Raw genomic sequence first — 57,081 nt, 5'->3', positions numbered from 1 at the left:
GTTGAGCACCGGGGCGTAACCGCGGCGGTTCAGGAACAGCAGGCTTTGCTCGCCCGCTTCGAGCCGGGCGCGAATGGCGGCGAGCAGCGATTGCGACAAGCCCTCGTGCACCGTGCGCTGAAGTTTGCGCTCGATGTCCATGTCGATGAGCGAGACGCGCGGCAACACGGCATCGGGCGTGGCGCGCTCGGGCATCGCGAGGCGGACGTAGCGGCCCTGCTCGGCGCGCCGCCAGCTATCGAGCGACGGCGTGGCCGAGCCGAGGACGACGGGGATGCGCAACCGGTTCGCCCGCCAGATGGCGAGGTCGCGCGCCGAGTAACGCAACCCTTCCTGTTGCTTGTAGGACGGATCGTGCTCTTCGTCGACGACGATGAGGCGCAGGTGCGGCAGCGACGCCATCACCGCGAGTCGGGTGCCGAGCACGATGCGCGCCTCGCCGCGATGGGCGGCCAGCCAGTGCCGGGCTCGCTCGCCTTCGGCCAGTCCGCTGTGCAGTGTGACGAGCGTCTCGCCGGGGAATCGCGCACGGAAGACGCCTTCGAGTTGGGGCGTCAGATTGATTTCCGGCACGAGCACGAGGACCTGGGCGTCGCGCTCGCGAAGCGCCTCGGCCACGGCGCGCAAATAGACTTCTGTCTTGCCGCTGCCGGTCACGCCGTAGAGCAGGAAGGGGGGGCAGGCGGGGAGGTCCCCCGTGTCGCCCGCATTGCCGGCGTCGAGCTTGCCCAATGGCGCTGTGGCGTCGAGGCGTTGGGCGCCGGCGACTTCGAGCGCGTCGTGAATGGCCGCGACGGCGTCGGCTTGCCCGACAGTCAACGTTCTGGTGGCGCGCGGCGTGTCCTGCGTGCCGAGGTCGATATTGGCCAAAGCGTCGGCGAGTGCGCAATCGGTGGGAGCGTTGGCGTCAGCGGCGCTCGATTCGCCATCCTCATCGTCAGCTTCATCGGCATGGCGTACCGCTTCGTGGAACGGCACGGTGTCGACGACGACCCAGCCGGCGGCGGCCCACTGTTTGAGCACGTCGGCGGCCTTTGCGCACAGGGCGCGCGCCTCGTCCGCATCGAGCGTGCCGGCTTGCGCCAGACCCTCGGCCAAACGGCGCTGGGCGCGCAGCCGGGCGGGCACGTTCTCCAGGAGCGCGGCCAGGGCGCCGTCGGCCAGCCGGTAACGTTGCACGCCACGCTGGGCGAGTAGCCGCGGCCAGCGCATCGGCGTGCGCAGATGCGCCGGGACGCCCGGCAGGGCCACCTCACCGATACCGCGTTGGTAATAGCGCGAGGCGAACTGCATCAGCTCACGCCAATCCTCGCCGAGCGGCGGTAATTCATGCCAGACGGCGGTGACGTCACGCAGCTTGCCCGGTGCGATTTCGCTGCGGTGCGTCAATTCCCAGACGACGCCTACGACCTGTCGGCGTCCGAACGGTACCTGCACCAGTTGCCCAGGGCTCGCGGCCTGGTCGAGCCGATAATCGAACAGCGTGAGCAGGGGCGTATCGAGCGCCACGCGGGCGATAGCGGGCGCACCGAGGCGCGGCTGGGCGACCGGGGGCAGGGCATCCGCAGTCGATGCAAGAGACGGGTCGGGCAGGTCGTCGGCGCAGGTCAAACTTAAAGTGAATCCTGAGAAGTGTCGGTAAACCCCGGATTTAAGTCGGGTTTCCGGTGGACTTGAAGTGCTTGTGGATAACTATGTTGAGAACTGTGGGGATTATCTCTCGTCAGCCTCACCAGGCGGCCCTCACGCGGTGCCGTGCTTAGACTTTGCCTGAATCAAAAATGCTTTTTGATCAATGGCTTATGAGCGGCGTCGAAGCTTACCCCCCGTTACCTCTCACTTGCGGCGGCGCAGCGAGAATTTGTGCATAAGTCTTCGGGACAACTCCGTAAATTGGAGGGGTTACTCGACAGGTTTACGCTTGACATTCGGTGCTTGAAACGGCGGTTGGGTCTGCAAGGCAAATGGCCTCGCGAGCCGCACCGCCGCTGGTGCGTGTCGCCAATTACGCCGTTTGGCGCAGCTTTCGGCTGTAGCGGTGGACTTCGTCAACGAGTGCCGCAACGTGATCGGGTTGCGTGAACTGCGAAATACCATGCCCCAGGTTGAATACGTGGCCTGGTGCGTTGCCATAAGCGTCGAGCAGGCGGCGAACCTCGGCGCGAATGGCCTCGGGCGCTGCAAAGAGGGCGGTGGGATCGAAGTTGCCTTGCAGCGCACAACGATCGCCGACGCGACGGCGCGCGGCCGCGAGATCCACGGTCCAATCGAGTCCGATGGCGTCGGGTCCGGTGTCGGCGATGGCTTCGAGCCACTGACCGCCGCCCTTGGTGAAGACGATGTGGGGAATGCGTGCGCCATTCCACTCGCGATGCACGCCCGCGAGCGCCTTTTGCATGTAGGCGAGCGAGAACCGTTGGTAGAGACCGTCGGCCAACGCCCCGCCCCACGTGTCGAACACCATGACCGCCTGCGCGCCCGCTTCGATCTGGGCGTTCAGGTAGGCCGAAACGGCGCGCGCATTGGTCTCCAGAATATGCGTCATCAAGTCGGGACGCTCGTACATCATCGTCTTGACGGTGCGGAAGTCGGCCGACCCGGCCCCTTCGACCATGTAGCAAGCGAGCGTCCACGGGCTGCCGGAGAAGCCGATGAGCGGTACGCGTCCGTTCAGGGCGCGACGGATCTCGGCGACGGCGTCGAAGACGTAGCGCAGACTGTCGAGGTCCGGCGCCCGCAGGCGGCGCACATCGTCCTCGGTGCGCAGCGGGTGGGCGAAACGCGGCCCTTCACCCGCCTCGAACGACAGGCCGAGGCCCATGGCGTCGGGAATGGTGAGGATGTCCGAGAACAGGATGGCGGCATCGAGCGGGAAGCGCTCGAGCGGCTGCAGCGTGACCTCGGTGGCGTAGGCGGGGTTCTTGGCGAGCGCCAGGAAGCTACCGGCTTTGGCGCGTGTGGCGTTGTATTCGGGCAGGTACCGGCCCGCCTGGCGCATCAGCCAGATCGGCGTGTACTCGGTCGGCTGGCGCAGCAGTGCGCGCAGGAAAGTATCGTTTTGCAGAGCTTGGGACACGTCGCGGCGGTGGGTAGGAGGGTTGGGGCAAGCGGTCATTTTACTCGCGTATCCTCGGCCCGGACGCATGGCGGGCTGTTATGCCGCACATCAGCCATCGGCGACGCGTCGGCGTGGCGCGCGCGGAACAGTGGCGTCATTCCGATTGGCGTGGGCCGGGAGTGTCTTTAGTATTGAGCCCCACGCGCTGCGTCAGACAGTTCGGGAGCGCAGTGCGCCAACACGTCAAACCTCAGGAGACAAGCATGAAAGTCATGTTGACGGCCGCCAGCGCGGCCTTCGTGGCCGGGGCGGTGCTCGCCGGCGCTGCGGCCCACGCGCAATCGGCCGCTGTCGTGAGCCCTTCCGCGAACCCCGCCATCCACTCCCGGCTCGACGACATCGTCAAATCGGGCACGTTGCGCGCCTGCGCGACGGGTGACTACAAGCCTTACTCGTATCGCCGCCCGGATGGCCAGGTCGAGGGCATCGACGTGGATCTGGTCGCCTCGCTGGCGAAGTCGCTCGGCGTGAAGCCGGTGATCGTTCCGACGACCTGGAAGGGGCTGATGGACGACTTCACCGCCGGCAAATGCGATATCGCCGTCGGCGGTGTGTCGGTCACGCTGGATCGGGCGGCGCGCGCCTATTACAGCAACGTGGTCATGGTCGACGGCAAATCGCCGATCGTGCGCTGCGCCGACGTGGCGAAGTACCAGACGCTCGCCGATCTGAACAAACCGAGCACGCGCGTCATCGCCAACCCGGGCGGCACGAACGAACGTTTCGCCCGCCAGTACCTGCCGAACGCCACGCTCACGATCTATCCGGACAATGTCACGATCTTCAAGCAGATCGTCGACGGCAAAGCCGACGTGATGGTCACCGACGCCTCGGAAACGCTGTTGCAGCACAAGCTCAATCCGTCACTGTGCCCGGTCAACCCCGACAAGCCGTTGCAGTTCGGTGAGAAGGCCTACCTGCTGCCGCGCGGCGACGACATCTTCAAGCAATACGTCGACCAGTGGCTGAATCTTGCGCAGAAGACCGGGGAATATCAGAAGGTCGTCGACAAGTGGCTGAAGTGACGGCGTGAGTCCCGCGCGGGTCATCCCAGCCAGTCACGCAGACGCTGCGCCGCGTCGTGCATGACCAGCCTCGCCTGCGGCACGAACGGTTGTAACCTCGCGAAACTATGCGTCAGGCCGGGCGCCTCGATGACCTCCGCCCGGCCACCTGAACTCGCCACGAATTGGGCGTACGACACCGCTTCGTCGTGCAACGGATCGTATTCCGCCGCAATCACCAAGGCGTGCGGCAAGGCGTGACGCGGCGCTTGCGCGGTGAGATTGACCCGCACGTCGTCTGCCGACGGTGCCACGTTGCCCAGAAATTCCTTCCAGTACCAGCGCATTTCGTCGCGTGTCAGGCCCACGCCGTTCGCCAGACGCTCGTAACTCGGCGTATCGAACCGGTACTGCACCACCGGATAGATCAGCAACTGCGCCCCCACAATCCCCGGATGTCGATCGTTGAACCACGCCGCCGCCTGCGCCGCCAAGTGGCCGCCGGCGCTGTCGCCCGCCACGGCCAGACGGTCGACGCGCACGCCGAGCCGCGCGCGCTGCTCGGCCGCCCAGGCCAAGGCGTCGCGCGCGTCGTCGATCGGCGCCGGGAACGGATGCTCGGGCGCCAACCGGTAATCGACGCTCAACACCGCCACGTCGCCGTCCTGCGCCAGGAAGGCAGCCAACGTCCCATGGGTGTCGACATCTCCCACGACCCAGCCGCCGCCGTGGAAGAACACCACCAGCGGCACTTCGCGTTCGACCGGGCGATAGAGCCTTGCGCGCAGGGTGCGGCCCGGCAGCGCAATGTCGAAGGTCTCGCTGCGCAATCCCGCCGGCAACGGGCGCAAGGCCTCGTTGGCGACGGCGGCGAACCGGGCACGCACGTCTTGCGCGCTTGGCGCGCCGTTGTCGGCAGTGGCGGGGTACTTGCGCGCCATTTGGTCGTAATAGGCGAGTAGATCGGCGTCAATGGTCATGTCAGCGGGTCTTTGGCGGCGTTGGAGGTCGGCGGTTCAGCGTTTCGGAAGCGGCTGTCCCGGCGGGCGGGCGTCCGCGCCGGCGCGGGGGTGGCCCGCTTGCATCTGCCAGCGCTGGTGTTCGATCTTGACGCATCGGTCCATCACGACGTCCAGCCCTGCCGCCAGCGCGACGGCTGCGGCGTCGTCGTTTTCGATGCCCAACTGCATCCAGAGGCTGGTCGCGCCAATGGCGACGGCTTCATCCGCGATGGGCGGAATGTCGCCGCTGCGACGGAAACAGTCGACCATCTGGATCCGCAGGCCCTCGGCGCGCAAGGCGTCGGCCGCCTCGGCCAGGCTCGCATAAACGGGCTCGCCCAGAATCGTCGCGCCGGCCGCTTGCGGGTTGATGGGGACGATCCGGTATCCGTGCTGTTGCATGTAGCGCGATGTGGTGTAGCTCGGCCGGTCCGGCCGCGGCGACAGGCCCACCACCCCGATGACGCGGTCGCGCGCCAGTATCTGCCCCAAACGTTCCATGATTTGCATGCGAATGCGGCCCGACGGGGCCGGTGCGGTCGTTGACGGAATTGCTGCTCTCGGTGCGCTGCCGATCCGCGGCGTTGACGTGTCTTCGGATGTCAGATGCCCACTTTGTTGCCACGCACAAGGAATGAACTTAGCACATTGACGGCGCGCACGTGAAACGCGGCGGCGGCGCCGATGCTGCGACCGATGTGATGGGCCGGCTCGCGCGGGCATCGTCCGTGTCGATGCTTCGCCGGGCGAGTTACTCAGGATCACGAACCAAATGGCGCATCCGTCAATACGCCGGAAACCCATGCCGGAGAAGGCGAAGCGGCAGCATGAAGGGTCGCGCGAAGGTCTCAGGTGTTACAACCTGAAACACTTTGTTACCCCTCCCCCCATACGTTTCCACCAAAATGCTTTTCAACGCTGATGTGCTTATCCCCCGGTAACACCGCAGCGCGACTGTATCGGCGGAACGCGTCCCCCGGCGCGATCTGCAGGGTGGTTCGATGCAGTGCTCTGAATCTGGTCTCCTCGCGCTAACCCCGTAGCGTGTGGTTTTGGCGGGCCTACGTGTCCCGCCATTTTTTTTGCCTGCGCACACCTACATCTTTCCTACGCCTTTCGTCGTCATCCCAACGATTATTTCGCTCTCCGATTTACTTTTCGGAAATCGATTTATCCCTGCGTAAATGGGTAAGCGACATGCCGACCGGTGGTCGGCATGGTCGTCGCGGCGACTCAACAGCTTATCGGGTGGCCCTGAGCCACGGTTTGAGCCAGCCGAGTCCAGCGCGCGTCGCACCCTGCGGGCGATATTCGCACCCGACCCATCCCGCGTAGCCGAGTTCGTCAAGCAGACGGAAGAGAAACGGATAGTTGACTTCCCCGGTGTCGGGTTCGTGACGCGCAGGCACGCCTGCCACCTGCACGTGGCCGATATTGTCGATGTGCTGGCGTAGCTTGACCGCCAGGTCACCCTCGACGATCTGACAGTGATATACGTCGAACTGCACCTTGAGATGGCTCGCGCCGACCGCCTGGCGAATGGCCTGAGCCTGATCCTGTCGTGTCAGGAAATAGCGCGGAAAGTCACGCGGATTGATCGGTTCGATGAGAATCGTGACGCCATGCGCGGCAGCCTGTCCGGCCGCGTAGGCGAGATTGTCGAGATAAACGTCGCGGCAGCGCTCAAGCGACGCGGCGGGGTCGGGGCATCCGGCCATCACGTGCAGTTGGCGGCAGCCCAGCGTATCGGCGTAGTCGAGCGCGCGTTCGAGGCCGTCCCGAAACTGCGCTTCGCGCCCTGGCAGCGCTGCCAGCCCGCGCTCGCCGTTGGCCCAGTCACCGGCGGGGGTGTTGAACAGCACCTGCGTGAGCCCCGCGTCGTCCAGACGCGCCCGCACCTCTTGTGCGGGATGATCGTAAGGGAACAGGCATTCCACGCCCCGGAAGCCGTCGCTTGCGGCCTCGCGGAAACGCTCCAGAAACGGCACTTCCTGATAGAGCAGGGTCAGGTTCGCGGCAAATCGCGGCATGAGCATCTCCGTCGCCCGGCGCGGGCCGGGCAGGGTGGATCGATGCCTGTCACGATATCACTGCCCGTCGATCTGAGGCGCGGCCACGCTGCGCAACTGAAAGCGCCCGTCATCGTTGAAGAGCCAGGTTTCGACGGCGCGTACGCGGCCGCTGCTGTCGACCAGCGCACGGCTCGGCATCGGCAGCGGGCTGGCCCGTCGCAGGCTCGCCACCGCGATGCGCTCCGCTTCCTGGTCGCCATTGCTGCGATACAGCGCCACGCTCGTGATGTTCCCGCTGCGGTCTACCCAGTACTCGAGCGACACCACCGAGCGCAGCATCGGCTGGGGATTGCCCGGCGTGATCTGGCGGGCGTTGACCGCCGTCACGCGTTGCGCCGCGGCGATCTTGTACTGATCGAGCGCCGTGTATGGGACCCGGGCGGGCGTCAGGTTGAGGATGAGCGGCTGTTTGGGCTCGAAATCCGGATTGGCGCAGCCCGACACCGCCAGAACACAGGCGATGACGGTGAAGCCTCCGGCGGCATGCGGCGTCCGCCGGCATTGAGAAGGTTGCGCATACATACATCGTCTCCCGCAACATTCGCGACACGGGTCTTCTTGTTCATCTACCGGGCGGGAGCGGTCTCGCAGATCGCGAATTCGTCCGCGCGAAGCGCCTCTCGACACAACGCGAAGCCCTCATTGCCTATGTTAGATGGCCCACGCGCGCCGCGCAGCGCGGTTAACACGTAGGTGTCGATGTGGACCCGGATGTCGGCAAGTGGCGGTATCCGGCGATACCATGCATACTCGCCAGCGCCTGTTTCAGGCGCGCACGACGCCGTCGCGACTGACGCCTTTTGAACGTATTGGAGGGATCATGATTACCGTGTATCACAACCCGCGCTGCTCGAAGTCGCGCGAAGCGCTGGCTCTGGTGGAGGGGTCGCCGGCGGTGGGCGGGGGCGATCTGCAGATCATCGAGTATCTGAAGACCCCGCCGACGCTCGCCGATCTCAAGCGTTTGCACAACCTACTCGGCGTGCCGGTGCGCGAGATGATCCGAAGCAACGAAACCGAGTACACCGAGCTGGGCTTGGCCGACGCGGCGATGACCGACGACGCGTTGCTCGCCGCCGTGGCGGCGCATCCGAAGTTGTTGCAGCGACCCATCGTGGTCAACGGCGACAAGGCCGTGATTGCGCGTCCGCCCGACTTGGCGAGCCAGGTGCTGTAATCGACCGACGGCGGAAGCGGTCCCCGCGCCATGCGCGTCGAGCCCCTCGCGCATGGCACCGCGAGGTCCTGGCTCAGCCGTGCGCCGCGCTGTCCTTGCCGGGGCCGGTGTCTGGCGATTCGGCGTGCGCCACCGCCTCGGCCGCCGCTTGTGCTGCGGGCGACCTGAACACCGGCGCGTCGGCATTCGCCGTGAGTCCGGCGCCGCGCCAACCGGGGAGTTCGGTCAACGTCTTCTGCTGCTCGCGCAGCTCGGCGAGCATGTTGCAAAAGAGCGCACCTTGTTCGAGCGCGTCGTCGAGTGCCACGTGCGTGTGCGGCAGCGGGTCGAGCCAGACGGACGGCAGCCGCGGCTTGATGCACTTTCGGTAGGGCATGCCGGTCATGGCGAACGCGAGCGTCTTGATGTCGAGCGCCGACCATGAAAACGGACAACGACCGACGAAGCGCATCATGTACCAGAACATGAACGTGAAATCGAACCCTGCCGGATAGGCGACGAACACCGGCTTGCCCGGTAGCTTCTCCACCCACTTCACATACGCCTTGAGCGCCTTGGTCGGGTCTTCCTGATCGACGCGGCAGGCCGCCCATGCGTCTGGCTCGGTCTTCCACCATTTCATCGTCAGCGGATGCCCCTTCGCGTCGGGCAGGCACTCGAGATTGGCGCTGAACGTACCGATCAGCTCCTTGTCGGCCGTGTAGGCCGCCGACGCGAAACTGAGCATCGAATGCGGGCCGGGGATCGGGCCGTCGGCCTCGACGTCGGTGCTGACGAAAATCTCCTCGTCTGCGGGGATGATGCGCGAGGGGGTACGCGACACGGCCTCGCTCATGCGGCGCTCCCGGCGAGCACGGTATCGGCCACGTACGGATTGGTCTGACGTTCCTGACCGAAGGTGGAGACAGGGCCGTGTCCGGGAATGAAGGTCACGTCGTTGCCGAGCGGCCAGAGTTTGTTGCGGATCGACGCGATCAGGTCGGCGTGGTTGCCGCGCGGAAAATCGGTGCGGCCAATGGAGCCGGCGAAGAGCACGTCGCCCACGCTGGCCAGACGCTCGTCCGCCGAGAAGAACACGACATGACCCGGCGTATGCCCCGGGCAATGCAGCACGTCGAGGGTGACCTCGCCGAACGTGACCGTGTCGCCGTCGCCCAGCCAGCGGTCGGGCGTGAACGGCTGGGGTTCGGGAAAGCCGAAGCGCGCGCTTTGTGTCTGAAGCTGGTCGATCCAGAACGCGTCGTCGGGATGCGGGCCTTCGATGGGGACGTCGTATTTTTCGGCAAGTGCGCCCGCGCCGCCGCAATGGTCAAGGTGGCCGTGCGTCAGGAAGATTTTCTCGAGCGTCACGCCCTGGCGTTCAATCTCGCCGACGATCCGGTCGATGTCGCCACCGGGGTCGACCACGGCGGCGCGCTTCGTCGCATCGCAGACGAGCAGGGTGCAGTTTTGCTGGAAAGGCGTGACAGGAATCAGAGTGACGTTCATGGGATATCGGGGACGCAGTTTTCGCCTATTGTAATTCGGACGCGAGGGGACCCGCCGGGCGCGTCGCAATCGACGACACGCCTGAGCGCTGCTCGCCAAGCGGGTCGGAGCGCTTGAGCGAGCCGTGTCCGATGAGACTGACCAAGCCTGTGCGATGCTGATTCAGCGAGTCTCGGCGCGTAAGTGAACGCTCGCTGATAGGTTGCATTTTGCGTCGTGTTAAACTTGCGCGCTATGCGAACACGCGAGATCCTCACACGGTTCGCGGTCGGCTGCGCCCTCGCCCTGACGTTGACAGCCTGCACAACGCCGCTCGAACCCCTCAGCCCCACGGCTGCCGCCGCTTCGGCGACAGGCGCGCGCGCCCGTGCGCGCGAAGCCAACGCGCCCGTCGGGTCGAACTTCGATCTGCAGTGGCCCGGCAAGTCGTATCGTACCGAAGGTCTCAGTCCGGGCGATCCCGAAGCGCCGGATCGCGACGGCGAAGCGCATCTGCGCGCCGACGCCGGCACGTTTTACCAGACTGGCATGGCATCCTGGTATGGCAAGAAGTTTCATGGACGTCGCACGGCCACCGGCGAAACGTTCGACATGAACGAACCGACCGCCGCGCATCCGACCTTGCCGCTGGGCAGCTTTGCGCTCGTGCGCAATATCGCCAACAACAAGACTGTCGTCGTCAAAATCAACGATCGCGGCCCCTACGCGCACAATCGCATCATCGACCTTTCCTACGGGGCGGCCAAGCAGCTCGGCTTTATTCGCGCCGGCCACGCCAAGGTCGAAATCCGCCGCCTCTCCCGCACCGAAGTCGCTGCCCTCGGCCTGGACGACAGCAAGAACGCGCCCTGACGCCACGCGGCGTACGCGCGTCGTCGCGGCGCCTCGTTTCCCGACGGCCAATTCTGAAATCGCGTTGATGGCTTCCCAAGCCGGGGGATGCTCGCCGCACATTTGTTGTGCAAAATCCATCTATTCTGTGTAAAAAATCGCGCATTATTCCGATTTTTGCTGCATCTGATAGGGCGAATGCCACGCACGAATGTGCGCACATCGGAAATTTGACGACCAAATCGACTAATTTTTTTCCGATTGCCGCATCAATCTGCCAGCGATTCGGCGCAGCCCGATATTCCACGGGCCTTTCAGGCGGTTGCGTTGGCAACCGTTGTTCGCTCAGGGGGATGTGGGTAGACTGTGCCCCACGCGCCGGTGCACGTTTTGTGTGCATCCGAATGAGACCCGGCGAGACACGGGCTCAGCGCACCTATCAAAGAGCATTCCTGGAGGAGTTTTGATGTCGACGATGGGCAAATTCGCCAAGCGCACCCTGCTGTGCGCCGTGGCCGCAACGTTGTTGGGCACGACCGGCGCGGCCTTCGCGCAGGGGACAAAATCGGTGGCCGTGTTGGCGATCGTGGAGCACCCGGCGCTGGACGCCATCCGCGATGGCGCACGCGACGAACTCAAGGCGGAAGGGTACGAGGTCGGCAAGAACCTCAAGTGGGAATACCAGAGCGCACAGGGCAACGTCGGTACGGCCGCGCAGATCGCCCGCAAGTTCGTGGGCGACCAGCCGGACGTGATTATCGGCATTGCCACGCCCACGGCGCAGGCCGTGGCGGCCGCGACCAAGTCGGTGCCGCTGGTCTACTCGGCCGTGACCGATCCCGTCGCGGCGCAATTGGTCAAGAATTGGGCGCCGTCGGGCACCAATGTGACCGGCGTGTCCGACAAGCTGCCGCTGGACAAGCAGGTCGCCCTGATCAAGCGTGTCGTGCCGAACGCCAAGCGTGTCGGCATGGTGTACAACCCGGGTGAAGCGAACTCGGTCGTGGTCGTCAACGAGCTGAAGAAGTTGCTGCCCGCTGCCGGACTGACGCTGGTCGAAGCGGCCGCGCCCCGCACCGTCGACATCAGTTCGGCGGCCAACAGCCTGGTCGGCAAGGTCGACGTGATCTACACGAACACGGACAACAACGTCGTGTCGGCGTATGAATCGCTGGTGAAGGTGGCCAACGACCGCAAGATCCCTTTGGTCGCGTCGGATACCGATAGCGTAAAGCGCGGCGCCATTGCGGCACTGGGCGTGAACTATTACGACCTGGGCCGTCAGACCGGGAAGGTGGTCGGGCGCATCTTGAAGGGAGAGAAGCCGGGGGCGATTGCCTCGCAGACCAGCTCGAATCTGGAACTATTCGTTAACACGGCGGCGGCCGCCAAGCAAGGCGTGACGCTGTCGGACGATCTGGTGAAGGAAGCCAAGACGGTCATCAGGCAGTAAAGCGTGCGTGAGCGCGGTAAGGCGGGGTGTACCTCCCCGGCTCACCGCAGCGCGACAGGGCGGCGCCCGGACACCCTCTGTCCCCGCCGCTCTTTTCCTATCGAATGGGTGGGACGGCTCCCCCCGACAGCGGTCGCACAACGACCGGCGATGCCCCGAACTGGCCGACGTCGGCCGTGTGAGCGCTGATGCCGAGACCCGGCATGGGCCGTCTTGCGCAGTGGAATTACGACAATGTCTCTTTTTTCTATGATGGGCGCCCTGGAGATCGGTCTGATCTTCAGTCTCGTGGCGCTCGGGGTGCTGATTTCCTTCCGCATCCTCAATTTCCCTGATTTGACCGTCGACGGCAGCTTCGCCCTGGGCGGCGCGGTCGCGGCTACGCTGATCGCCGGCGGCACCAATCCCTTCGCCGCGACCGTGGCGGCGATGGCGGCGGGCGCGCTGGCGGGCTTCATCACCGGCTGGCTCAATGTGCGCCTGAAGATCATGGATCTGCTCGCCAGTATCCTGATGATGATCGCGCTCTATTCCGTGAACCTGCGGGTGATGGGGGCACCGAACGTGCCGCTGATTACCTCGCCGACTGTCTTCACGATGCTCCTGCCGGACAACGTGTCCTGGTTGCCGGACTATGTGACGCGTCCGTTGTTGCTGCTGGGCGTGGTTATCGTGGTGAAGCTTGGGCTGGATTACTTCTTCCTTTCGCAACAGGGCTTGGCGATGCGCTCGACAGGCGCGAATTCGCGCATGGCGCGGGCGCAAGGCGTGAATACCGGTCACGAGATTCTGGCGGGGATGGCGCTCTCGAATGCGCTCGTGGCGCTTGCGGGCGCGTTGTTCGCGCAATCGCAGGGCGGCGCGGACATTTCGATGGGGATCGGTACCATCGTGATTGGCTTGGCGGCGGTCATCATTGGCGAGACGATTCTGCCGGCCCGACGCCTCATTCTCACAACGTTGGCGGTGGTCGTCGGTGCGGTGCTTTACCGCTTCTTCATCGCGCTCGCGCTCAACAGCGATTTCATCGGTCTGAAGGCGCAGGATCTGAATTTGGTGACGGCATTGCTCGTGGCGGTGGCATTGGTGCTGCCGGCAACGCGTCGCAAGCTGTTCCCCCGCAAGAACGGAGGTGCCTGATCATGTTGAGCGCAAAAGACCTCAAGATCACTTTCAATCCGGGCACGCCCATCGAGAACCGTGCGCTGCGCGGCATGTCGCTGGACATCCCGACGGGCCAGTTCGTCACCGTGATCGGTTCGAACGGTGCGGGCAAGTCCACGTTCCTGAATGCCATCAGCGGCGACTTGCGGGTCGATTCGGGCACGATTTCGATCGACGGTAACGACGTCACGAAGAAGACGGCGTGGCAGCGGGCGAGTCAGGTGGCGCGCGTGTTCCAGGATCCGATGGCCGGCACCTGCGAGGCGCTGACCATCGAGGAAAACATGGCATTGGCGGTCAAGCGGGGCGAACGCCGGAGTTTCGGGTTCGCGCTGAATCGGGAGCTGCGTGAGCGGTTCCGCGAGAAGCTGAGCCTGCTCAACCTTGGGCTGGAAAACCGGCTCTCGGACCGTATCGGGCTGCTCTCCGGCGGTCAGCGTCAGGCGGTGAGCCTGTTGATGGCGTCGTTGCAGCCGTCGCGGATCTTGCTGCTCGACGAGCATACGGCCGCGCTGGACCCCAAGACGGCGGCGTTTGTGCTGGAACTGACGGCGCGCATCGTGCAAGAGAGCAAGCTGACGGCGATGATGGTCACGCACAGCATGCGTCAGGCACTGGACTACGGCGACCGCACGGTGATGCTGCACCAGGGCAAGGTCGTGCTGGACGTGTCGGGCGACGAACGCAAGGGTCTGGACGTTCCCGATTTGCTGCAGATGTTCGAGCGCACCCGCGGCGAACAACTCGACGATGACGCGCTGCTGCTGAGCTGACGTGCTGGCCTGCCAGAAAACAAACCCGCTTCGGCGGGTTTGTTTCATTATCGGCGGCGTCACTGAACGCGTTTTCGGGCCGTGCGATAAGTCGCAAGGTGCTCTCGTTTGCCGACGGCGACCACCAACACGGTGACGGCTTTGTCGTCGACTCGGTAGACGAGCCGGTATCCCACCGATGCGAGTTTGATCTTGTAGCAGTCCGGCATCGACCTCAGCCGACTGCCGGGAACTTGGGGTCTTTGCAGCCGTTGCTGCAACTTCGCTTTGAACTGGCGCTGGATCGTGGGATCGAGCGCCTGCCACTCCTTGAGGGCAGAGGGTAGGAATTGCAGGTCATAGGTCGTCAAGCTGGGTACTCACCGGCGTTTCGCCGGCGCGTGAACGGATAAGGTCGGCGAGTTCAGCGTCATCGAGCCGCTCGCAGATCGCTTCCCAATCCGCTGCGGGGACGAGATAGGCGACCGGCGTGTTCCGGTTCAGGATGGCGACGGGGCCATCGGCTCGATGGATGGCGGCACTGGGGTTCGATTTCAATTCGCTGATTCCGATCGATGCGCGGGCAAGGATGTTTTTCATGTGACATCTCATCAGGCCCGGGGGGAGGCGGCCGATTCGCTGACGCGTACCAGCCGAGACCCTGAGATCGAGCCAATCATAGAGGGAATATCGAGGGGAGAGTTTGGGGAGTCGCTGAGAATTTCTCCAGAAACGTCCGAATCTTTAGGCCTCAAAAAATGTATCCCACGCGGGGCGATCAACCATTTTTGAGCGCCAGCGCTCGCTCGTAAAGCGCGTTCTTGGGTGCGCCGGTGATCGCGGCGGCGAGCTTCGCGGCACTTTTCGTCGGCAGTTCAGCCACCAGCAACGCGAGCACGCGCTGCGCTTCGGCGTCGACACCATCTTCGCTAGCGCTCGCTGCCGCGCCCGATACCGCCAGCACGAATTCGCCGCGCTGACGGTTCGCGTCCGCCTTCAGCCAGGCCACGCCTTCGCTCAGCGCACATTCGTGAATCTCCTCGAAGCGCTTGGTCAACTCACGTCCGATCAACAGTCGGCGCGCACCGCCCAATCCATCGGCGAGTGCCGCGACCGTCTCTACGATCCGATGCGGCGCTTCGTAGAAGACCTGCGCCGAGGTCGCCCCTGCAAGCGCAGCAATCGCCTGGGCCCGTTGCTGCGCCTTCGATGGCAGGAAACCCACGAACGTGAACGTCTCCACCCAGGCGCCGGCCGCCGAGAGCAGCGTAATCACCGCGCTCGCGCCTGGTACCGGCACCACGCCGAGCCCGGTCGCACGCACCGCATCGACCAGTCGCGCGCCTGGATCCGAGATGCCCGGGGTGCCTGCGTCTGAAATGTAGGCGATGCGCTCGCCACCCCGCAGACGCTCGACCAACCGCGTCGCCACTTCGTTTTCGTTGTGCTGGTGGGCCGCAATCAACGGCTTGTCGATGCCATACCGCTGGAGCAACTGCGCGCTATTGCGCGTATCTTCACAGGCGATAGCGTCAACCATCCCGAGGATGTACAGCGCTCGCACCGTGATGTCGGCGGTATTGCCCAACGGCGTGGCGACGACGTACAGCGTGCCCACCGGGTAATGCTGGCCCTCGGCCAGGGACATCAGGCGCTCATCCATGGCGTCGCACTCCCGCAAACGGCGTCGTTGCCGTGCGGGGCACACAGGCGTTGGTAACACCGGCAGCGCCGGCAACGGTAAACATCGGAACAACCATGTCGAATCAGTTAGGAGAATCGTTCGAGGACCACGCTCAGACGTTGCTGGAGCGACGCGGCTGGCGGCTCGTCGCGCGCAATTATCGGTGTCGCGGCGGCGAAATCGACCTCATTATGCGGGATTGCGCGGGTGTACTGGTATTCGTCGAGGTGCGCGCCCGCGCGCGCAGCGACTTCGGCGGGGCCGCCGAGAGCATTACGCGCGCCAAACGCCGCCGCCTGGCCTTGGCCGCGCGTCACTATCTGCTGCGGCGTCCCGCGGGGCGTTGTCGTTTCGACGTGGTGACGTTCGACGGACGTCCGCCGGTGGTGCGCTGGCTGCCCGACGCTTTCCGAGCCGACGATCTCTGACGAAACCCGTGTCCGCCGGCCTGTTACACTTGCGAACGCGCCGTTTTCAAGATTTTCAAGACTGATACGGCCTTTGAACGCCGGCCGATGCAGGCGAGTGCCCTCGGGCACCCATGCAAGGCCGGCCGCTTTTGCGACACCCTGGCAAACGACCATGTCGATCGAACGAATTCAGCAACACTTCACGGATAGCGTCGAGACCAAGCTGGCGGCGCGCGACGCACTGCCCGAATATATCGCCGCCGCCGCGGACGTCATGTTCGAAGCGCTGTCCAACGGCAACAAGATTCTCGCTTGCGGTAACGGCGGCTCGGCCGCCGACTGCCAGCACTTCGCGGCCGAACTCGTCGGCCGCTTCGAGCGCGAGCGCCCCGAATTGCCGGCCATCGCGCTGACCACGGACTCGTCGATCCTGACGGCCATCGGCAACGACTACAACTTCGACGCCATCTTCTCGAAGCAGGTGCGCGCGCTCGGGCACGAGGGCGATGTCCTGCTCGCCATCACCACGTCGGGTAATTCCGGCAACGTGCTCGCCGCCATTGAAGCGGCGCACGAACGCGGCATGCACGTGATCGCGCTGACCGGCAAGGGCGGGGGCAAGGTCAATGCGGCGCTGGGTGAGCTGGACGTGCACATCTGCGTGCCGGCCGATCGTACCGCGCGCATTCAGGAAGTTCACCTGCTCACGATTCACTGCCTGTGCGACCTGGTCGACGCGATGCTGTTCGGCGAAGCGTGAACCTATTGCCGTCATTCGGCGTCAAGAGCATGACAGGTACTGCGCCGCGGGGGCGGGCGGTGCCGGCTGGGCGCGGCGGGGGCCGTCCCGTTCGATCATCCAACAAGGAGAATGCCCGATGAATTTCCAACGCGTGGTCAAGCCGCTCGCCGCGGCGGCGTTGATTGCTGCAACCCTGGCCGGTTGTGCCCCCATCATTCTCGGCGGTGCCGCGACCGGCGCACTCGTCGCCACCGACCGCCGTTCCGTCGGCGCGCAGACGGAAGACCGTGAAATTCAGATCAAGGCCGAAGCCAATACCGCGAATAACTTGCCAGACGCCGCCCACGTCAACGTAACGGTCTTCAACCGTCGCGTGTTGCTCACCGGCGAAGTTCCGAACGACGCCAGCAAGCAGCGCGCCGTCGAAATCGTCAAGCAGATCAGCAACGTGCGCGGCATCGTCGACGAACTTGCCATCGGACCGGCCAGCTCCTTTGGTTCGCGCTCGAACGACGCGTGGATCACCAGCAAGGTCAAGGCCAACCTGATCAACACGAAGGAAATCTCGGCCAACGTCTTCAAAGTGGTCACCGAGCGTGGCGACGTGTATCTGCTGGGCCTCGTGTCGGAAGAGGAAGGCCGCATCGCCGCCAACGTGACCAGCCGTATCGACGGGGTGCAGAAGGTCATCAAGCTGTACGAATACATCAAGCCGGAAGAGGCGCAGCGCCTCTCGACCGAGGCCTCGAAGAACCCGGCCCCGGTGACTGACGATTCGAGCGCCGCGGCGGTCACGACCACGCCGATCGACACCGAAACGGTCACGGCCAAGCCGCTGTCCTCGCCTGCGCCGATCAGCGACGCACCGATCAAGCCCGGTCCGTCGAACAAGACCGGTAACTGACGCGCGCTACCCGAGCGCCTCGGACACTGCGCGTGCGCACCCGTGCCGTTACCGGCTCAGCCGCCGACTGCCGCGATCGTCTGCCTCGTCCATCTGCGCGATGGGTGACGCCGGCCATCGCGGCGGCGCTCGTTCTGACGATCGGAACCGGGGTTGTCGCCACCGCGACGGCATGGGCGGCACCGGTATCCGGCGTGCGCGCCGCCTCCCCGGTCTACGTCGAGCCGGCGGCGCCGCAGGCGCCCCAGCCCGACTGGCAAGCCCGCGACTGGGCGATGGCGTGCATGACATGTCATAACGCGTCGGCGCCAGTGAGCACGGGCAAGGCAACGCTGCCCGCGCTGGACGGGCGCCCGGCGACGGAACTCATGTCGGCGTTGCAAGCCATGCGCGATGGGCAGCGTACCGCCACGCTGATGCCCCAACTGCTCAAAGGCTATCGCGACGACGAGTTGCGTCGCATCGCCGCGTACTTCGCCTCGCAGCCGGCGGGCAAGGGCGCGTCAGCGTCGCCGCGCACGCCTCAAACGTCTCAAACGCCTCGATAGGGCCGACACGATGCGCCGCCGCAACTTTCTTCTTGGCATGGGCTCGACGGTCGCACTGGCCGGTGTCACCCGCGCATGGGCGGCGCCGCTCTGGCCGACACCGCTCAAGACGCGTGCCCGTGTCGTTGTGATCGGCGGCGGATTCGGTGGCGCGACGGCGGCCAAGGCGTTGCGCATGCTCTCGGGCAACACGATAGACGTCACCTTGGTCGAACCGAATCCCGCCTTTGTCTCGGCCCCGTTGTCGAACCTCGTAGTGGGCGGCCACTTGCGGGTAAGCGACCTGACAGTGCCCTACGACAGGCTCGTCGAACGGCACGGCGTGGTCTGGCGACGCACACGCGCCCAGGCCATCGACGCCGCCAACCAACAGGTGCGGCTCGCCGATGGCGGTCGCCTTTCCTACGACAAGCTCATCGTCGCCCCAGGGGTGTCGCTGCGTAGGGAGGCCATTGCCGGACTCTCCGATCCCGCGGTGCGCGACGCCTTGCCGGTGGGATGGACCGACGCCCGCGAAAGCGCCGCGTTGCACGCGCGTTTGCGGGCGATGCCCGACGGTGGGGTCGTCGCCATCACGATCCCCGAGGCGCCGTTTCGCTGTCCGCCCGCGCCGTATGAGCGCGCGTGTCAGGTCGCCGCCTGGCTCAAACGTCACAAGCCGCGTGCCAAAGTGCTCGTCTTTGACACCAACGATCAGGTGCTCGCGGAAGCCGAGCAGTTTCAGGCGATTTGGGGCACCCAATATGCCGGAATCGTTGAGTATCACCCGCAGTTCAATTGCACGGAAGTCGCGGCCGATGGTGCGAAGTGGCTGGCGCGCTTCGAGCTGGGTGAGGAAATCAAGTCCGACGTGCTCAATGTCATCCCGCCGATGCGGGCGGGCGATATCGCGGTGGACAGTGGGCTGGCGACGGCCAACGGCCGTTGGTGCGACGTCGACTTTCTGACGTTTGCGTCGACCGCGCAACCCGACATCCATGTGCTGGGGGACGCCATTCAGATCGCCCCGCAGATGCCCAAGTCCGGCCATATGGCCAACCAGCACGGCAAGGTTTGCGCCGCAGCCATCGTGGCGGCCCTGTCAGGGCGCGCGGTCAACCCGGAGCCGCTTTACAGCAACACCTGTTACACGTTCGTCTCGGCGACCGAAGCGATGCACGTGGCCAGCGTTCACCGATACGACGCCGCGCAGCGCACCATGCTCCCGGTGCCGGGCACAGGTGGCGCGTCGTCGCGCGCCACACCGAACGAATTCGCCCTGGGACTCGCATGGGCACAGGGCATCTGGGCCGACATGCTGGCGTGACGCGGGTTCCGGTGGCATTCGCCGTCGTTGAGGCGCGTTTGGAGGAGACGCTCTAAGCGGCGCGATGACCGTGCCACGGTAGTGCGTGATCGCGTTGTTGTGTGGGTGCCGCATCACGGCAAATTCCTTCGTTGACGGGGCCTCACGCCTCTCGGTTACACTGGCCGCACGAAAAAATAAGCATTCAAGGGGCATAGGGATGGCGCATCGCCAGGGAGGAGCCCGTCTTGCGCCACGCGTCGCGCGTGGGGATTCGGTCAAGTCGGCGCAAAGCCGCAGGGTCGTTCGAGTCGTCGCCGTATCGTTGTACTCCATTGGCCTGCTAAGCGTGCACAACGCCTTGGCCGACGGGAGCCCCGTGCGTGGCGACCCGCTGCAAAGCATTCCAAAAATCGAGGTGCCCAAGGCGCCCGCCGCCACCTTTCGCATTCAGCCGCCGACGCAGGAAGACGCGCTCAAGTCGCTGCTCGCACGCAAGATGACCCCACAGCGTTTCGGTATCGAAGGCGTCAAGTCGTTGCCGTTCGCCGACGTGGCCGGGGTCTTCGCGCCGCTGGCAGGCAAGGAAGTGACCATTGGCGATCTGGTCGAAAAGGCCAATCAGGTCACGAAGATGTATCAGGACGCGGGCTATCTGTTGTCCTTCGCCTTCGTCCCCGCGCAAGACTTCAAAGACGGCTTCGTGCGCGTGACGATCGTCGAAGGCTATATCTCGAGCACGAAAATCACGGGCAAGCCTGGGCCGTCGGAACAGCGGTTGCGCGACATCGCCGCGCACATCGAGGCGGAACGTCCGCTCAAGCGCGCCACGTTCGAGCGCTATCTGAACCTGCTCACGCTGGTTCCCGGCATGAAGATCAAGGCCGACGTGCAACCGCCCACGCAGACCGACGGCGCGACCGAACTCTCGCTCGACGTTACGCGTCAGCCGGTAGCGCTGGGCACGTCACTCACCTACAACAACCCCGGTATTCGGGGTGTGTTCACGGTGACAAGCAACGCGCTTACCCCGCTCGGCGAACAGATTCAGCTCACGGCCATCGCCCCGAAGGGGCATAACGACGAAGAGTTCTATGCGGGGTCGTACATCCAGCCGCTCGGGTCGAATGGATTGCAGGCGCGCGTGGACGCGTCGCACTATCGCGGACAGCCAGACGATCAGGCGCTGGCCGGTCTGACGCGACACCTCGACACCAAGCGTGTCGCCGTGACCGTGTCGTACCCGATCCTGCTCAACAACCAGCGCAACCTGACGGTCAGCGGCGGCATGTACGGCGTGAATTCACGAGATCGCTACGAAGTACCGAATTCGCCGAACAACATCAATTCGCAGACGAACGTGCGGGCCGCGCAGGTTCAGCTCTCGTACAACGAGGTCACCGAGAAGCAGACCCGCAACGCCACGCTCGGCGTGTTCAAGGGCTTTACCGGGATGGGGGCGAGCCAGTCGTACACGACGCAGCCGGCGGGCGTCGCGCAAATACTCGGCCCCTACGATCTCGGCTTCTGGCGCTTCACGCTCGACGGCAAACAGGGGCTCGTGCTGCCGTGGGAATTCGGTGTCGTCGTCGCGGCGGGCGCGCAGTACAGTGCCAACACGTTGCCGACGTCCGAGCAGGCGACGTTCGGCGGTCAGCGCTTCGGCCTCGGCTATCCGGCCGGCGAAATCGCCGGGGACAGGGGGTGGGGGGCGTCGATCGAACTCAATCGGATGTTCCGCACCGACTTCCGCTTCCTCAAGACGATTCAGCCGTACCTGATGCTCGATACGGCGCGCGTCTATCTGAGCTCGGGGCCGTTGTTCCACAACCAGCTCGCCTCCGTGGGCCTGGGCGTGCGGGTCTCCGACAGCAAGTACTACTCGCTCGACCTGTCGGTCGCCAAGCCGATGGCCGACGCGCCGACCAACTCGCCGAGCCGTCCGCTGCGGTTCAATGCGAACTGGTCATATCAATTCGAGTAAGACGGGATGGCGATTCGTCGCCATTCCGCCATCGCTCACGGACGACGTCCGCAAAATGTCGTGCTCTGGCACGCTGTCTCCCGCCACTTTCTTATCGGGTTTTTCCCTGATGCGCCAATCCGTCGGGTCGTCGCGCATGCGGCTGCACCTGACGGTAGGCTCGGCGTTGCATGTCGCGCAAACGCATATGAGGTGGAGCGCTATATCCCCGGATATACACGGCAGCGCGTCTGACCGACGCCCAATGCGCGCCCTCCGCAACGAGACATCGGTCGCCAACGTGTTGCAGTGCAGCTTGCGTCCGACGCGCATTGTTTTGATTATCCGTATATGCGTCATTAGGCATATACGAAATTCCTTGTGCCAGCATACGAACTCAAAGACTGACCGTCATGGAAGAACTCGATCGCGTATTCGAAAAGGTGTCGCACTACTTCAGCCTGCTCTCCGAGCCAACGCGGTTGCGGATTCTGCATGCGCTGTGCGGTGGCGAACGCTCGGTGAGCGAGGTGGTGACGCAGGTGGGATCGTCGCAGACGAATGTATCGCGGCATCTCGGGGCAATGTATCAGGCGGGCGTGTTGGCACGGCGTCGCGACGGGAATCAGGTGTATTACACGATCGCGGATACCGGGGTGGTCGAGATCTGCCGCGCGGTGTGCGTGCAGGTCGCCGGCCGACTCGAGGAGGAGGCGCTGCCGGAGCGTGCCGTCGATGGCTTCATGCCACGCGCCAACTGAAGCACGCAGCAGACCGTGGCAATACCGTAGTACTGCAGCACGGCAATACCCGTAGGTCAGTGCGGCAACCAGACCGCACATATCGATTCGAACGCAAGCGGTAAGCCGTCCGTGTCCTCGCGACGCTGGCGGACGCCACAAAACGCGAGGAGACAGGGTGAGCAAGACCAGCGATAGCGCATCGCGAGCCGGCCGTTTGCGCCGGGCTCCGGAGAACTTCGTCGACAGCACGCTTGCCGACGACATTGCCCGCGACGGGTTGAATCCCACCCGGCGCAATTTCCTGCAGCGCAGCTTCCTGGCCGCCGGTGCCGCGCTCGCGGGCGGTGCGGCCTTTGCCGCCGACGCGCCCAAGACCGCCGGGGATCCGATGATTCTCGAACCGCGTCCGTGGGCCACGTCGCTCGGCCAGCCGGTCGCGGCACGTCCGTACGGCATGCCGTCGAAATTCGAAGCGAACTTGCAACGCCGTCAGTCGCCGGGACTGACGCAAACGGCGCAGGCGTCGGTGGCCTTCACGCCGCTGCAAGGTCTGTTCGGCATCATCACGCCCAGCGGGCTGCACTTCGAGCGCCATCATCAGGGCTGGCAGGAGATCGATCCAACGCAGCATCGCCTGATGGTGCATGGCCTCGTGCGCGAAGCGAAGGTGTACACGATGGACGACATCATGCGCCTGCCGTCCGTGTCGCGTATGCACTTCATCGAATGCGGCGCGAACACCGGCATGGAGTGGGGCAATGCCGCCGTGCCGACCGTCCAGTACACGCACGGCATGCTGTCGTGCTGCGAATTCACGGGCGTGCCGCTGTCGGTTCTGCTCGACGAGGTGGGCGCCGATACCAAGCGCGGCCAATACGTGCTCGCCGAAGGCGGCGACGGCTCCGGTATGACCCGAACGATCTCGATGGAGGCGGCGCTCTCCGACGTGCTCGTCGCCTGGGGTATGAACGGCGAAATGCTGCGTCCCGAAAACGGTTATCCGCTGCGGCTGGTCGTGCCCGGCGTGCAGGGTGTGTCGTGGGTGAAATGGCTGCGTCGCATCAAGGTCGGCGACGCGCCGTGGAACACCAAGGATGAAACGAGCCATTACGTCGACTTGATGCCGGACGGCCAGCATCGCCAGTACACGTCGATCCAGGAGTGCAAGTCGGTCATCACGTCGCCCTCCGGGGGACAGGCGTTGCTCGATCGCGGCTATTTCAACGTGACGGGTCTTGCGTGGTCGGGGCGGGGCCGCATCAAACGGGTCGACGTGTCGACCGATGGCGGCAAGACCTGGCGCGCGGCGCGGCTCGAATCGCCTGTGCTGCCGAAGTGCCTCACGCGCTTCAATTTCGACTGGCAATGGGATGGCTCGCCGGCGCTCCTGCAAAGCCGGGCCATGGACGAGACGGGCTTCGTGCAACCGCGTTATCGGCAACTGCGGGAAGTGCGCGGCACGAAGTCGATCTATCACAACAACGCAATCCAGACGTGGCAAGTGGCGACGAACGGGGAGGTGACCAATGTCCACGTCGATTGAACTTAAGTTGCAGCGCCCCATGCGTCGGCGCGCGCAGTCGGTGGTCCTGGCCGTGCTCTGGGTGGCCGCATTGACGCTCGCGGGCCTGACCGTCGCGGCCTGGTTCTCGGCCCCGGCGCAGGCGGCGCCGGTCCAGCCCGCCATCAAGGCGCCACCTGGGATCGGACGCGATGCCACGCCGGCGGAATTGAGCGCGTGGGACATCGACGTGCGCCCCGACTTCAAAGGGTTGCCCAAAGGACAGGGATCTGTCGCCGACGGCCAGAAGGTGTACGACGCGCGCTGCGCATCGTGTCACGGCACGTTTGGCGAGAGCAACGAGGTGTTCAATCCGCTGGTGGGGGGCACCACCGCCGACGACATCAAGACGGGGCACGTGGCATCGCTGCGCGCGAACAATCAGCCGGTGCGCACCACCTTCATGAAGGTCGATACGATCTCGACGATCTGGGATTACATCCGTCGCGCCATGCCGTGGAACGCGCCGCGTTCGCTCAAGCCCGACGAGGTATACGCGGTCACCGCCTATCTCCTGAATCTTGCGGAGATCGTGCCGTCGGACTTCGTGCTGTCGGACAAGACCATTGGCGACGTGCAGAAACTGATGCCCAATCGCAACGGGATGACGCGCGCGCATGGCATGTGGCGCGTGGGCGACAAACCGGATACTCATAACAAGGCGTGTATGCAGGATTGTCCTGAGGCTGGTATCGTGACGTCCGCACTCCCTGCGTACGCCCGCGACGCGCATGGGGATCTGGCCGCGCAAAACCGGATCATCGGTCCGGTGCGCGGTGTCGATACGAAGCTGCCGCCGCTGTCGGGCACTGCCGCGCAAAACGCGTCGGTGCGCAAGACGGCGGCCCTCGCCACGCTCGGCATGGCGAGTTCGGACGCGCCGGCCCATTCCGCCGCTGCGACGTCATCGGCAGCAACGCTTGCGGACAAGAACGGTTGTCTGGCGTGTCACGGCGTGACCGACAAAAAGATCGGACCCGCCTTCTCGGAGGTCGCCACCAAGTACCATGGGCAGCCGGATGCGGCTGAAAAACTGGTGGCGAAGATACGTGCCGGAGGCGCCGGCAATTGGGGCAGCATGCCAATGCCGCCGCAATCGCAGGTCGCCGAAACTGATATCCGTACGATGGTCGACTGGATTCTCCGTGGTGCACATTGAGCGGGCAGGAGGTTCGACGGACGCGCCGAGGGTTTCGGGCCGCCGCAGGACCCCCGTCCCCTACACAAATCGAAGGAGATACGATGAAAAAGATGCTGATCGCCGCGGCCATGCTGGCCGGCACCTCGCTGGCCCATGCCGGTGTCGATGTCGCAGCGGCGACCAAGCTCGCGGGTGCCAACGCCTGTATGGGTTGCCACGCCGTCGACAAGAAGCTGGTGGGCCCGGCCTATCAGGAAGTGGCTGCCAAGTACAAGGGTGACAAGGACGCGGTGGCCAAGCTGGTCAAGAAAGTGAAGGGCGGTGGTTCGGGTGTCTGGGGTCCGATCCCGATGCCGGCGCACCCGAACCTGTCGGATGCCGACGCCAAGATCCTCGTTGAGTGGGTTCTGGCCGGCGCCCCGGCGAAGTAACACCGGGGCAGGGGGCTCGCCGGCAGGCTGCCCGGCAGGATCGGGCGGCGGGTCAGGCGAGCGAACGGCGGCCGGTACGTGGCGGATCGATGGTCCACTTCGTATCGGCGGCCCTCAGAGAAGGAAACAGACAGAGATGAACCAACAGCGACGCGACATGCTGCGGTTTTCCGCGGTAATGGGACTGGCGGTAGCCGCCGGGCTGATCAAGCCCGAAGAGGCGCGCGCGGCAGAGGCGCATTGGAACAAGGCGGCGTTCTCGACCCGGAGCGTGGCCGACACGGTCAAGGCCCTGGGTGGCACGGGCACCAGCCCGAGCGATTTGGTGGTGCTGACCGCGCCCGACATCGCCGAGAACGGAGCGGTTGTGCCGGTGGCGGTGGCGAGCAAGGCGCCGAATACGCAGATGATCGCGATTCTGATCGAGAAGAATCCGAATACGCTTGCGGCGTCGTTCGAGATTCCCGACGGTACCGAGCCGGCGGTGACCACGCGTGTGAAGATGGGCCAGACCTCGAAGGTCTATGCGCTCGTCAAGGCGGACAACAAGTACCTCGTGGCCGAGAAGGAAATCAAGGTCACGCTGGGCGGCTGCGGCGGTTAAGCGACGCATCGTAGAACAGAGGAGCCACAACATGGGTAATCCGATGCGCATTCGCGCAACCGAGGCCGGCGGTGTCGTCGAGGTCAAGGTGCTGATGAGTCACATCATGGAAACCGGCCAGCGCAAGGACGCTTCCGGTAATATCGTCCCGGCACACTTCATCCAGAACGTCACGGTGACTTGCAACGGGAAGACGGTGCTGTCGGCCGAATGGGGCCCGGCGGTGTCGAAAGATCCGTTCATGGCGTTCAAGTTCAAGGGCGCCAAGAAGGGCGACAAGGTCACGGTCATGTGGGTCGACAACAAGGGCGACTCGCGGACCGACGAGACGGCCATCGCCTGACGGGCGAACGTCGGCAGACGTGCGGCGGCGCGTCATAGGCGCTGCCACGCGAATCCGGCCGGGTGGGACGGCGTGAAGCGAAATCCGCGCCGTGCAGTGTGCAAGCACGAGCGCTCTCGGGAGATTCCCCGTTGCGCGGACCAACCCCACGAAGAGGAGATCGAGATGAACGAGGCGCAACATAGCGCACGGGCGAGCCAACGAAAGAGCACGGCAGGAGACGCAGCGTGGCTGCGACGGACTGTGCTCGGCGGCGTGCTCGTCATCGCGGGCGTCAGTGCCCCCGCATTCGCTGCAGAAAGTTCGACGGCCGACGCCATCGCGCAATATCGCGAGATGCTCGCCGACGGCAATCCAGCAGAACTCGTCGAGATGCGCGGCGAGGAACTCTGGAAGACACCACGCGGCCCGAACAACGTATCGATGGCGCAGTGCGACCTGGGGCTTGGCGCGGGTGTCGTCAAGAACGCCTACGCGCAACTGCCGCGCTACTTCCCCGACACGAAACGCGTGCTCGATGCCGAGTCGCGCATCGTCGAGTGCATGGTGCATCTGCAGGGCTTCAAGCGCGCGGACGTCATCAAGCAACCGTTCTCCAAGGAAGGGCAGGATCCGACCGATCTCGAAGCGCTCACCGCCTATGTGGCGGGTCAGTCGCGCGGCGCCGTCATTCACGTGTCGCAGGCGCACAAGGAAGAGAAGGACGCCTACGCGCGCGGTCAGAAGATCTTCTACTACCGTTCCGGTCCGTACGATTTCTCATGCGCGTCGTGCCACGGGGCGGATGACAAGCGTATCCGTCTTCAGGATCTGCCGAACCTGACCAAGCCCGCGGCGGCGCGACAGGCGTTTGCGACGTGGCCGGGCTATCGTGTCTCGCAGGGTGCGCTGCGCACGATGCAGTGGCGGATGAACGATTGCTTCCGCCAGCAGCGCATGCCGGTGCTGAATTACGGCTCGCAGGCGTCCATTGACCTGATTACCTTCCTCGGCGTGATGGCCAATGGCGGCAAGATGGACGCCCCTGGCCTGAAGCGCTGACCGATTGCGAGGCACACCCATGAAATCATTCGCATTGCGCGCGACGGGCGTCGCGCTGGCAGCGGCCGGGGCACTCGTCGTCGGCACGGCCTTCGCGCAGGACGAGAGTCCGAAGCTGGTGAGCGGCACGACCGATGCGGCCGTTGTGCAGGAATTGCGCGATTCGTTCCGCGCCTCGGGCATCGCGCAGCTTGACCGCATCGATCAGAGCGAGCTGCAGAAGCTGTGCACGCAGTACGCGACCAAGCCGATGCCGGCGAAGGTGGCTGAACGGCTGCAAAAAGCCGAGCTGGCGAAGGTCAAGGCACCGGCCGACGGTCAATATCTTGGTGACTGGAAGGAAGGCGAGAAGGTTGCCCAGAACGGTCGAGGCCTGCAGTTCACCGACAAGGCCGATACCGTCAATGGCGGCAACTGTTACGCGTGCCACCAGTTGACCAAGAGTGAGATCTCGTTCGGCAACATCGGTCCGTCGTTGTATCACTACGGCAAGCTGCGCGGCGATTCGCCCGAAGTGGTCAAGTACACGTGGGCGAAGGTCTACGACTCGCATAGCTACGCGGCTTGCTCGAACATGCCGAGGTTTGGCGCGGCGGGCATTCTGACCGAGAAACAGTTGAAGGACGTCATGGCGTTGCTGCTCGACCCCGCGTCTCCCGTCAATCAATAAGCCACCGTCGTTCCGGCGGGCGACCCGAGATCGTTGATCGACGGTCGCCGCCGGTTTCCGGAGCGCTGCATGACATCCCTGGAATATACGAATCAAGTCGCTGATCGTCGCCGACCGTCGCGATGGCCGCGCTCGCGTGCGGACTGGCGAGGTGGGTGTGGGTTTGCGTCTGTCTCGGATTCACGTCTTGCGCGAATGACCGTCTGGCAGATGGGGGCGCACTCGATGCTGGGTTGGGTGGGTGCTGTTTTTGGGGCCTGCGGGGTACGTCGACCGAGCTACGTTGCACGACGAAGTGGCATGGGCGTGTTCGGGCGTTTGAAAGCGACGATCATTGCGGCGTTCGTCGTGGGAGCGACGACCCTTGGCGCACCGGCGCACGCGCTGGAGGTCGGCGACACGGTCACGCTGCCGTCGCTCACGCTGCTCGATGGCAAGACGCTGCCCGCGAGCGCGTTCAAGGACCGGACAGTCATCGTCGAGTACTGGGCGTCGTGGTGTCCGTTCTGTGCGCAGCAGAATCCGCATGTGCAGAAGCTTTACGAGGCCACCCGCGGCAAGCCGATCCAGGTCGTCACGCTATCGATCGACAAGAAACCGCAGGAAGCCATCGACTACCTCAAGACGCATGGCTACACGTTTCCTGCGGGTATGGAGACGGACGCCTGGCGGGCGGTGCTGGGCAAGCGTCGCGGGCTGCCGGAGTTGTATGTGATTGGACGTAACGGCAAAGTGCTGCGCAAGGAAGTCGGCGAGATGTTCGGCGAGGACGTGGCGGCGCTGGCGGACTACGCGGGGAAGTGACCAGATGGCCAAGTGACAAGGCGCCAAGGTGGCAAGGTGTTTCGGTGCGTCGGTGGTTCGGTGATTTGGTAACCCGGTAACCCGATGAATCAGGGTTTGAATCAGACATTCTGCAATTCGGTGAATCGACGACTCGGTGATTTGAAGACTCAGTGAATCGGCGGGACGAGACGGAAGATGATCGTTGCCGTATCACTGCGGGACGTTCGCTGCGGCATCGCGTCGATGGTGTACTGGCGCGGTACGAGCTGACGGGTACGGATGCATTGGCTAACGACAAAGCAGGCGCGCCGCACGACGTGTGCGTTACGGAGACGAAATGAATCGACGCGAGTTCATGCAGGTGTTGGCGGTGGCGGCGGCGGGCGGGATGGCGCTGTCGCATCAGGAGATGGCAGCGGCCAAGGCGGCAGACGTGTTCTACGACCTGCCGAAATTCGGCAATGTGCATCTGCTGCATTTCACCGACTGCCATGCGCAGTTGCTGCCGATGTATTTCCGCGAGCCGAGCGTCAATCTGGGGATCGGCGAGCAGGCGAACAAGCCGCCGCATCTGGTGGGCGAGGCATTCTTGAAGGCATATGGTTTGCGTCCCGGCACGCTAGACGCGTATGCGTTCACGTACCTCGACTTTGCCGCGGCGGCGCGCACGTACGGCAAGGTCGGCGGGTTTGCGCACCTTGCGACGCTGGTCAAGCGCATGAAGGCGTCGCGCCCCGGCGCGCTGCTGCTGGACGGCGGCGACACATGGCAAGGGTCCGGCACGTCGATGTGGACGAAGGGCCAGGACATGGTCGACGCCACGCTGGCGCTTGGCGTCGACGTGATGACGGCGCACTGGGAATTTACGTACGGGGCGGATCGCGTGAAGTCCGTCGTCGAGGAGCAGCTCAAGGGCAAGATCGACTTCGTCGCCCAGAATGTACAGACGAACGATTTCGGCGACCCGGTCTTCGCGCCATACACGATCAAGACGATGAACGGGGTGCCGGTGGCGATCATCGGGCAGGCGTTCCCCTACACGCCGATTGCGAACCCGCGTTACTTCGTGCCGGACTGGACATTCGGCATTCAGGAGGAGCGTCTGCAGTCGATGGTCGACGAGGTGCGCGGCAAGGGGGCGCAGGTCGTGGTCTTGTTGTCGCACAACGGGATGGACGTCGATCTGAAGCTGGCGTCGCGCGTGCGGGGTATCGATGCGATTCTGGGCGGTCATACGCACGACGGGGTGCCGAAGCCTGTCACCGTGGAAAACGCTGGCGGCAAGACGCTTGTGACGAATGCCGGGTCGAACGGCAAGTTTCTGGCGGTGCTGGACTTCGACGTGAAGGGCGGCAAGCCGGTGGACTTCCGTTACAAGCTGCTGCCGGTGTTCTCCAATCTGCTCCCGGCCGACGCGCCGATGCAGGCGCTCATCGAGCGCGTGCGCGCACCATTTGCGTCGAAGCTGGCGGAACCGCTGGCGGTGACGGAAGGCGTGCTGTATCGGCGGGGGAACTTCAACGGGACGTTCGATCAGCTGCTGCTTGATGCGGTCATGGCGGAGAAAGATGCCGAGATTGGGTTTTCGCCGGGATTCCGTTGGGGGACGTCGCTGCTGCCGGGGCAAACGATCACGATGGAGCAGTTGCTTGATCAGACGGCGATCACGTATCCCTACACGACGCTGACACCGATGACCGGCGAGACGATCAAGACGGTGCTCGAGGATGTGGCCGACAACCTGTTCAACCCCGATCCGTACTACCAGCAGGGCGGAGACATGGTGCGCGTGGGCGGGATGGACTACACGATCGACCCGATGGCACCGATGGGGCAGCGCATCACGGAGATGCGCCTGAACGGCAAATTGATCGAAGCGAGCAAGACATACAAGGTGGCGGGCTGGGCGCCGGTGGCAGAGGGAGTGCAGGGCGAGGCGGTATGGGATGTGGTGGCGCGGTATCTGCGCGGACAGAAGACGGTGGTCGCGAAAGCGCCGAAAGTGCCGTCCATCAAGGGGATGAAGGGGAATTTGGGGGCGGTTTGAGGGCGAAAATTCCGAAAATCCAACAAATCCCGAGCGTTTTTGTCGGTTGCTCGCCGGGAATCCAAAAACCGCTATAATTGGCAGCTCGTGTGGGGCGGTAGCTCAGCTGGGAGAGCGTCGCGTTCGCAATGCGAAGGTCGGGAGTTCGATCCTCCTCCGCTCCACCAAAAAAAACAATACGCACGCTATTCGTCGATAGCGTGCGTTTTTTGTTTCATTGAATGATGTTGGTCGCGAGAGCGCGCGGGAAGAACTGCCTGAGATCCAGAAGAACGACGAAATGGGCGGCTAAAGGCGGATGGCGAATTCACGCGGTTCAAGTCCGTTGATCTGACCGCCGCACATCAAAATTGCAAGGCTTTGTAACAGGCGATGCGGCGCCGGTGAGGTCCCATATTCGGCCATTGACGTGGAATATCCGGCATTTCAATCTAAACCGGCTTGCGGCCAATCGAACGAAACTCGTGAACATCGGAACAGGGAAGGCCAGGGGCGCGTGATAGTATTGCCACCCTGCTTTGTGATATGGGCGTTGAGCGTTTGCCGCGAGCGCCGCAACCGGCAAGAGTTGTTTTTGATAGGAGCAACAAGCAGTGAAGTCTGAACTTCTGCGGAATCTGCACGAGAAGCGCGCGATCATCGGTGTTGTAGGATTGGGGTATGTCGGTCTGCCGCTTATGCTCCGCTATTGCGAAGTCGGATACAAGGTGATTGGATTCGACATTGATGATGTCAAAGTCGAAAAGCTACGCGATGGCAAGAGCTATATCGAGCATATTTCGTCGGAAGCCATCGCGCTCGCTAATCAACGAGGCTTCGAGGCAACATCTGATTTTTCGCGCGCGAGCGAAGTCGATGCATTGATTCTGTGCGTCCCTACGCCACTGAACAAGTACCGTGAACCGGATTTGAGCTTCGTCCTCGACACGACGGACGCTTTGGTGCCGCACCTGCGACCAGGTCAAGTTGTGTCGCTCGAGAGCACAACGTATCCCGGAACCACGGAAGAGGAATTGTTGCCCCGCATCGAGTCGCGTGGACTCAAGGTGGGCGAGAATACATTCCTGGTCTTTTCACCCGAGCGTGAGGACCCCGGTAATCCCAATTTCTCGACGCGCACTATCCCCAAGGTCTGTGGCGGGCATACGCAATCGTGTCTCGAGGTCGGCTTGGCGCTATACGGTGGTGTCATCGACAAGGTTGTGCCGGTCAGTTCGACACGGGCTGCCGAACTGACTAAGCTGCTTGAGAATATTCACCGCGCTGTCAATATCGGGTTGGTCAACGAAATGAAAATCGTGGCCGATAAGATGAATATCGACATTCACGAAGTCATTCGCGCAGCGGCAACAAAGCCGTTCGGTTTCGTGCCCTATTACCCCGGTCCGGGCCTGGGCGGGCATTGTATTCCGATCGATCCGTTCTATCTGACCTGGAAGGCGCGTGAATACGGTGTGCACACGCGATTTATCGAGCTGGCCGGTGAAGTGAATTCATCGATGCCCGACTACGTTGTCGCGAAAATTGCTTCGGCATTGAACTTGGCCAAGCGTTCGATCAATGGAAGTCGTGTGCTGGTGCTTGGAATTGCGTATAAGAAGAACGTGGACGACATGCGCGAGTCGCCGTGCGTGATGCTGATGGAAAAGTTGCGCGATCTCGGTGCGGACGTTGCCTACAGTGATCCGCACATCTCCGTGTTTCCACGAATGCGGGAGCATCAATTCGAGCTTTCCAGTGTCCCTCTTACAGCCCAATCCTTGGCGGAATACGATTGTGTGCTGCTTGCCACTGATCATGATCGCTTCGACTATGACCTCATCAAGCGCCATGCCCGCTTGATCGTCGATTCGCGTGGCCGCTATCTCGAGCCCGCCGCCCATATCGTGAAAGCCTAAAATGCGCAACTTTTCTGCACCGGTTACCGATCGAAAGATCCGTTTTGCCATCGTTGGCTGTGGTCGCATTGCTCAGAACCATATCGCCGCGTTGAAAACCCACGCCGACCGTGCCGAGATTGTCGGCGTCTGCGATAACGATCCTGACGCTCTACTCAATGCCAGCCGCCTGACGGGGGCCGACGCCTTCTCGGATCTGAAGTCGATGCTCGCGCGTTGCGATGCCGACGTATTCGTGCTGACCACGCCCAGTGGCTTGCATGCGGACCAGGCCATCGACGTCGCCCGCGCGGGACGCCATGTGATGACTGAGAAGCCGATGGCGACGCGTTGGAGCGACGGTCAACGGATGGTGAAGGCGTGCGACGACGCTGGCGTGCGACTCTTTGTCGTCAAGCAGAACCGTCGTAATGCGACGCTTCAGTTGCTGAAGCGGGCGGTGGAGCAGGGGCGCTTTGGCCGGATTTACATGGTCAATATCAATGTTTTCTGGACGCGCCCGCAAGAGTATTACGATAGCGCCACGTGGCGGGGCACATGGGAATTTGATGGCGGCGCGTTCATGAATCAGGCAAGCCATTATGTCGACCTTCTCGATTGGCTGATTGGCCCGATCGAGAGCCTTCAGGCCTACACGGCCACGCTTGCCAGAAACATTGAAGTCGAAGATTCCGGCGTTGTCAGTGTCAAGTGGCGTTCCGGAGCCCTGGGCTCCATGAACGTCACCATGCTTACGTACCCGAAAAACCTCGAAGGCAGCATCACGATCATCGGCGAGAAGGGTACCGTCCGAGTTGGTGGCGTGGCTGTGAACGAGATCCAGCATTGGGAGTTTGCAGAGCCAGCCCCAGAGGATGCGGACGTACAGAAGGCAAGCTACGCCACCACGTCGGTGTATGGGTTCGGCCACCCGCTTTATTACGATAACGTCATCAGGGTTCTGCAAGGCGAGGCGGAACCTGAAACCGACGGCCGTGAGGGTCTGAAGTCGCTCGAAGTGCTTATTGCTACCTACCTCTCGGCACGTGACGGCCGTCGAATCGCACTGCCATTGAACTATTGATATGAGTGTACAGATTCACGAAACCGCTATCGTTGATGACGGCGCGCAAATTGGCGAAGGTAGCCGAGTTTGGCACTGGGTGCACGTGTGCGGCGGAGCGCGCATCGGACGTGGTTGTTCCCTCGGCCAAAACGTCTTCGTCGGCAATCACGTTGTCATTGGTAACAACGTCAAGATTCAGAACAATGTCTCAGTTTACGACGCCGTCACGCTCGAAGATGACGTGTTCTGTGGGCCGAGTATGGTTTTTACGAACGTTCACAATCCGCGCTCTGCAATCATCCGCAAAAACGAATACCGCGAGACCGTGGTTCGCCGTGGCGCATCGTTGGGGGCGAACAGTACCGTTGTGTGCGGCACGACAATCGGCGAGTACGCGTTTGTCGGTGCTGGAGCGGTGATCACGCGCGACGTGCCTGCTTTTGCGTTGATGGCGGGCGTGCCTGCCCGACGCATTGGCTGGATGTGCAAATGCGGTGTCCGCCTGAAAGGTAAGGGCGATGCCCTCTGCGAATGCGGTGCCCGTTACCGGATCGACGAATCAAGCTGCGTACAACTATGACCCAAAATATTCCTTTTATCGATCTCAAGTCGCAATATGCCGCGATGAAGGCCCTCGTTGACGCGCGTATTCAGCAGGTATTGGATCACGGTCAGTACATCATGGGGCCTGAAGTCAGGCAGTTGGAGGAGCGTCTTGAGACATTTGTCGGATCCAGGCACTGCATTACCGTCGCTTCGGGTACGGAGGCCTTGCTCATTGCGCTGCTAGCCTTGGGGATCAAGCCAGGCGACGAGGTAATCACTACGCCTTTTACCTTCGTCGCGACGGCGGAGGTCATTGCGCTTGCCGGCGCAACGCCGGTCTTTGTCGACATTGAGCCAGATACGTGCAATATCGATGCTCGTCTTATTGAGAAGGCGATCACGCCGCGCACGCGGGCGATCATGCCTGTGAGTCTGTATGGACAGGCGGCCGATATGGACGAGATCAATGAAATCGCGGCACGGCACGGCAATATCACCGTCATCGAAGACGCTGCGCAGAGCTTTGGTGCCGAATACAAGGGTCGCAAAAGCTGCAATCTGTCGACCATTGGTTGCACGAGCTTCTTTCCGAGCAAGCCGCTTGGCTGTTACGGGGACGGTGGCGCCATTTTTACGAACGACGACGCGCTCGCTCGGGCCATGCGCGAGATCCGGGTGCATGGACAGGAGCGTCGCTACTACCACACACGCATCGGTGTCGGCGGCCGGATGGATACCCTCCAGTGCGCAATTGTTCTCGCCAAGCTCGAGCGATTCGAGTGGGAGATTGAGCAGCGCCTGATCGCGGGTGATCGATATCTCGATTTGCTGGCGTTCGGTGATCGCTTGGCGCCCGTGGTGCGGCCGGACCGTACCTCCGTGTGGGGGCAATTTACCATTCAGGTGGATAACCGCGACGCCGTAGTGAAATCCCTTGCTGGTGCGGGTGTGCCGACGGCGATTCACTACCCGGTACCGCTGAATCGCCAGCCGGCTTATGACGGTTTGTGCAAGGTCGTAGGTTCGTTGGAGAACTCCGATGCCGTCGCGAGGCGGGTCCTCAGTCTTCCTATGCATCCGTATATTTCTGAAGCGACGCAGCAGACCATCGTCGATGCCGTGCGACAGGCGGTGTCCTCATGAAAATCGTCACGATTGTTGGTGCGCGGCCCCAGTTCATCAAGGCCGCGACGATTTCGCGTGTGATTCGCAAGGACGCCGGCGAACGTATCGAGGAAATCCTCGTGCACACCGGTCAGCACTACGACGACAACATGTCGCAGGTGTTCTTCGATGAGCTGGACATTCCTCATCCGAAGTACAACTTGGCAATATCCGGCGGCCGTCACGGCGTCATGACGGGCCAGATGCTCGCAAGTATCGAAGGTGTTTTGGTCGAAGAACGCCCGGATTGGGTGTTGATTTACGGCGATACGAATTCCACGCTGGCCGGTGCGTTGGCCGCTGCGAAGTTGCATATTCCGGTGGCGCATGTCGAGGCTGGTTTGCGTTCATTCAATATGCGGATGCCGGAGGAAATTAACCGGATTCTTTCGGATCGCGTGTCCCGTCTGCTGCTTTGCCCGACACAGACCGCGGTCGACAATCTGGCGAATGAAGGCATCAGAGACGGTGTCCACAACGTGGGCGATGTCATGTATGACGCCTCGCTCTTTTACCGCGCCCGGGCCAATGAGCGAAGCACGATCATTGAAACGCTTCAACTTCAGCCCCACGAGTACGTACTGGCGACGTGCCATCGCGCAGAAAACACCGACGACCCTGCGCGGCTCGAGAATATCGTGGATGCGCTCGCCGCGATATCGCAGCAGACACGAGTCGTGTTTCCTCTGCATCCGCGCACGCGAAAGCTGCTTGTTGACGCGGGCATGATGCCCCGTTTGGCGAATGTCGATGTTATCGAACCGACGTCTTTCCTCAACATGGTTCGCCTTGAGCAATCGGCTTGTGCCATCGTGACGGATTCTGGCGGCGTACAAAAAGAAGCCTATTTCTTTGGCGTGCCATGCCTGACGGCTCGTGACGAGACCGAATGGGTTGAGACGGTGGCGTCAGGCTGGAATCAGTTGGTCGGTGCTGATACACGGCGCATCGTGCAGGCATACGAAACGCTTGTCGCGCCGGAGCACAGGCCTGAGCACTATGGCAGCGGCGCCGCAGCCGATGTTATCGTTCAACGCCTTTTGAACGTACAGTAAGTCAGTTGCCGGTGCTTGGGCGTCGTTGTCCGCACCGGCGTTTCCCGTCCATGCTCGGCCTCCGCCGGCCTTCCGTCCGGATCAAAGACGACCACATGCTCGGAAAAGGCTTCGCTCGTAATCTCATCACGCTGCTCGGTGGCACTGCCGCGGGCCAAATCATAGCGATGCTCGCATCGCCAGTTCTCACTCGGTTATACGGGGCGAGCGATTTTGCCGTAGCTTCCGCGTTCGTCGGTATTTCGACGATTCTGGCCATCGTGGCCACGCTGCGCTTTGATCTGGCGCTACTGCTGCCGAAAAGTGACGAAGAGGCAGGTGGGGTGCTGCAGCTTGCGGCACTCAGTATCCTGGTTGTCACTGGGTTGGTCACGGTAGGTCTTTGGCTATCCGGGCCGTTTCTGATTGCGCACGTGCCCACCTTCACCGCGGTATCGCCGGTTCTCCGCTGGGTTCCGATAATGGTGCTGGCCGTGTCGTGCTTTCAGCTATGCAACGCCTGGGCTAACCGAGCGCGGGCATATCGGCCCATGGCGATAGCAGGCGTGGCGAATCAGGGCGGGAATGTTGGGCTCGCCATGGGGCTCGGGGGGCTGCACGTTCACGGCCCGGGTATGGTCATTGGCCGACTGTTCGGTCAGGTAATGGGGGCGCTCTGGTTGCTCGTTTCGTTGCGTCCGACGTTCCCCAAGGCATTTGCGACGCGCGACGCCATGAAGGCAGCCGCCTGGCGTTTTCGACAGTTTCCGCTCTTCAACGTCCCTTATAGTCTGCTTGGGGCTTTCTCCCAGGAATTTCTGGTATTTGCGCTGCTCGCCTACCATCAGGCGGCAACGGCGGGCGCCTTCGCGTTAGTGCGAACGGTGCTGCTTATGCCTTCGCGGTATTTGTCGCAGTCACTGGGCTTGGTGTTTTTTCGCGAAGCCGCTCAGCTCTTCGGCACCCCGGCGCTCGAGACGCTTACGCTCAAACTGATGCGGCGACTGAGCGTCGCCGTGATCCCCCTTACTGTCTTCTCCGCCTTCTGGAGCGAGGAGATTTTTGTGCTGGTGTTCGGGCCGCAGTGGCGCGAGGCCGGGCGCATGGCAGCCATTTATGCACCGGTGGGCTTCCTGTTCCTGTTTACCAGTTGGCCAGAGCGGCTATACGAGGTGTCCGAGCGACAACATATCTCCCTTTCCATTGAGGTTTTCGGGAACGTACTCAAGGTCGCTGCCGCCGTCGCACCGCTTCAGGCAGGTTGGGGGCCCCTCGCCGCGATTATCGGATACGCCATTGCGGACGCGGCGTATCACCTTGTATATCTGGTCGGTCTGTTTTACGTTGGTCGATTCCGGTACGTTCTGTTGCTGTCGTTACTGCGAGACGTCTGCTTGCACGGAGCCACGGCAACCATTGTTTGTGCGCTGTTCCTTAAATTGCCTCTCGCGCCCTATGCTCAGGCGCTGGGTGCGCTGGCTGTAGTTTTCGCGCATACCGCCTACGGTATAATGTGGGCCCGACGCCGATAAAGAGCAAATAGAGCGGAGCTGATCGATTGCGGAATTGGATATGTTGCTAATTGTTGATTACGGCGTTGGTAATCTCGCCTCCATATTTAATATGTTTAGGCGGGTGCAGGCCCAACCGGTGATTTCTGGTCGGCGCGAAGATATTGAAACCGCCGACAAACTCATTCTCCCTGGCGTTGGTGCGTTCGATGACGTAATGCGCAAGTTTCGCGATAGCGGTCTGTCCGATGTCGTGGAATGCCGGGTACGCGATGATGAAGTTCCTGTGCTGGGCATTTGTGTTGGGATGCAAATGCTCTCTGAGGGAAGTGACGAGGGCGCTGAACCCGGTCTGGGTTGGCTGGCTGGGCGTTGCGAGCGCATTCAGGAGCAGCCCGATGTTCGTGTGCCACATATGGGATGGAATAGGGTTTCGCGGGTCCGAAGCAACCCGCTGGTTGATGAACTTCCGGACGATTCGCGCTTTTATTTCGCGCATTCCTATCATTTTGCCTGTCGCGATTCGAACGACGTTCTTATGAAGGTTAATCACGGTACGGAGTTGGTTGCCGCAGTGAATAAGGGAAACATCTACGGCGTGCAGTTTCATCCGGAGAAAAGTCATCGATTTGGAATGGAGCTGTTTCGGCAGTTCGACGCATTATGAATGGAATTCGCCCTAGAATAATTCCGTGCCTCTTGTTGAGAGGGAATGGTTTATATAAGACCGTTCGATTTAAGAAGCCGGTATATGTTGGCGATCCAATCAACACCGTAAGAATATTCAACGAAAAGGAAGTCGATGAGGTTGTGCTTCTCGATTTCGAGGCGTCGTTGAACGGACGTGAACCGGACTACGAGAAAATTCGAGAAATTGCGAGTGAGGCGTTTATGCCCATGGCATACGGCGGTGCCGTAAAGACCGTGGAGCAGGCGCAACGCATACTGGCGATGGGATTCGAAAAGATCGTGCTCAATTCGGCCTGCTTCGACAACGAACGATTCATTACCGACCTTGCCGCGGCCGTAGGGAGCCAAAGTGTCGTGATATCGATCGACGCGAAGAAGAATTTCTTCGGGCGGTATCAGGTGTCATGGTGCTCTGGTACAAAGACACGAGCAATGCACCCGACACAGTGGGCAAAGACAGTGGTTGGCCTGGGCGCCGGCGAGATATTCGTCAATTTCGTGGATCGCGATGGAACCGGGGAGGGCTACGACCTGGATCTTATTCGCGAAATTGCCGATACCGTTGCCGTTCCCGTCGTGGCATGTGGAGGGGCCGGTTCGAACCGGGATCTGGCCGCTGCGCTTGGCGCCGGAGCGTCGGCAGCGGCTGCAGGCAGCATGTTTGTCTTTCATGGCAAACATCGCGCCGTGCTGATCAGCTACCCTTCGCCGGACGAGATTGACGCACTGCGGACTCGGCAAACATCGGCCTGACCTGATTGACTCCAGAAGCGTGGGGCAGTGCCCCACGTGATTTAAGCAAAGGCATTAAATGTCTCAGGATTACCAAATCTGTTCTCATTGCGTGATGGATACCAGCGACCCTGGCATCACGTTTGACGAAAGCGGAGTTTGCAATCATTGTCGTGAATATACCGACCTGTTCAAGCCGATCGTTGACCGGGCTGACTCGGGACTTGCGAATCCTGAACTACAAAGTGTGGTCGCCAAGATCAAATCGGCAGGGCAGGGGAAGGAATACGATTGTCTTATCGGTCTGAGCGGCGGCGTTGACAGCACGTATGTCGCGTTAAAGGTTAAAGAACTCGGTTTGCGGCCGTTGGCGGTGCATTTCGATAGCGGGTGGAATTCGGAACTAGCTGTCAACAATATCGAAAACATCGTCAAGCGTCTCGATATTGATCTCTTCACGTTCGTGTGCGACTGGGACGAGATGCGGGATCTGCAACTGGCGTTTTTCAAGGCGGGCGTGGCGAACTGCGATACCCCAACTGACCACGCGTTCCTTGCCGTCTTGTATCGTGTAGCCGCGCAGCATGGCATCCGGCATATCGTGACCGGGACGAACTTTGCCACCGAAGCCATCTTGCCTAGCGCATGGGGGTATAGCCCTGCCGATCGGACGCATTTGCGCGACATTCATCGCCGTTTTGGTCGAGTCAAGCTCAAGACCTACCCAACGCTCGGATTCTTCTCGCGCTATTTTTACTTCCCCGTCTTGAAAGGGCTTCGTACGGTGCGAATCCTCAATCTCATGCCATACAACAAGGCGGATGTGAAAGAGGTGATCAAGCGCGAATTGGGCTGGAGAGACTACGGCGGCAAACATTATGAGTCTGTGTTCACAAGGTTCTTCCAGGCTTACTATTTGCCGACGAAATTTGGCTATGACAAGCGGCGCGCCCATTTGTCTAGCCTTATCGTTTCTGGCCAGATGACGCGCGAAGCAGCCCTAGCTGAACTGCAGTTGCCGACCTATCCAGCAGATCTGCTTGCTACGGACAAAGAGTTCGTGGCAAAGAAGATCGGATTGAGCGTGAGCGAGTTCGATGAGATCGTTCGTTCTCCGGCGCATCCATACTCGGATTATGCGACGGAGGAGTGGTTGTACCGAATAAAGGCTGTCGTTTGGGGTCTGGTCAAACGAATGCGCGGGGCGCGCACGGCACGCAGCTGAGTATCTCAATCCTCTCTCAACGGAGTCAACGTGGCACGCATTGCCCCATCGATCTTGAGTTTTCGCGAGTCAATAGTTTTCTATTTGTACGTGGTGCTGTTTCTCATGCTGGCCTCAAGCACTCTGATCGAGAGTGACGGAGGAAATGCAGGGTATCTTTTAACGTATTTTGTGACCCTGGTGATCGCGTACTTCGTGTTCAAGTTCGCGGTCGAGCGGCGTGCAGAGAACTGGTTTTCGAAGAATTACGCAGTCAATCCAAACAAGATTGCCGATGCGCTTTTTGTAGCGTCTATCCTTGTTGTTATCGCCCATTTCATATACTTGGGGCAGATCCCTCTCGTGAGCGCGAGCACCAGCAACGATTATTTCGGCGTCATGCGTATACGTCAGGCAATCTTCTTTGACGCTCCTGCAGTGTATCGCTACTTGCCGAACTTCGTGCTCAAAAGCCTGCTTCCGATACTTACGCTTTATTACTATGTCTCAGGTTCGCGCTTCCGCTTTTTCCTGTCGACGGTGATGGGGATGTTCTACGGGTTGGCGCTACTGAACAAGATTTTCGTGCTGATTCCGTTTGTGCCGTTGATGTTGTACCTGTTGCTCAATCGGCGGTTTGTGCGCGCGATCCTCTGCGGTGCCATCATGGCGGCGGGGTTGGCGGTTCTCGTGTTTGTGCAGAATCCGCAGGTGCGGCCTTCCTTTTGGACTTCGCCTGACCAGGTAACGATGTCGGGTGAACCGCTCTATGTCGAGAGCGCACCTGTTCCGAAGGAAAGGCGAAGCGCAACGTTTCCAGCGTTCCAGTTCGTCGATACGATTTACTTGCGCTTGTTTGTCGTGCCTGGGCAAGTTGTCAGTGCGTGGTTCGCAGATATTCCGGAAAAGATTCCTTACGGACACGGCTGTGGTTATCGCTTAGTGGCCAAGCTGAAGGGATGCGATTTTCGGTTCTATCCGTCGTTGGTACACGACATCGAGAATCCTGTGCTTGTCGCCCAGGGCGTTCACGGAACCATGACGGCGGCGAGCTTCATGGAGGATTACGCCAACTTTGGCGGCAAGGGAATGGTGTTGGGCGGCGTGTTGCTCGGATTTGTGCTCGCTGCGGTGAGTGCCGTGTTCGCGGGGCAGTGGCGGTGGGCTTTGATCCTCAACTGCATCCCTATTGGTCTGCTGATCGAATTGCCGCTCTCCACTGTTTTGCTGACCGGTGGTTGGGCGTTGACAATAATTGTGTACCTGCTTTTGCGCCCGGGACTGGCGCGGGCGGAAAATGCAAAGATCGAAGGAAATTGACGTCTAATGAAGCCGCGTCGCGTAGCCATCGTCACATCGATTCATCCGGATTTCGACGCTCGAATCTGGAAGCATGCCCGTTTGCTCGCTGCGAACGGCATCGGCGTCGATATGATCTGCCCTTGGAACGTGAAAGATGGCGAGGTCATCGACGGAGTGACATTTCACCCGTTCGAGCCGGCCACTTCACGTCTGAAACGTCTTTTTCAGATTCCTCTGCGTGTGTTGCCACGAGTGTTCGCCGTACGCGACAAGGTCGACATCGTGCATTTCCACGATATTGACCTGTTGCCGTGGATGGCAATGGTGTCGTTGCGCAAGCCGGTCGTATACGACGTGCACGAGAACTACGCGCACGAGATGCTCGTGCGTGACTGGGTGCCGAAGTTGCTGCGAAAGCCCCTGTATCACTTAGTGCGCTGGGGGCAACTTTGCCTATCGCTGATCGTTCGACATATTGTGCTGGTCGCGCCGTCCCAAGAGCCCGACTTCAGTCACAAGCGCTTCAACCGTACATACATTTACAACTATGCCTCGGTCGCATTGCTCGACAAGGTGGCAAGCGATTACCCACAGCGCGCCGATGTGGTGTTATTTATCGGTTCCCAGCACCTGAACAACGGCAGCATGGTGCTGCTCGATATCGCAGAAGAGACGCTCAAACGACTGCCTGATATTCAGTTTCGTGCAACGGATCGATTTTCCAATGCGGCGTTCCGCGCTGAGGTGATCGAGGAAATTCAACGGCGGGGTATGCAGGATCGTTTCACCCTGATTCCGAACGTGAAACCCCATGAGCTGATGGCCGTGCTCAATCAAGCCACCATCGGCATTTCGCCGAACTTGCGCGTGCCGCAGCAAATCAAGGGAATTCACACAAAGGTGTTCGAGTACATGGCGGCGGGACTGCCGATGGTGATCAGCGATCTGCCTCATCAGGTGGAGGTTGTGGAGCACTCAGGCGCCGGCATTCTGGCGCGTCCGGAAGATGTTTCGTCGTTTGTGAACGGGATCGCCAAGTTGGTCGAAGATCGCCAATTGGCGGCGGATTTCGGGCGTAAAGGGCAGGCGTGGTTCCGCGAAAACTACTCCTATGAAAGTCAGGCCGCAAACTTTCTCGCATTCTATGGCAAGGTACTGAAGATTGAGCGGAGGGCTGCATGAGAGCGCTCATCAAGGGCGTTCTCAACCGTATCCGGAACGTCATTTTGTTCCGCATATTTCACCCATGGGTGAAGTACGGGAGGAACGTCCATGTCCAGTCGAGCGCAGTCTTTTATTCGCCCAACAAGATCTGTCGGATGGGGAATAACGTTGGCATTGGACACTATTGCATTCTGAACACGGACATCGAGATTGGTAATGACGTGATGTTGGCTGCGCACGTGGGGCTGATCGCCCGCGATGCGCATACGATCGACAATCTCGGCGTGCCGATGTTCGAAGCGCCCCGAGGTGACAAATTCAAGATCGTTGTAGAGGATGACGTCTGGATCGGTTACGCCGCCATTGTTCTCTCGGGTGTCACCATTGGCCGAGGATCTGTTATTGCCGCAGGCTCGCTGGTCGCACATGATGTGCCGCCATACAGCATCGTGGCGGGTTCGCCGGCCCGCGTCGTCAAGATGCGCTTTACCCCCGAACAGATCGCTGAACACGAGCGCCTGCTTGCGCGGCGTAGTGCGTGACGATCGTGCAGGGATAGGGAGAGCGTGTGCGAATTTTAATTGTCAGTCAGTATTTCTGGCCTGAGAATTTTCGGATCAACGACATGGCGCTCGGGCTGAGCGAGCGCGGGCACGAGGTCGAAGTGTTCACAGCGAAGCCGAACTATCCCGGGGGAGATTTTTTCCCGGGATATGGATGGACCAAGCCCTGGCGTGAAGATTTTCAAGGAATCCCGGTTTATCGCGCGCCGATCATTCCGCGCTTCGCCGGGCGGGGCCGACACCTTGCGCTGAATTACTTGTCATTTGTCATCTCGGGATGTCTATTTGCGCCGTTCATGTGCCGCGGCAAATACGACGTCATCTTTGTCTATGGAACGTCGCCGATTACGGCTGCAATCCCTGCTATTTTCCTGCGCGCCACCAAACGTGCGCCGATTCAGCTTCAAATTCTGGATCTATGGCCGGAGACGCTCGAGGCGCTGGGCGTTGTTGAAAAACCATGGGCAGCCAAGCTGGCCGACGGATTGGTTCGGTTTGTTTACCGGCATTGTGATCAAGTCCTGGTGCAATCGAAGGGTTTTGTTGAGTCCGTAGTATCCAGAGGCGTGCCGCGCCATGCGGTCGACTATTTCCCGACAACGGCGGAGGCGCTCTTCTCGAAGGGGGCGAGTGAGGCGTCACACAATGTCCCCAACGTGGAAGGGCAATTCAAGGTGCTGTTTGCCGGCAACGTTGGCGATGCCCAGGATTTTGGTACGATCCTGGATGCCGCCGAGAAGACGGCGCACCTGCCGGATATTGTGTGGAACATCGTCGGCGATGGCCGGCGTTCGGAGTGGGTGGCGGCCGAGGTCGCGCGTCGTGGGTTGACCAATTGCCGCCTGCTGGGAAGGCATCCGCTCGAAGCCATGCCGGGAGTCTTCGCGCAGGCCGATTGCCTGCTGGTGACGCTAAAGCGCGATCCGGTATTCTCGTTGACCATTCCGGGAAAATTGCAGTCGTATCTTTCGTTCGGGAAAGCTGTCGTCGCCGCATTGGACGGCGAGGGCGCGCGGGTGGTGACGGAGTCCGGCGCCGGAGAGGTGTGCGCGGCAGGCGACGCACGCGGTCTTGCCGACGCCGTTTTGCGTCTGGCCGCCATGTCGGAGGCCGAGCGCCAGGATTTGGGGCAGCGTGGTAAAGCTTATTTCAATGCGCATTTCGAACGCGAAATGCTGCTTGATCGGCTGACGTCCTGGATGTCCAGGCTGACCCTCACGAAACGTAAAAGAAACCAGAGTACACAAAATTCAAGATGAGTCCATTCACTAACAAGACGGCATTAATCACCGGAGGCACCGGTTCCTTCGGCCGTACGGTGTGCGATTACCTTCGTTCGCAAGGGGCCGGCGAGATTCGCGTGTTCAGCCGCGACGAACTCAAGCAGGAGTTGATGCGGATTGAATTGAACGATCCCCGAGTCAAGTTTTACCTCGGTGACATTCGTGACCGCTCGAGCATTGACAACGCGATGGATGGGGTCGACCTGGTATTCCATGCGGCGGCATTGAAGCAGGTTCCTTCCTGCGAATTTTTCCCGATGCAGGCCGTGCAGACCAACGTCGCAGGCAGCGAGAACGTGATTCGTTCGGCGATTCACCACAACGTCGCCAAGCTCGTTTGCCTGAGCACCGACAAGGCCGTCTATCCAGTAAACGCCATGGGCATGACCAAGGCGCTGATGGAAAAGGCGGCGCTCGCCGCCTCGCGCGGCAGTGACAACACCACGATTTCGTGCGTGCGTTACGGCAACGTGATGTACTCGCGAGGCTCGGTCATTCCGCTATTCATCAAGCAGATTCGTGATGGCAAGCCGCTCACGGTGACGGACGGCGACATGACCCGATTCCTGCTGCCGCTTCGCGACGCACTCGATCTGGTTCTGTTTGCATTCGAGAATTCGCGCGCGGGCGACATCTTCATCAAGAAGGCTTCGGCGTGTACGGTCGACGATCTGGTTCAGGCGCTGAAAAATCTGTTCAAGTCCGACGCACAGGTCAATCGCATCGGCACCCGTCACGGTGAAAAGGTCTATGAGACGCTGGCGACACGTGAAGAACTCGTGCGTGCCGACGATCTTGGCGATTACTTCCGCGTCCCGATGGACGACCGCGATCTGAACTATGGCAAGTATTTCACGGAAGGCTCGCTGGCAGAATCGGTGACCGAGGATTACCACTCGCACAACACGTATCGACTGACGGTTCCTGAAGTCGAGGCGCTTCTATTGAGCCTTCCTGAAGTCGTCGCACAGATCAACGAGCATTTCGGAAGGAAAGCCTGATCGTGCGCACTATTGGCATTACCGGTTCGAACGGCCTGATCGCCTGGCATTTGCGCTGTTACCTTGCGACCGTCAAGGACGTGGAAGTGGTGTGCGCCGATCGCGCAACGTTCGCCGATCACGTCGCTCTCCTGGATTTCGTGTCGCGATGCGACGTCATTGTGCATCTGGCCGGCGCGAACCGCGGCGATGAGGCCGAGGTTGTCGCGATCAATGTCGGGCTGGCTGACGCCCTCGTTTCCGCCTGCCAGGAGCGCGGTGTCACGCCTTACGTAATCTACTCGAATTCCACGCATATCTATCGAGGCACGCCTTACGGTCATTCGAAGCGTGCGGCCGCCGAGCGCTTGCGGGGGTGGGCAGACCTCAGTGGCGCCCAATTCACGAATCTCATCTTGCCAAACGTGTTCGGAGAGCATGGGCGTCCGTTCTACAACTCGGTGATCGCCACCTTCTGCCATCAACTCGTCAATAACCAGACCCCGGAAATCAAGGTCGATGCGACGTTCGAGTACGTCCATTGTCATGAGATTTCGCTGCGCGTGGCCGAACTGCTGGACGCCCCGGTCGACGGAGATGTCGAGATGAGTGGTCGCCCCATTTCCGTCACGACCCTGCTGGAAAAGCTCAAGGTGTTCCAGCGGCGTTATCGTGACGAAGGTGTGATTCCGCGACTGGACGACACATTTGAACTGGCCCTGTTCAATACATATCGCTCGTATCTGTACCCCGCGCACTATCCCGTCGGTCTCAAATTGCACACTGACCCGCGAGGAAGCCTCTTCGAGGCGGTAAAGACCGACCGCGAGGGGCAGGCGTTCGTGTCGACCACGTGTCCGGGAATTACACGAGGCAATCACTTCCACTTTCACAAGATCGAACGGTTCTTGGTGCTCAGCGGCCGCGCGTCCATCCGCCTGCGTCGCGTGCTGACGGACGAAATCCTGACTTTCGATGTGTCCGGCGACACGCCGTGCTACATCGATATGCCAACGCTGCATACGCACAGCATTACCAACACCGGGGACAGCGATCTGATTACCATGTTCTGGTCGGGGGACATTTTCGATCCGACGAAACCCGACACCTTCGCGGAACTTGTTTAAAGCATGAGCCAACGTCTGAAGATTGTTACTGTACTCGGGACGCGTCCTGAGATCATTCGGCTGTCGCGCGTCATCGCTGCACTTGACCGGCATTGCGATCACGTTATGGTGCACACCGGACAAAACTACGACTACGAGCTGAATCAGATCTTTTTCGACGACCTGGGTTTACGCAAGCCGGATCACTTTCTCGACGCAGTCGGTAGCTCGGTCGCGGAGACGATCGGAAACGTGATTGCCAAGGTCGACCCAGTCCTGGCCAAAGAAACACCTGACGGTGTGCTCATTCTCGGTGATACCAATAGTTGCCTTGCGGCGATTGCCGCAAAGCGCCGGCATATTCCAATCTTCCACATGGAGGCGGGCAATCGGTGTTTTGATGCACGTGTCCCGGAAGAGACCAACCGCAAGATTGTCGATCACACATCGGATATCAATCTGCCCTACAGCGATATCGCCCGCGAGTATTTGCTTCGCGAAGGGATTTCCCCGGATCGTATTGTCAAATCGGGTAGCCCGATGTACGAGGTTCTCCACCATTATCGACCGCAGATCGATAAGTCGGACGTGCTTTCACGCCTTCAGCTCTCGCCAAACGAATACTTCGTGGTGAGCTGCCACCGCGAGGAAAACGTAGACTCGCCGGATCAGTTGGCCGCATTGGCCAATGTGCTGAGTGAGCTGGCTCGTACCTACGACCGCCGGGTCATCGTCTCGACACATCCGCGAACACGCAAGCGCATCGAAGAGGCCGGATTTACGTTCGACCCACGCGTCGAGTTGCTCAAGCCGCTGGGTTTCTTTGATTACGTGCAGCTCCAGGTCAAGGCGAAGGCCGTGCTTTCCGACAGCGGTACAATTACCGAGGAATCGTCCGTACTCAATTTCCCGGCGATCAACATCCGTCAGGCGCACGAGCGTCCCGAGGGAATGGAGGAAGGGGCAGTGATGATGACCGGCCTCAAATGGGCTCGTGTCAAACAGGCGCTCGAAATTCTGGAAACGCAGTCCCGCGGGGATGACCGCTTGCTGCGAATCGTTGCGGACTATGATGCGCCAGCCGTTTCGCAGAAGGTGTTGCGCGTCATTCTCAGCTACGTCGACTATGTAAATCGGGTCGTTTGGCGCAAACCCGACTGATGCCTTGCACGAGCGACAGCAACGATGCCGAACCGTCGCTCGGGAGAAGACGTTACGACATGAGGCCCATGTATCGTTTCCATGAGACCTCGTTCCCACGAAAAATAATGAAGCGACTTCTCGATCTCTCGCTGGCGTTGATCGCCGGCGTCCTTCTTCTGGTGCCCATCGCAGTAGTCGCGGTGGCTGTGCGCCTGACGTCCAGGGGGCCCGTGCTCTACTGGTCCGATCGTGTTGGACAAAACAATCGCATCTTCCGGATGCCGAAATTCCGGTCGATGCGAATCGATACACCGGCCGTCGCCACTCACCTGCTGGCCAATCCGGACGTTTATTTGACACCTATCGGCGGTGCGCTGCGCAAGTCCAGTCTCGACGAACTGCCGCAGTTGTGGAGTATTCTGACAGGCGATATGAGTTTCGTTGGACCCAGACCCGCGCTTTTCAATCAGGACGATCTCATCGAGCTTCGTACCAGCAAAGGCGTGCATGTGTTGCGCCCGGGGCTGACCGGGTGGGCGCAGGTGAACGGTCGGGACGAGCTGCCGATTCCTGTAAAGGTGGAATACGACGCGGAATATCTGCGCAAGCGCTCTATTCTGTTCGATTGCCGAATCTTGGTACTGACCTTCCTGAAGGTTGTCAAACGCGATGGCGTTTCTCACTAGCGGGCGATGGATCTCGATTATGTTGAAGCAAATAGCCAACCTGCCTCGATCGATCAAAAGCCTGGTGATGCTGTGCGCCGACGTGCTGCTGCTGCCGTTCTCGTTGTGGACGGCAATTGGTTTGCGGCTGGATATCTGGCAGTTCCCGCAACTTCACGCATGGTGGGTATACGCGCTGCCATCGCTGCTCGCTGTGCCCATTTTCGTTCGCCTCGGCCTGTACCGGGCTGTCGTCCGCTACATGGAGACGAGAGCGCTGATCATGGTCATGGTGGCGGTCACCATCTCCGTGTGGCTGTTCGCGGGCACGCTCGTGCTTCTGTCGTTGCCTCCGGTGCCGCGCGGCGCACTGCTCATCTACTGGCTGATTGCTGTCCTGTATATCGGTAGCAGTCGTTTCCTGGCCCGGGCCATTCTGCGCCAGTTGGCGTCGCAGCAACATACGGGGCGCCATCCCCGTCGATACGTCGCCATCTACGGCGCGGGCAGCGCAGGGCGGCAACTGGCTGTCGCTCTGCGCGCGGGACGGGATTACGCGCCAGTCGTATTCATCGACGATTCGCCGGCGTTGCACGGCATGGAGATCCAGGGGCTGCGCACATACTCGCCCGAGGCGCTGCCCCAACTCGTCGAGCGTTACTCCGTAAGTCAGGTGTTGCTGGCGATTCCGTCGGCGAGTCGCGTGCGACGCCTGCAGATCCTCGACGAGCTCGAGCGACTTCAGGTCGAGGTGAGGGTCATCCCGGGAATCTCTGATCTGGTCGGCGGTGTGGTTCAGGCCGAGGATATCCGGGAAATCGACGTCGACGATCTGCTGGGACGTGACATCGTGCCTCCGGACCAGGCGTTGCTCGACGCGAACATCCGCGACAAACGCGTCATGGTGACTGGCGCCGGTGGGTCGATCGGATCCGAATTGTGTCGTCAGATCGCGCTCAGCGAACCGCAGTCGTTGCTGCTGTATGAGCAGTCCGAGTTCGCGCTGTACTCCATCGAGCAGGAATTGGAGCAGTTGCTGCGAGCCAAGAAGCTCAACGTCAAGTTGATGCCGGTGCTGGGCTCTGTGCGAGATGAGACGCGTATGCGCGACGTGATGACGCACGGGAGCATTCAGACGGTATATCACGCCGCGGCCTACAAGCATGTGCCCATCGTCGAGTTCAACGTAACCGAAGGCATTCTGAACAACACCTTCGGGACCCGTGCAACGGCTAGGGCCGCCATCAGTGCCGGCGTGGAAACCATGGTGCTGATTTCGACGGACAAGGCTGTGCGTCCGACCAATGTCATGGGGGCAAGCAAACGCTTCGCCGAGCTGATTCTGCAGGCGTACGCGATCGACCCCTCGATTTGTACACGATTCTGCATGGTGCGATTTGGTAACGTGCTGGGGTCTTCCGGGTCGGTCGTGCCGTTGTTCAGAAAGCAAATCCGCGCCGGCGGGCCGATTACCGTAACGCACCCGGATATCACGCGTTACTTCATGACGATTCCCGAGGCTGCGCAACTCGTGATCCAGGCGGGCGCAATGAGCTCGGGGGGCGAAGTGTTCGTGCTGGACATGGGGGAACCGGTAAAGATCGTGGATCTGGCACGTCGCATGGTGCACCTGAGCGGCTTCTCGGTGCGTGACGAAGCGAACTGTAACGGTGATCTCGAAATCCGGTTCACGGGACTGCGTCCCGGAGAGAAGCTCTATGAGGAGCTTCTGATCGGCGACGACGTTTCCGGGACGACGCATCCGAAGATCATGAAGGCCAACGAGCACTTGTATTCCAGCGCAGAACTGGAACCGGTCATCGAGCGACTCCACGAGGCCTGTGAGCGGAACGATCACGACACAATCGTGACAATTCTGAAGCAGTGCGTCAGCGGTTTCCGGATGGTCAATGAAATTCAGGATCACCTTTATGTTGCCGAATCAGGGGCGCGTAATTTGAGACTTCATTAGAAGCGTATGGCTATCGAAGGTCTCCGAACCGGGTTAGTCTAATGTCGAGGCCAGTGAATCATCGGATTTGGCTCTATCGCATGCGGCCGTTGACGTGCCACGTTCGACCAATGCTCGCGCAGGGGTTGTCAGAAGCTCAGGGCACGGTTGCGTCGTCAAGGGATATTCTTCTACGGCCTCAAGGCCGAGCGGGAATCATCCGCTGATGCGGACGAAGGCCCGTCAACCAATGTTGACCCTTGACAGCAGCCATTCTCGAACTAGCCTATAAAACATAGAGACGAGAATAATGACGGGCTCTCGTTCCGGAGCATGTTGTTACGGCATCCCGAACGTCTGGCCCCTCGTGCGGGCTGCGGGAGCGTCCAATGGTAACGATAGTGCTATTTGGTAGCCGATTGCTCTGCCGGAATTGTTGGCGCTAGCCGGCGGGGGATTCATGACCCTCTCGGTGATTTTGAGCTTTCTTGTCGCCGCCGCCCTGGCCTTCCATTTCTGGAGCCCGTGGTGGCAGACGCCGCTGGCGTCTAACTGGCGCCAGATGGACGACACCCTCACGATCACGCTGGTGATCACCGGCGTGGCCTTTGCCGCCGTCAATCTCTTCGTTGCCTGGGCGATCTACCGTTACCGCCATCGCGACGGGCACCGCGCGGCCTACGAGCCCCACAACCGGCGTCTCGAAGCTTGGCTCATCGGTATCACAACCGTTGGCATCGCCGCCATGCTCGCACCGGGCCTATTCGTCTATGCCAAACTCATCAATCCCCCCGCCAATGCTCATGTCGTCGAAGTCGTCGGCCAGCAGTGGCAATGGCGTTTCCGCCTGCCGGGCCCCGACGGGCGGCTCGGCAGTTCCGACCCGAGCTATGTCACCGCGGACAACCCGCTCGGCCTGAATCCCAAGGATCCCGCGAATCAGGACAACCGTATCGTCGACGCCCCCGAACTGCATTTGCTCGTCGGCCAGCCAGTGAAATTGCTGCTGCGCGCCAAAGATGTCCTTCATGACTTCTACGTCCCGCCCTTCCGCACGCGCATGAACATGGTGCCGGGCATGGTCACGCAGATGTGGCTCACTCCCACGCGAATCGGGCGCTTCGACATCCTCTGTGCACAGCTTTGTGGCGTCGGCCACGCCAACATGCGCGGCGTTGTTGTGGTCGACGACAAGCCCGCCTACGACGCCTGGGTGGCCACACTCCCCACCTTTGCTGCACTGCAAGCGCAACATGCCGGGGCGGCGACGTCTGACCCGCTCGCGGCGAAAGGCAAATTGCTGGCGCAGGCGAAGGGCTGTGCCGCGTGCCACACGGTCGACGGCTCGCCCGGCGTCGGGCCGACCTGGAAAGGTCTGTACGGCACGACGCAGACGTTTCAGGATGGCAGTTCGGCGCACGTCGACGACGCGTACCTGGCGACCTTCATCCGCAATCCGACCGCACGAGTGCCCAAGGGCTTCGCGCCAATCATGCCCAAGCTCGATCTCACTGACGACGAGCTAAAGGCGCTCATCACGTACATCCGGACGCTGGGTTCCGCGCCGCCCCCGGAGGCCGCCCCTTCACAGCCGGCAACGCCTGCGCCCGCCGCTGCCATGCACGCGCCTCTCCAACCGGTAGCGTTGGGCCTGACGACCCAATCGGCTCGCGCTCAGCCCGCCGTACAACTCGCCCAAAACTCACTGCTGACACCGCGTCCGCCCGCACAGTACGCGCCGCTGACGCCATCCGGTCCGTCAAGCTCAAGCTCGCAGCCGCCGTCTCAGCCGGCACGCCGGCCGGGGCAAGCGCCGGGGCTACCGTTGCAGAACGACCCGAACACGACGTTGCTGCCACTGGCTATCCCGCCGGCACAGCCCGTCAATCCGCCGTCGGGGCCCGCGCAGCCGCGCGTGCCGATGATTCGCCCCGCGCCTTAGCGCGACCTCGGATTTTGTAGACGCATCCTCGCAGACGCATCACCACGGAAACATCGGAAGAATGCACCGCAAGGTCAGCGCCGCGACGCAAGACGGGACAGCAGGGGACAACACGACACGAGACAGCACGAGACGACACGACATACCTAGACATGGTGCGGCACCGTGCGACATAGCACCACGCAGAACGACATAGCGCGAGACGCCACAAGACAACACAACACGAGACAACACAACTCGAATCAGCGACAGAACCCACAGGGAGACAAGTCATGACCGGCGACTCCGACAGTTCCGACAGTGCAGCCCACGCCGGTGGGTACCACGGCGCTCCGCACAGCTTCTGGACGAAATATGTCTGGAGCCAGGACCACAAGGTCATTGCAGTGCAATACGCGTGCACGGCCATCGCCGTGGGACTCGTCGGGCTCGTCCTCTCGAACCTCATGCGCATGCAACTGGGGTTCCCGGGCAAGTTCTCCTTCATCGACGCCAACCACTACTACCAGTACGTCACCATGCACGGCATGATCATGGTGATCTACCTGCTCACGGCACTGTTCCTCGGCGGCTTCGGTAACTACCTCATCCCGCTGATGGTCGGGGCGCGCGACATGGTCTTCCCGTTCCTGAACATGCTCAGTTACTGGGTCTACCTGCTCGCCGTCATCGTGCTGATGGTGAGCTTCTTCGTGCCCGGCGGCCCGACCGGCGCGGGCTGGACACTCTACCCTCCGCAAGCGATTCTCCCCGGCACGCCGGGCACCGAGTGGGGCATCGTGCTGATGCTCGTCTCGCTGGCCATCTTCATCGTGGCCGCCACGATGGGCGGCCTCAATTACGTCACCACCGTGCTGCAAGCACGCGCCGAAGGCATGACATTGCTGCGCATGCCGCTCACGGTCTGGGGCATCGTGATGGCCACGGTGCTCGCGCTGCTGGCCTTCCCGGCGCTGTTCGTCTCCGCCGTCATGATGCTGCTCGACAAGACCCTGCACACGAGCTTCTTCATGCCGGCCATCGTGTCGATGGGCCAACCGCTCGACTATCGCGGCGGCAGCCCGCTCCTGTTTCAGCACCTGTTCTGGTTCTTCGGCCACCCCGAGGTGTACATCGTCGCGCTGCCCGCCTTCGGCATCGTCTCGGATCTCATCAGCGTGCACGCACGCAAGAACATCTTCGGCTACCGCATGATGGTCTGGGCGATCCTCGCCATCGGCGCGCTCTCGGTCGTCGTCTGGGCGCACCACATGTTCATCAGCGGCATGAATCCGTACTTCGGATTCTTCTTCGCCACGACCACCCTCATCATCGCCATCCCTACCGCGATCAAGGTCTACAACTGGGTGCTCACGCTGTGGCGCGGTGACATCCATCTGACCGTGCCGATGCTGTTCGCCATCGGCTTCATCAGCACCTTCGTGATCGGCGGCCTCACCGGACTCTTCCTCGGCAACGTCAGCGTCGACATGCCGCTGTCGAATACCTACTTCGTGGTCGCGCACTTCCACATGGTGATGGGCGTGTCGCCGCTGCTCGTGATCTTCGGCGGCATCTACCACTGGTATCCGCTCATCACCGGCAGACGGATGAACGACCGCCTCGGCCAATGGCATTTCTGGATCACGTTCCTCGGCACCTACGCGATCTTCTTCCCGATGCACTACCTCGGCATTCTCGGCATGCCGCGCCGCTACTACGAGTTCAAGGGCTACAGTTTCATCCCCGAGTCGGCGCACACGATGAACGCCTACATCTCGATAGCGGCGTTCATCGTGGCCGCCGGGCAATTGCTGTTCCTGTTCAACCTCGCCTGGAGCGTTCGGCACGGCAAGCCGGCCGGCGCGAACCCGTGGCGTGCGGCGTCGCTCGAATGGCAAACGCCCGACGTGCCGCCTGAGCATGGTAACTGGGGGCCGATTGCGCCCGTGGTCTATCGCTGGCCTTATGAATACAGCGTACCGGGCGACATCGACGACGTCGTGCCGCAGAACCTCGCCCCAGATCCACGACGCCCCGCCACGCTCGTACAGGGCGACTCGGCGGCGCTGCACCGTCGCGACACGCCGCCGCCCCCACCGACCAAGTCACCCAAGTCACCCAAGGGAGCCGCACCATGAAGCCCGCTCCGTCATGGCCGTCCCCGCCATCGGGGGGCGTGCCCATCGCTCAGCCGCAGCGTCGCGCGGCGTCGCAGGTCGCGCTCTGGTGGCTCATGGGTGTGATCGGCATGCTGTTCGCGCTGATGCTCGTGGCGTATGTGATGCGCATGAGTCTCGGAGACTGGCGTCCGCTACCGTCGATCAACGCACTGTGGATCAACACGGGGATGCTGGCCGCCGCATGCCTCGTAATGCAGTCGTCGGTCTGGCAAGCTCGACACGGAGAGTTGCGACGCTCACGTCGGGACTGGGCGCTGGCGGGTGGGTTCGCGCTCGCGTTCGTCATCGGGCAACTTTGGGTGTGGCATGACCTGACCCTGCGCCACTTCGGCGTGGCCGGCAATCCCGCCAATAGCTTCTTCTACCTGCTCACGGGGTTACACGCGCTGCATCTGCTCGGGGGCGGCGTGGCGTGGGCGTGCCTCGCGTCGCGTCGGCTTACCCATGCCGCGCGCGCACGACGCCTGTCGTTGACCGCGCAGTACTGGCACTTCCTTTTCGTGCTCTGGATCGTGCTGTTCGCGGCCATCGTCAATCTCACGCCGGAGATCGCGCAGCGACTGTGCGGCACTGCCGCCGTCGGTTCGTAACGCGTCGAGGAGCGACATCGTGAATACGCCTTCGTCTGCATCGTCCCCGTCGACCGAATTACCCGCCGGCTGGCGAGGCGTCGTCACCGATTGGTCGGGAGATCGCGCCGCGTTCCACGTGCCATGGGGCAAGGCGATGATGTGGATCTTCCTGCTCTCGGACACGTTCGTGTTCAGCAGCTTTCTCATCGGCTACATGACGGTGCGCATCTCGACGACCGCCCCCTGGCCCAACCCGGCGGAGATATTCGCGCTCAATGTGAACGGCCATCCGGTGCCGCTGCTGCTCATCGCCATCATGACGTTCACGCTCATCACCAGCAGCGGCACCATGGCGATGGCGGTGAACTACGCCTACCGGCGCGATCGCGACAAGACGGCCGCCTGCATTCTCGCCACGGCCTATTTCGGCATGGCGTTCGTCGGCATGCAAGCATTCGAGTGGACCAACCTGATCGTGCACGAAGGCATCCGGCCCTGGGGCAACGCGATGGGCGCAGCGCAGTTCGGCGCGTGCTTCTTCATGATCACGGGCTTTCACGGGCTGCACGTGAGTGCGGGCGTCATCTATCTGCTCACGGTGATGCGCAAGGTGCTCAACGGCACGCTCGAACGACGCGGCAACTACCAGCTCGTCGAGATCGCGGGCCTTTACTGGCACTTCGTCGATCTCGTCTGGGTGTTCATCTTTGCGCTGTTTTATCTCTGGTAGGAGGAGCGATGGAATCCTCTGCGACATCCGCACCGCAAGCGTCTGGCGCCAGCGGCGAACACTCGGGCCAGCAGCATTCGGTCAGCCTCTATCTCAAGGTGTGGGGGCTGTTGTTCGTGCTCTCGACGCTGTCGTATCTCGTCGACTACGCCGATCTGCAGGGCTATTTGCGATGGGGGCTGATTCTCGCGCTGATGGTGGCCAAGGCCGGCCTGATCGTGGCGGTGTTCATGCACATGCGCTGGGAGCGGCTCGCACTCGTCTACGCGATCCTGATTCCGCCGCTCGCGTTGCTTGTGCTGATGGCCCTCATGGCCGCGGAAGCCGACTACACGTTCCTCACGCGGCTGGCGCATTTTCGGTAGATCGCACCGAGCGCCCGCCGCGACGCCTCACAACAATTCCACCAGCCGCCGGTCGCTCTTGCGGCAGTATTCCGAGCACGCCGTGCGCGCGGCCGTGGCCGCGCCATGCACGAAGAGCGGCGCGTCGGCGCGTCGCGACATCGACACCACGATGGACGGCGGCGCCGGCTGCAACGGCAGCTCCGCGACTTCACCGCTCGCAATCAGATCGTCGACGAACAGCCGCGGAATCGCCGCGACACCAAACCCGTCTCTCACCAGCTGCACGATCACGGCAATCGACGGCGACCCGGTGATGCGCGTCTGACCTGACTGCTTTTCTCGTACCACTGGGGTCTAGAGATTTATGGCCCCGGTGCTTGTAAC

Annotated in this window: 55 protein-coding genes, 1 tRNA gene and 2 pseudogenes (1 of these 58 only partly in view); 46 read left to right on the top strand and 12 right to left on the bottom strand. The window is 61.7% G+C overall.

The genetic code is table 11. From position 1 onward, the window contains the following. Both BGP02_RS01050 and hemE read right to left on the bottom strand, forming a co-directional pair. Nucleotides 1-1,611: the 5' portion of a primosomal protein N' gene (locus BGP02_RS01050; RefSeq protein ID WP_286797366.1), read on the bottom strand. Its footprint begins 897 nt before the window's first position; the window shows 1,611 of its 2,508 coding nt (coding positions 1-1,611); the start codon lies at nt 1,609-1,611; the stop codon falls past the left edge of the window. A gap of 394 nt (nt 1,612-2,005) precedes the next feature. Further along, complete coding sequence (gene hemE, locus BGP02_RS01045) at nt 2,006-3,076, bottom strand: uroporphyrinogen decarboxylase (protein WP_026131880.1); 1,071 nt, start codon at nt 3,074-3,076, stop codon at nt 2,006-2,008. A 245-nt stretch (nt 3,077-3,321) separates the two neighbouring features. Between hemE and BGP02_RS01040 the strand changes: the two genes are divergently transcribed. Further along, entirely contained in the window at nt 3,322-4,143 is an 822-nt protein-coding gene (locus BGP02_RS01040) for a transporter substrate-binding domain-containing protein (protein WP_150564757.1), read from the top strand. Between the two features lie 20 nt (nt 4,144-4,163). Here the strand turns inward: BGP02_RS01040 and BGP02_RS01035 are convergent, their stop codons facing one another. The 4 genes from BGP02_RS01035 to BGP02_RS01020 all read right to left on the bottom strand — a co-directional run bounded on the left by BGP02_RS01035 (nt 4,164) and on the right by BGP02_RS01020 (nt 7,717). Continuing rightward, nucleotides 4,164-5,102, bottom strand: a complete 939-nt coding sequence (locus BGP02_RS01035) for an alpha/beta hydrolase (protein WP_261939589.1) — start codon at nt 5,100-5,102, stop codon at nt 4,164-4,166. Between the two features lie 36 nt (nt 5,103-5,138). After that, the gene (locus BGP02_RS01030) at nt 5,139-5,633 is read right to left on the bottom strand and encodes a CoA-binding protein (RefSeq protein ID WP_017233600.1); all 495 of its coding nucleotides are present in this window, start codon (nt 5,631-5,633) and stop codon (nt 5,139-5,141) included. A 731-nt stretch (nt 5,634-6,364) separates the two neighbouring features. Then, entirely contained in the window at nt 6,365-7,153 is a 789-nt protein-coding gene (gene otnI, locus BGP02_RS01025) for a 2-oxo-tetronate isomerase (RefSeq protein WP_017233599.1), read from the bottom strand. 57 nt (nt 7,154-7,210) lie between these two features. Next, nucleotides 7,211-7,717, bottom strand: coding sequence for an energy transducer TonB family protein (locus BGP02_RS01020; RefSeq protein ID WP_286797361.1), 507 nt, complete (start codon nt 7,715-7,717; stop codon nt 7,211-7,213). A gap of 298 nt (nt 7,718-8,015) precedes the next feature. Between BGP02_RS01020 and arsC the strand changes: the two genes are divergently transcribed. After that, a complete protein-coding gene (gene arsC, locus BGP02_RS01015) occupies nt 8,016-8,372 on the top strand; it encodes an arsenate reductase (glutaredoxin) (RefSeq protein ID WP_026131879.1) in 357 nt (118 codons plus the stop codon). Between the two features lie 73 nt (nt 8,373-8,445). Here arsC and BGP02_RS01010 read toward each other — a convergent pair whose 3' ends face one another. Together BGP02_RS01010 and BGP02_RS01005 are read right to left on the bottom strand one after the other, a co-directional pair. Beyond that, the gene (locus tag BGP02_RS01010; protein WP_261939591.1) at nt 8,446-9,207 is read right to left on the bottom strand and encodes a 3'-5' exonuclease family protein; all 762 of its coding nucleotides are present in this window, start codon (nt 9,205-9,207) and stop codon (nt 8,446-8,448) included. After that, nucleotides 9,204-9,860: an MBL fold metallo-hydrolase gene (locus BGP02_RS01005; protein WP_017233595.1), complete on the bottom strand. Its 657-nt coding sequence runs from the start codon at nt 9,858-9,860 to the stop codon at nt 9,204-9,206. The genes BGP02_RS01010 and BGP02_RS01005 overlap by 4 nt, the downstream gene beginning before the upstream one ends. A 234-nt stretch (nt 9,861-10,094) precedes the next feature. Between BGP02_RS01005 and BGP02_RS01000 the strand changes: the two genes are divergently transcribed. The 4 genes from BGP02_RS01000 to BGP02_RS00985 all read left to right on the top strand — a co-directional run bounded on the left by BGP02_RS01000 (nt 10,095) and on the right by BGP02_RS00985 (nt 14,081). Then, complete coding sequence (locus BGP02_RS01000; RefSeq protein ID WP_017233594.1) at nt 10,095-10,712, top strand: septal ring lytic transglycosylase RlpA family protein; 618 nt, start codon at nt 10,095-10,097, stop codon at nt 10,710-10,712. A 445-nt stretch (nt 10,713-11,157) separates the two neighbouring features. Next, nucleotides 11,158-12,144, top strand: a complete 987-nt coding sequence (locus BGP02_RS00995) for an ABC transporter substrate-binding protein (RefSeq protein WP_017233593.1) — start codon at nt 11,158-11,160, stop codon at nt 12,142-12,144. 234 nt (nt 12,145-12,378) lie between these two features. After that, entirely contained in the window at nt 12,379-13,284 is a 906-nt protein-coding gene (locus tag BGP02_RS00990; protein ID WP_150564763.1) for an ABC transporter permease, read from the top strand. Nucleotides 13,285-13,286: 2 nt separating this feature from the next. Next, nucleotides 13,287-14,081 (top strand): ABC transporter ATP-binding protein, encoded by a 795-nt coding sequence (locus BGP02_RS00985; protein WP_286797357.1) that lies wholly within the window; start codon nt 13,287-13,289, stop codon nt 14,079-14,081. A 59-nt stretch (nt 14,082-14,140) separates the two neighbouring features. Here BGP02_RS00985 and BGP02_RS00980 read toward each other — a convergent pair whose 3' ends face one another. The 3 genes from BGP02_RS00980 to rsmI form a co-directional block, all read right to left on the bottom strand. Continuing rightward, entirely contained in the window at nt 14,141-14,431 is a 291-nt protein-coding gene (locus BGP02_RS00980; protein ID WP_286797355.1) for a type II toxin-antitoxin system RelE family toxin, read from the bottom strand. Then, complete coding sequence (locus tag BGP02_RS00975) at nt 14,418-14,660, bottom strand: type II toxin-antitoxin system Phd/YefM family antitoxin (RefSeq protein WP_017233589.1); 243 nt, start codon at nt 14,658-14,660, stop codon at nt 14,418-14,420. Before BGP02_RS00975 ends, BGP02_RS00980 begins: the two co-directional genes overlap by 14 nt. A gap of 178 nt (nt 14,661-14,838) precedes the next feature. Next, the gene (rsmI, locus tag BGP02_RS00970) at nt 14,839-15,723 is read right to left on the bottom strand and encodes a 16S rRNA (cytidine(1402)-2'-O)-methyltransferase (RefSeq protein WP_017233588.1); all 885 of its coding nucleotides are present in this window, start codon (nt 15,721-15,723) and stop codon (nt 14,839-14,841) included. 95 nt (nt 15,724-15,818) lie between these two features. On the opposite strand from rsmI, the gene BGP02_RS00965 reads away from it, so the two are divergent. The 40 genes and pseudogenes from BGP02_RS00965 (at nt 15,819) to BGP02_RS00770 (ending at nt 56,715) form a co-directional block, all read left to right on the top strand. Continuing rightward, entirely contained in the window at nt 15,819-16,172 is a 354-nt protein-coding gene (locus tag BGP02_RS00965) for a YraN family protein (RefSeq protein ID WP_017233587.1), read from the top strand. 154 nt (nt 16,173-16,326) lie between these two features. Further along, nucleotides 16,327-16,914, top strand: a complete 588-nt coding sequence (locus BGP02_RS00960; RefSeq protein WP_017233586.1) for a phosphoheptose isomerase — start codon at nt 16,327-16,329, stop codon at nt 16,912-16,914. Nucleotides 16,915-17,032: 118 nt separating this feature from the next. Continuing rightward, nucleotides 17,033-17,800: a BON domain-containing protein gene (locus tag BGP02_RS00955; protein WP_017233585.1), complete on the top strand. Its 768-nt coding sequence runs from the start codon at nt 17,033-17,035 to the stop codon at nt 17,798-17,800. A 32-nt stretch (nt 17,801-17,832) separates the two neighbouring features. Continuing rightward, nucleotides 17,833-18,348, top strand: coding sequence for a c-type cytochrome (locus tag BGP02_RS00950; protein WP_261939593.1), 516 nt, complete (start codon nt 17,833-17,835; stop codon nt 18,346-18,348). Between the two features lie 10 nt (nt 18,349-18,358). Next, entirely contained in the window at nt 18,359-19,654 is a 1,296-nt protein-coding gene (locus BGP02_RS00945; RefSeq protein WP_286797346.1) for an NAD(P)/FAD-dependent oxidoreductase, read from the top strand. Nucleotides 19,655-20,012: 358 nt separating this feature from the next. Beyond that, complete coding sequence (locus BGP02_RS00940; protein WP_286797344.1) at nt 20,013-21,617, top strand: ShlB/FhaC/HecB family hemolysin secretion/activation protein; 1,605 nt, start codon at nt 20,013-20,015, stop codon at nt 21,615-21,617. 392 nt (nt 21,618-22,009) lie between these two features. Continuing rightward, nucleotides 22,010-22,357, top strand: a complete 348-nt coding sequence (locus tag BGP02_RS00935; protein WP_017233580.1) for an ArsR/SmtB family transcription factor — start codon at nt 22,010-22,012, stop codon at nt 22,355-22,357. Between the two features lie 157 nt (nt 22,358-22,514). Continuing rightward, entirely contained in the window at nt 22,515-23,882 is a 1,368-nt protein-coding gene (gene soxC, locus BGP02_RS00930; protein ID WP_017233579.1) for a sulfite dehydrogenase, read from the top strand. Further along, a complete protein-coding gene (locus tag BGP02_RS00925) occupies nt 23,866-25,059 on the top strand; it encodes a c-type cytochrome (protein ID WP_017233578.1) in 1,194 nt (397 codons plus the stop codon). The genes soxC and BGP02_RS00925 overlap by 17 nt, the downstream gene beginning before the upstream one ends. An 83-nt stretch (nt 25,060-25,142) precedes the next feature. After that, nucleotides 25,143-25,472: a c-type cytochrome gene (locus BGP02_RS00920; RefSeq protein WP_017233577.1), complete on the top strand. Its 330-nt coding sequence runs from the start codon at nt 25,143-25,145 to the stop codon at nt 25,470-25,472. Nucleotides 25,473-25,608: 136 nt separating this feature from the next. Further along, complete coding sequence (gene soxY, locus BGP02_RS00915; protein WP_017233576.1) at nt 25,609-26,076, top strand: thiosulfate oxidation carrier protein SoxY; 468 nt, start codon at nt 25,609-25,611, stop codon at nt 26,074-26,076. Nucleotides 26,077-26,107: 31 nt separating this feature from the next. Next, nucleotides 26,108-26,419 (top strand): thiosulfate oxidation carrier complex protein SoxZ, encoded by a 312-nt coding sequence (gene soxZ, locus BGP02_RS00910; protein WP_017233575.1) that lies wholly within the window; start codon nt 26,108-26,110, stop codon nt 26,417-26,419. A 165-nt stretch (nt 26,420-26,584) separates the two neighbouring features. Continuing rightward, nucleotides 26,585-27,460 carry a sulfur oxidation c-type cytochrome SoxA gene (gene soxA, locus BGP02_RS00905; protein WP_083902279.1) on the top strand — a complete coding sequence of 292 codons (876 nt, stop codon included), beginning with the start codon at nt 26,585-26,587 and terminating at the stop codon, nt 27,458-27,460. Between the two features lie 19 nt (nt 27,461-27,479). Next, nucleotides 27,480-28,130, top strand: coding sequence for a sulfur oxidation c-type cytochrome SoxX (gene soxX, locus BGP02_RS00900; protein WP_017233573.1), 651 nt, complete (start codon nt 27,480-27,482; stop codon nt 28,128-28,130). A gap of 300 nt (nt 28,131-28,430) precedes the next feature. Then, on the top strand, nt 28,431-28,934 hold the full coding sequence (locus BGP02_RS00895) for a TlpA family protein disulfide reductase (protein WP_286797438.1): 504 nt from the start codon (nt 28,431-28,433) through the stop codon (nt 28,932-28,934). 319 nt (nt 28,935-29,253) lie between these two features. Beyond that, on the top strand, nt 29,254-30,963 hold the full coding sequence (gene soxB, locus BGP02_RS00890) for a thiosulfohydrolase SoxB (protein ID WP_286797333.1): 1,710 nt from the start codon (nt 29,254-29,256) through the stop codon (nt 30,961-30,963). A gap of 91 nt (nt 30,964-31,054) precedes the next feature. Continuing rightward, nucleotides 31,055-31,130 (top strand) — tRNA-Ala (locus tag BGP02_RS00885). A gap of 426 nt (nt 31,131-31,556) precedes the next feature. Next, entirely contained in the window at nt 31,557-32,861 is a 1,305-nt protein-coding gene (locus BGP02_RS00880; protein WP_286797330.1) for a nucleotide sugar dehydrogenase, read from the top strand. Between the two features lies 1 nt (nt 32,862). Further along, a complete protein-coding gene (locus tag BGP02_RS00875) occupies nt 32,863-33,924 on the top strand; it encodes a Gfo/Idh/MocA family protein (protein ID WP_286797328.1) in 1,062 nt (353 codons plus the stop codon). A 1-nt stretch (nt 33,925) separates the two neighbouring features. Then, on the top strand, nt 33,926-34,486 hold the full coding sequence (locus tag BGP02_RS00870; protein WP_286797326.1) for an acyltransferase: 561 nt from the start codon (nt 33,926-33,928) through the stop codon (nt 34,484-34,486). Nucleotides 34,487-34,494: 8 nt separating this feature from the next. Continuing rightward, nucleotides 34,495-35,595 (top strand): DegT/DnrJ/EryC1/StrS family aminotransferase, encoded by a 1,101-nt coding sequence (locus BGP02_RS00865; protein ID WP_286797437.1) that lies wholly within the window; start codon nt 34,495-34,497, stop codon nt 35,593-35,595. Next, on the top strand, nt 35,592-36,671 hold the full coding sequence (wecB, locus tag BGP02_RS00860; RefSeq protein WP_286797324.1) for a non-hydrolyzing UDP-N-acetylglucosamine 2-epimerase: 1,080 nt from the start codon (nt 35,592-35,594) through the stop codon (nt 36,669-36,671). Before BGP02_RS00865 ends, wecB (BGP02_RS00860) begins: the two co-directional genes overlap by 4 nt. A gap of 50 nt (nt 36,672-36,721) precedes the next feature. Then, nucleotides 36,722-38,182 (top strand): lipopolysaccharide biosynthesis protein, encoded by a 1,461-nt coding sequence (locus BGP02_RS00855; protein ID WP_286797322.1) that lies wholly within the window; start codon nt 36,722-36,724, stop codon nt 38,180-38,182. A gap of 40 nt (nt 38,183-38,222) precedes the next feature. Then, nucleotides 38,223-38,828 (top strand): imidazole glycerol phosphate synthase subunit HisH, encoded by a 606-nt coding sequence (gene hisH / locus BGP02_RS00850; protein ID WP_286797321.1) that lies wholly within the window; start codon nt 38,223-38,225, stop codon nt 38,826-38,828. Next, nucleotides 38,825-39,604, top strand: a complete 780-nt coding sequence (locus BGP02_RS00845) for an AglZ/HisF2 family acetamidino modification protein (protein ID WP_286797320.1) — start codon at nt 38,825-38,827, stop codon at nt 39,602-39,604. Before hisH ends, BGP02_RS00845 begins: the two co-directional genes overlap by 4 nt. Nucleotides 39,605-39,662: 58 nt before the next feature. After that, complete coding sequence (locus tag BGP02_RS00840; protein ID WP_286797318.1) at nt 39,663-40,808, top strand: N-acetyl sugar amidotransferase; 1,146 nt, start codon at nt 39,663-39,665, stop codon at nt 40,806-40,808. A gap of 30 nt (nt 40,809-40,838) precedes the next feature. After that, nucleotides 40,839-42,107, top strand: coding sequence for a hypothetical protein (locus BGP02_RS00835; RefSeq protein WP_286797316.1), 1,269 nt, complete (start codon nt 40,839-40,841; stop codon nt 42,105-42,107). A gap of 6 nt (nt 42,108-42,113) precedes the next feature. Further along, a complete protein-coding gene (locus BGP02_RS00830) occupies nt 42,114-43,271 on the top strand; it encodes a glycosyltransferase (RefSeq protein WP_286797314.1) in 1,158 nt (385 codons plus the stop codon). Beyond that, nucleotides 43,268-43,795 (top strand): acyltransferase, encoded by a 528-nt coding sequence (locus tag BGP02_RS00825; RefSeq protein ID WP_286797312.1) that lies wholly within the window; start codon nt 43,268-43,270, stop codon nt 43,793-43,795. The genes BGP02_RS00830 and BGP02_RS00825 overlap by 4 nt, the downstream gene beginning before the upstream one ends. Nucleotides 43,796-43,821: 26 nt before the next feature. Then, entirely contained in the window at nt 43,822-45,075 is a 1,254-nt protein-coding gene (locus tag BGP02_RS00820) for a glycosyltransferase family 4 protein (protein ID WP_286797311.1), read from the top strand. Then, nucleotides 45,072-46,100, top strand: a complete 1,029-nt coding sequence (locus tag BGP02_RS00815; RefSeq protein ID WP_286797310.1) for an SDR family NAD(P)-dependent oxidoreductase — start codon at nt 45,072-45,074, stop codon at nt 46,098-46,100. Before BGP02_RS00820 ends, BGP02_RS00815 begins: the two co-directional genes overlap by 4 nt. Nucleotides 46,101-46,150: 50 nt before the next feature. Further along, nucleotides 46,151-47,206 (top strand): polysaccharide biosynthesis C-terminal domain-containing protein, encoded by a 1,056-nt coding sequence (locus tag BGP02_RS00810; RefSeq protein WP_502688458.1) that lies wholly within the window; start codon nt 46,151-46,153, stop codon nt 47,204-47,206. Nucleotides 47,207-47,209: 3 nt separating this feature from the next. Beyond that, nucleotides 47,210-48,346, top strand: coding sequence for a non-hydrolyzing UDP-N-acetylglucosamine 2-epimerase (gene wecB, locus BGP02_RS00805; protein WP_286797306.1), 1,137 nt, complete (start codon nt 47,210-47,212; stop codon nt 48,344-48,346). 107 nt (nt 48,347-48,453) lie between these two features. Next, the gene (locus BGP02_RS00800) at nt 48,454-49,014 is read left to right on the top strand and encodes a sugar transferase (protein WP_286797304.1); all 561 of its coding nucleotides are present in this window, start codon (nt 48,454-48,456) and stop codon (nt 49,012-49,014) included. Nucleotides 49,015-49,033: 19 nt separating this feature from the next. Continuing rightward, nucleotides 49,034-50,965: a polysaccharide biosynthesis protein gene (locus tag BGP02_RS00795; RefSeq protein WP_286797301.1), complete on the top strand. Its 1,932-nt coding sequence runs from the start codon at nt 49,034-49,036 to the stop codon at nt 50,963-50,965. A 439-nt stretch (nt 50,966-51,404) separates the two neighbouring features. Beyond that, nucleotides 51,405-52,526: pseudogene (locus BGP02_RS00790) on the top strand (cytochrome c oxidase subunit II); the annotation flags it as partial. A gap of 632 nt (nt 52,527-53,158) precedes the next feature. After that, nucleotides 53,159-55,006 (top strand): cytochrome c oxidase subunit I, encoded by a 1,848-nt coding sequence (gene ctaD / locus BGP02_RS00785; RefSeq protein WP_017233549.1) that lies wholly within the window; start codon nt 53,159-53,161, stop codon nt 55,004-55,006. After that, the gene (locus BGP02_RS00780) at nt 55,003-55,638 is read left to right on the top strand and encodes a cytochrome c oxidase subunit 3 (protein ID WP_017233548.1); all 636 of its coding nucleotides are present in this window, start codon (nt 55,003-55,005) and stop codon (nt 55,636-55,638) included. Before ctaD ends, BGP02_RS00780 begins: the two co-directional genes overlap by 4 nt. A 19-nt stretch (nt 55,639-55,657) precedes the next feature. Beyond that, nucleotides 55,658-56,350: a heme-copper oxidase subunit III family protein gene (locus BGP02_RS00775; protein WP_017233547.1), complete on the top strand. Its 693-nt coding sequence runs from the start codon at nt 55,658-55,660 to the stop codon at nt 56,348-56,350. A gap of 8 nt (nt 56,351-56,358) precedes the next feature. Next, entirely contained in the window at nt 56,359-56,715 is a 357-nt protein-coding gene (locus tag BGP02_RS00770) for a cytochrome C oxidase subunit IV family protein (RefSeq protein WP_150564584.1), read from the top strand. A gap of 27 nt (nt 56,716-56,742) precedes the next feature. On the opposite strand, the pseudogene BGP02_RS00765 reads toward BGP02_RS00770, so the two are convergent. After that, a pseudogene (locus BGP02_RS00765) lies at nt 56,743-57,018 on the bottom strand (LysR substrate-binding domain-containing protein); the annotation flags it as partial. Between the last annotated feature and the right edge of the window lie 63 nt (nt 57,019-57,081).

The sequence above is a fragment of the Pandoraea sp. 64-18 genome, assembly GCF_001899225.1.
Taxonomy (GTDB): Bacteria; Pseudomonadota; Gammaproteobacteria; order Burkholderiales; family Burkholderiaceae; genus Pandoraea; species Pandoraea cepalis.
This window is presented reverse-complemented; position numbering and strand designations above follow the sequence as displayed.

What these genes read in the sequence shown, in the direction of transcription:
- BGP02_RS00990 (WP_150564763.1), top strand. Translation starts at nt 12,379, where the DNA reads ATGTCTCTTTTTTCTATGATGGGCGCCCTGGAGATCGGTCTGATCTTC.
- BGP02_RS00995 (WP_017233593.1), top strand. Translation starts at nt 11,158, where the DNA reads ATGTCGACGATGGGCAAATTCGCCAAGCGCACCCTGCTGTGCGCCGTG.
- BGP02_RS00960 (WP_017233586.1), top strand. Translation starts at nt 16,327, where the DNA reads ATGTCGATCGAACGAATTCAGCAACACTTCACGGATAGCGTCGAGACC.
- soxY (WP_017233576.1), top strand. Translation starts at nt 25,609, where the DNA reads ATGAACCAACAGCGACGCGACATGCTGCGGTTTTCCGCGGTAATGGGA.
- wecB (WP_286797324.1), top strand. Translation starts at nt 35,592, where the DNA reads ATGAAAATCGTCACGATTGTTGGTGCGCGGCCCCAGTTCATCAAGGCC.
- rsmI (WP_017233588.1), bottom strand. Translation starts at nt 15,723, where the DNA reads ATGGATGAGCGCCTGATGTCCCTGGCCGAGGGCCAGCATTACCCGGTG.
- BGP02_RS01030 (WP_017233600.1), bottom strand. Translation starts at nt 5,633, where the DNA reads ATGCAAATCATGGAACGTTTGGGGCAGATACTGGCGCGCGACCGCGTC.
- BGP02_RS01005 (WP_017233595.1), bottom strand. Translation starts at nt 9,860, where the DNA reads ATGAACGTCACTCTGATTCCTGTCACGCCTTTCCAGCAAAACTGCACC.
- BGP02_RS00780 (WP_017233548.1), top strand. Translation starts at nt 55,003, where the DNA reads ATGAAGCCCGCTCCGTCATGGCCGTCCCCGCCATCGGGGGGCGTGCCC.
- arsC (WP_026131879.1), top strand. Translation starts at nt 8,016, where the DNA reads ATGATTACCGTGTATCACAACCCGCGCTGCTCGAAGTCGCGCGAAGCG.
- soxX (WP_017233573.1), top strand. Translation starts at nt 27,480, where the DNA reads ATGAAATCATTCGCATTGCGCGCGACGGGCGTCGCGCTGGCAGCGGCC.
- ctaD (WP_017233549.1), top strand. Translation starts at nt 53,159, where the DNA reads ATGACCGGCGACTCCGACAGTTCCGACAGTGCAGCCCACGCCGGTGGG.
- BGP02_RS01020 (WP_286797361.1), bottom strand. Translation starts at nt 7,717, where the DNA reads ATGTATGCGCAACCTTCTCAATGCCGGCGGACGCCGCATGCCGCCGGA.
- wecB (WP_286797306.1), top strand. Translation starts at nt 47,210, where the DNA reads ATGAGCCAACGTCTGAAGATTGTTACTGTACTCGGGACGCGTCCTGAG.
- BGP02_RS00965 (WP_017233587.1), top strand. Translation starts at nt 15,819, where the DNA reads ATGTCGAATCAGTTAGGAGAATCGTTCGAGGACCACGCTCAGACGTTG.
- soxB (WP_286797333.1), top strand. Translation starts at nt 29,254, where the DNA reads ATGAATCGACGCGAGTTCATGCAGGTGTTGGCGGTGGCGGCGGCGGGC.
- BGP02_RS01010 (WP_261939591.1), bottom strand. Translation starts at nt 9,207, where the DNA reads ATGAGCGAGGCCGTGTCGCGTACCCCCTCGCGCATCATCCCCGCAGAC.
- soxZ (WP_017233575.1), top strand. Translation starts at nt 26,108, where the DNA reads ATGGGTAATCCGATGCGCATTCGCGCAACCGAGGCCGGCGGTGTCGTC.
- BGP02_RS00895 (WP_286797438.1), top strand. Translation starts at nt 28,431, where the DNA reads ATGGGCGTGTTCGGGCGTTTGAAAGCGACGATCATTGCGGCGTTCGTC.
- BGP02_RS00840 (WP_286797318.1), top strand. Translation starts at nt 39,663, where the DNA reads ATGTCTCAGGATTACCAAATCTGTTCTCATTGCGTGATGGATACCAGC.
- BGP02_RS01040 (WP_150564757.1), top strand. Translation starts at nt 3,322, where the DNA reads ATGAAAGTCATGTTGACGGCCGCCAGCGCGGCCTTCGTGGCCGGGGCG.
- BGP02_RS00935 (WP_017233580.1), top strand. Translation starts at nt 22,010, where the DNA reads ATGGAAGAACTCGATCGCGTATTCGAAAAGGTGTCGCACTACTTCAGC.
- BGP02_RS00925 (WP_017233578.1), top strand. Translation starts at nt 23,866, where the DNA reads ATGTCCACGTCGATTGAACTTAAGTTGCAGCGCCCCATGCGTCGGCGC.
- BGP02_RS00795 (WP_286797301.1), top strand. Translation starts at nt 49,034, where the DNA reads ATGTTGAAGCAAATAGCCAACCTGCCTCGATCGATCAAAAGCCTGGTG.
- BGP02_RS00875 (WP_286797328.1), top strand. Translation starts at nt 32,863, where the DNA reads ATGCGCAACTTTTCTGCACCGGTTACCGATCGAAAGATCCGTTTTGCC.
- BGP02_RS00955 (WP_017233585.1), top strand. Translation starts at nt 17,033, where the DNA reads ATGAATTTCCAACGCGTGGTCAAGCCGCTCGCCGCGGCGGCGTTGATT.
- BGP02_RS01035 (WP_261939589.1), bottom strand. Translation starts at nt 5,102, where the DNA reads ATGACCATTGACGCCGATCTACTCGCCTATTACGACCAAATGGCGCGC.
- soxA (WP_083902279.1), top strand. Translation starts at nt 26,585, where the DNA reads ATGAACGAGGCGCAACATAGCGCACGGGCGAGCCAACGAAAGAGCACG.
- BGP02_RS00945 (WP_286797346.1), top strand. Translation starts at nt 18,359, where the DNA reads ATGCGCCGCCGCAACTTTCTTCTTGGCATGGGCTCGACGGTCGCACTG.
- BGP02_RS00830 (WP_286797314.1), top strand. Translation starts at nt 42,114, where the DNA reads ATGAAGCCGCGTCGCGTAGCCATCGTCACATCGATTCATCCGGATTTC.
- BGP02_RS00855 (WP_286797322.1), top strand. Translation starts at nt 36,722, where the DNA reads ATGCTCGGCCTCCGCCGGCCTTCCGTCCGGATCAAAGACGACCACATG.
- BGP02_RS00770 (WP_150564584.1), top strand. Translation starts at nt 56,359, where the DNA reads ATGGAATCCTCTGCGACATCCGCACCGCAAGCGTCTGGCGCCAGCGGC.
- BGP02_RS00920 (WP_017233577.1), top strand. Translation starts at nt 25,143, where the DNA reads ATGAAAAAGATGCTGATCGCCGCGGCCATGCTGGCCGGCACCTCGCTG.
- BGP02_RS00845 (WP_286797320.1), top strand. Translation starts at nt 38,825, where the DNA reads ATGAATGGAATTCGCCCTAGAATAATTCCGTGCCTCTTGTTGAGAGGG.
- BGP02_RS00975 (WP_017233589.1), bottom strand. Translation starts at nt 14,660, where the DNA reads ATGAAAAACATCCTTGCCCGCGCATCGATCGGAATCAGCGAATTGAAA.
- BGP02_RS01000 (WP_017233594.1), top strand. Translation starts at nt 10,095, where the DNA reads ATGCGAACACGCGAGATCCTCACACGGTTCGCGGTCGGCTGCGCCCTC.
- BGP02_RS00825 (WP_286797312.1), top strand. Translation starts at nt 43,268, where the DNA reads ATGAGAGCGCTCATCAAGGGCGTTCTCAACCGTATCCGGAACGTCATT.
- BGP02_RS00800 (WP_286797304.1), top strand. Translation starts at nt 48,454, where the DNA reads ATGAAGCGACTTCTCGATCTCTCGCTGGCGTTGATCGCCGGCGTCCTT.
- BGP02_RS00870 (WP_286797326.1), top strand. Translation starts at nt 33,926, where the DNA reads ATGAGTGTACAGATTCACGAAACCGCTATCGTTGATGACGGCGCGCAA.
- hisH (WP_286797321.1), top strand. Translation starts at nt 38,223, where the DNA reads ATGTTGCTAATTGTTGATTACGGCGTTGGTAATCTCGCCTCCATATTT.
- BGP02_RS00985 (WP_286797357.1), top strand. Translation starts at nt 13,287, where the DNA reads ATGTTGAGCGCAAAAGACCTCAAGATCACTTTCAATCCGGGCACGCCC.
- otnI (WP_017233599.1), bottom strand. Translation starts at nt 7,153, where the DNA reads ATGCCGCGATTTGCCGCGAACCTGACCCTGCTCTATCAGGAAGTGCCG.
- BGP02_RS00815 (WP_286797310.1), top strand. Translation starts at nt 45,072, where the DNA reads ATGAGTCCATTCACTAACAAGACGGCATTAATCACCGGAGGCACCGGT.